At 42.5% G+C, this 57,671-nt stretch carries 52 protein-coding genes and 1 riboswitch (1 of these 53 only partly in view); of the genes, 17 read left to right on the top strand and 35 right to left on the bottom strand.

Annotation, left to right across the window (positions count from 1 at the left end; translation table 11 throughout):
- Positions 1–58: 58 nt before the first annotated feature.
- Positions 59–211, top strand: coding sequence for a hypothetical protein (locus D4T97_RS20595; protein WP_164525621.1), 153 nt, complete (start codon positions 59–61; stop codon positions 209–211).
- Between the two features lie 285 nt (positions 212–496).
- On the opposite strand, the gene pdxS is transcribed toward D4T97_RS20595, so the two are convergent.
- On the bottom strand, positions 497–1,378 hold the full coding sequence (pdxS, locus tag D4T97_RS17235) for a pyridoxal 5'-phosphate synthase lyase subunit PdxS (protein WP_126052092.1): 882 nt from the start codon (positions 1,376–1,378) through the stop codon (positions 497–499).
- 125 nt (positions 1,379–1,503) lie between these two features.
- Between pdxS and pdxR the strand changes: the two genes are divergently transcribed.
- Both pdxR and D4T97_RS17245 read left to right on the top strand, forming a co-directional pair.
- Positions 1,504–2,907: a MocR-like pyridoxine biosynthesis transcription factor PdxR gene (gene pdxR / locus D4T97_RS17240; RefSeq protein ID WP_126052015.1), complete on the top strand. Its 1,404-nt coding sequence runs from the start codon at positions 1,504–1,506 to the stop codon at positions 2,905–2,907.
- 57 nt (positions 2,908–2,964) lie between these two features.
- The gene (locus tag D4T97_RS17245) at positions 2,965–4,047 is read left to right on the top strand and encodes a serine hydrolase domain-containing protein (protein WP_164525622.1); all 1,083 of its coding nucleotides are present in this window, start codon (positions 2,965–2,967) and stop codon (positions 4,045–4,047) included.
- 48 nt (positions 4,048–4,095) lie between these two features.
- On the opposite strand, the gene D4T97_RS17250 is transcribed toward D4T97_RS17245, so the two are convergent.
- Positions 4,096–5,145 (bottom strand): LLM class flavin-dependent oxidoreductase, encoded by a 1,050-nt coding sequence (locus D4T97_RS17250; protein ID WP_126052017.1) that lies wholly within the window; start codon positions 5,143–5,145, stop codon positions 4,096–4,098.
- Positions 5,146–5,469: 324 nt separating this feature from the next.
- Here D4T97_RS17250 and D4T97_RS17255 point away from each other — a divergent pair, with 324 nt between their 5' ends.
- Genes D4T97_RS17255 through D4T97_RS17270 form a run of 4 tightly spaced genes read left to right on the top strand, consistent with a single transcriptional unit; the run spans position 5,470 to position 10,497 of the window.
- Complete coding sequence (locus D4T97_RS17255; protein ID WP_126052018.1) at positions 5,470–6,189, top strand: GntR family transcriptional regulator; 720 nt, start codon at positions 5,470–5,472, stop codon at positions 6,187–6,189.
- A 43-nt stretch (positions 6,190–6,232) separates the two neighbouring features.
- Entirely contained in the window at positions 6,233–7,291 is a 1,059-nt protein-coding gene (locus D4T97_RS17260; protein WP_126052019.1) for a TRAP transporter substrate-binding protein, read from the top strand.
- Positions 7,292–7,335: 44 nt separating this feature from the next.
- The gene (locus D4T97_RS17265; protein ID WP_235872296.1) at positions 7,336–9,243 is read left to right on the top strand and encodes a TRAP transporter large permease; all 1,908 of its coding nucleotides are present in this window, start codon (positions 7,336–7,338) and stop codon (positions 9,241–9,243) included.
- Positions 9,244–9,300: 57 nt separating this feature from the next.
- On the top strand, positions 9,301–10,497 hold the full coding sequence (locus D4T97_RS17270; protein WP_126052021.1) for an iron-containing alcohol dehydrogenase: 1,197 nt from the start codon (positions 9,301–9,303) through the stop codon (positions 10,495–10,497).
- A gap of 59 nt (positions 10,498–10,556) precedes the next feature.
- On the opposite strand, the gene D4T97_RS17275 is transcribed toward D4T97_RS17270, so the two are convergent.
- On the bottom strand, positions 10,557–10,898 hold the full coding sequence (locus D4T97_RS17275; RefSeq protein ID WP_126052022.1) for a zinc ribbon domain-containing protein YjdM: 342 nt from the start codon (positions 10,896–10,898) through the stop codon (positions 10,557–10,559).
- A 205-nt stretch (positions 10,899–11,103) separates the two neighbouring features.
- Entirely contained in the window at positions 11,104–12,906 is a 1,803-nt protein-coding gene (locus D4T97_RS17280; protein ID WP_235872297.1) for a DUF4153 domain-containing protein, read from the bottom strand.
- Positions 12,907–13,124: 218 nt separating this feature from the next.
- On the opposite strand from D4T97_RS17280, the gene D4T97_RS17285 reads away from it, so the two are divergent.
- A complete protein-coding gene (locus D4T97_RS17285) occupies positions 13,125–14,723 on the top strand; it encodes an FMN-binding glutamate synthase family protein (protein ID WP_126052024.1) in 1,599 nt (532 codons plus the stop codon).
- 37 nt (positions 14,724–14,760) lie between these two features.
- Here the strand turns inward: D4T97_RS17285 and D4T97_RS20600 are convergent, their stop codons facing one another.
- Both D4T97_RS20600 and D4T97_RS21155 read right to left on the bottom strand, forming a co-directional pair.
- A complete protein-coding gene (locus D4T97_RS20600; protein WP_164525623.1) occupies positions 14,761–14,922 on the bottom strand; it encodes a hypothetical protein in 162 nt (53 codons plus the stop codon).
- A 184-nt stretch (positions 14,923–15,106) separates the two neighbouring features.
- Positions 15,107–15,322 (bottom strand): diguanylate cyclase domain-containing protein, encoded by a 216-nt coding sequence (locus D4T97_RS21155; RefSeq protein ID WP_126052025.1) that lies wholly within the window; start codon positions 15,320–15,322, stop codon positions 15,107–15,109.
- 201 nt (positions 15,323–15,523) lie between these two features.
- On the opposite strand from D4T97_RS21155, the gene D4T97_RS17295 reads away from it, so the two are divergent.
- On the top strand, positions 15,524–15,781 hold the full coding sequence (locus D4T97_RS17295; protein WP_126052026.1) for a hypothetical protein: 258 nt from the start codon (positions 15,524–15,526) through the stop codon (positions 15,779–15,781).
- A gap of 138 nt (positions 15,782–15,919) precedes the next feature.
- On the opposite strand, the gene D4T97_RS17300 is transcribed toward D4T97_RS17295, so the two are convergent.
- From D4T97_RS17300 to D4T97_RS17340, 9 genes are all read right to left on the bottom strand, one after another.
- Positions 15,920–16,408, bottom strand: a complete 489-nt coding sequence (locus tag D4T97_RS17300) for a metallophosphoesterase family protein (protein ID WP_126052027.1) — start codon at positions 16,406–16,408, stop codon at positions 15,920–15,922.
- Positions 16,409–16,493: 85 nt separating this feature from the next.
- Entirely contained in the window at positions 16,494–17,243 is a 750-nt protein-coding gene (locus D4T97_RS17305) for a hypothetical protein (protein ID WP_126052028.1), read from the bottom strand.
- 34 nt (positions 17,244–17,277) lie between these two features.
- Positions 17,278–17,736, bottom strand: coding sequence for an Hsp20/alpha crystallin family protein (locus D4T97_RS17310; RefSeq protein WP_164525624.1), 459 nt, complete (start codon positions 17,734–17,736; stop codon positions 17,278–17,280).
- A gap of 32 nt (positions 17,737–17,768) precedes the next feature.
- Positions 17,769–18,278 (bottom strand): hypothetical protein, encoded by a 510-nt coding sequence (locus tag D4T97_RS17315; protein WP_126052030.1) that lies wholly within the window; start codon positions 18,276–18,278, stop codon positions 17,769–17,771.
- A 22-nt stretch (positions 18,279–18,300) separates the two neighbouring features.
- Positions 18,301–18,543 carry a spore germination protein gene (locus tag D4T97_RS17320; RefSeq protein WP_126052031.1) on the bottom strand — a complete coding sequence of 81 codons (243 nt, stop codon included), beginning with the start codon at positions 18,541–18,543 and terminating at the stop codon, positions 18,301–18,303.
- 34 nt (positions 18,544–18,577) lie between these two features.
- On the bottom strand, positions 18,578–18,820 hold the full coding sequence (locus D4T97_RS17325; protein WP_126052032.1) for a spore germination protein: 243 nt from the start codon (positions 18,818–18,820) through the stop codon (positions 18,578–18,580).
- 68 nt (positions 18,821–18,888) lie between these two features.
- Positions 18,889–19,107 carry a hypothetical protein gene (locus D4T97_RS17330; protein WP_126052033.1) on the bottom strand — a complete coding sequence of 73 codons (219 nt, stop codon included), beginning with the start codon at positions 19,105–19,107 and terminating at the stop codon, positions 18,889–18,891.
- Between the two features lie 638 nt (positions 19,108–19,745).
- Entirely contained in the window at positions 19,746–20,126 is a 381-nt protein-coding gene (locus D4T97_RS17335) for a VOC family protein (RefSeq protein WP_126052034.1), read from the bottom strand.
- Positions 20,127–20,184: 58 nt separating this feature from the next.
- Positions 20,185–22,269, bottom strand: a complete 2,085-nt coding sequence (locus tag D4T97_RS17340) for a GAF domain-containing protein (RefSeq protein WP_126052035.1) — start codon at positions 22,267–22,269, stop codon at positions 20,185–20,187.
- 178 nt (positions 22,270–22,447) lie between these two features.
- On the opposite strand from D4T97_RS17340, the gene pgeF reads away from it, so the two are divergent.
- Positions 22,448–23,203: a peptidoglycan editing factor PgeF gene (gene pgeF, locus D4T97_RS17345; protein ID WP_126052036.1), complete on the top strand. Its 756-nt coding sequence runs from the start codon at positions 22,448–22,450 to the stop codon at positions 23,201–23,203.
- A 57-nt stretch (positions 23,204–23,260) separates the two neighbouring features.
- Here pgeF and D4T97_RS17350 read toward each other — a convergent pair whose 3' ends face one another.
- From D4T97_RS17350 to D4T97_RS17375, 6 genes are all read right to left on the bottom strand, one after another.
- Complete coding sequence (locus D4T97_RS17350) at positions 23,261–24,718, bottom strand: protein adenylyltransferase SelO (protein ID WP_126052037.1); 1,458 nt, start codon at positions 24,716–24,718, stop codon at positions 23,261–23,263.
- A gap of 288 nt (positions 24,719–25,006) precedes the next feature.
- On the bottom strand, positions 25,007–26,164 hold the full coding sequence (locus tag D4T97_RS17355; protein WP_126052038.1) for an ABC transporter permease: 1,158 nt from the start codon (positions 26,162–26,164) through the stop codon (positions 25,007–25,009).
- Between the two features lie 12 nt (positions 26,165–26,176).
- Positions 26,177–27,391 carry an ABC transporter permease gene (locus D4T97_RS17360; protein ID WP_126052039.1) on the bottom strand — a complete coding sequence of 405 codons (1,215 nt, stop codon included), beginning with the start codon at positions 27,389–27,391 and terminating at the stop codon, positions 26,177–26,179.
- A gap of 12 nt (positions 27,392–27,403) precedes the next feature.
- The gene (locus tag D4T97_RS17365) at positions 27,404–28,339 is read right to left on the bottom strand and encodes an ABC transporter ATP-binding protein (RefSeq protein WP_126052040.1); all 936 of its coding nucleotides are present in this window, start codon (positions 28,337–28,339) and stop codon (positions 27,404–27,406) included.
- A gap of 318 nt (positions 28,340–28,657) precedes the next feature.
- On the bottom strand, positions 28,658–29,317 hold the full coding sequence (locus tag D4T97_RS17370; RefSeq protein WP_126052041.1) for a response regulator: 660 nt from the start codon (positions 29,315–29,317) through the stop codon (positions 28,658–28,660).
- Positions 29,317–30,516 carry a sensor histidine kinase gene (locus D4T97_RS17375; RefSeq protein ID WP_164525625.1) on the bottom strand — a complete coding sequence of 400 codons (1,200 nt, stop codon included), beginning with the start codon at positions 30,514–30,516 and terminating at the stop codon, positions 29,317–29,319. The genes D4T97_RS17370 and D4T97_RS17375 overlap by 1 nt, the downstream gene beginning before the upstream one ends.
- A gap of 337 nt (positions 30,517–30,853) precedes the next feature.
- On the opposite strand from D4T97_RS17375, the gene trpB reads away from it, so the two are divergent.
- The gene (gene trpB, locus D4T97_RS17380; RefSeq protein WP_126052043.1) at positions 30,854–32,014 is read left to right on the top strand and encodes a tryptophan synthase subunit beta; all 1,161 of its coding nucleotides are present in this window, start codon (positions 30,854–30,856) and stop codon (positions 32,012–32,014) included.
- Between the two features lie 189 nt (positions 32,015–32,203).
- On the opposite strand, the gene D4T97_RS17385 is transcribed toward trpB, so the two are convergent.
- From D4T97_RS17385 to D4T97_RS17400, 4 genes are all read right to left on the bottom strand, one after another.
- Positions 32,204–33,355, bottom strand: coding sequence for an MFS transporter (locus D4T97_RS17385; RefSeq protein ID WP_126052044.1), 1,152 nt, complete (start codon positions 33,353–33,355; stop codon positions 32,204–32,206).
- A 241-nt stretch (positions 33,356–33,596) separates the two neighbouring features.
- Positions 33,597–34,175, bottom strand: coding sequence for a uracil-DNA glycosylase (locus tag D4T97_RS17390; RefSeq protein ID WP_126052045.1), 579 nt, complete (start codon positions 34,173–34,175; stop codon positions 33,597–33,599).
- A gap of 141 nt (positions 34,176–34,316) precedes the next feature.
- On the bottom strand, positions 34,317–35,096 hold the full coding sequence (locus tag D4T97_RS17395; protein WP_126052046.1) for an SDR family NAD(P)-dependent oxidoreductase: 780 nt from the start codon (positions 35,094–35,096) through the stop codon (positions 34,317–34,319).
- Positions 35,097–35,320: 224 nt separating this feature from the next.
- Complete coding sequence (locus D4T97_RS17400) at positions 35,321–38,404, bottom strand: efflux RND transporter permease subunit (protein WP_126052047.1); 3,084 nt, start codon at positions 38,402–38,404, stop codon at positions 35,321–35,323.
- Between the two features lie 97 nt (positions 38,405–38,501).
- On the opposite strand from D4T97_RS17400, the gene D4T97_RS17405 reads away from it, so the two are divergent.
- A complete protein-coding gene (locus tag D4T97_RS17405) occupies positions 38,502–39,326 on the top strand; it encodes a TetR/AcrR family transcriptional regulator (protein WP_126052048.1) in 825 nt (274 codons plus the stop codon).
- A gap of 119 nt (positions 39,327–39,445) precedes the next feature.
- Here the strand turns inward: D4T97_RS17405 and dpaA are convergent, their stop codons facing one another.
- The 9 genes from dpaA to D4T97_RS17450 all read right to left on the bottom strand — a co-directional run bounded on the left by dpaA (position 39,446) and on the right by D4T97_RS17450 (position 49,622).
- The gene (gene dpaA, locus D4T97_RS17410; protein WP_126052049.1) at positions 39,446–40,315 is read right to left on the bottom strand and encodes a dipicolinic acid synthetase subunit A; all 870 of its coding nucleotides are present in this window, start codon (positions 40,313–40,315) and stop codon (positions 39,446–39,448) included.
- Between the two features lie 33 nt (positions 40,316–40,348).
- Positions 40,349–42,064: a sigma-54 interaction domain-containing protein gene (locus D4T97_RS17415; RefSeq protein WP_126052050.1), complete on the bottom strand. Its 1,716-nt coding sequence runs from the start codon at positions 42,062–42,064 to the stop codon at positions 40,349–40,351.
- Between the two features lie 69 nt (positions 42,065–42,133).
- Complete coding sequence (gene lysA, locus D4T97_RS17420; protein WP_126052051.1) at positions 42,134–43,459, bottom strand: diaminopimelate decarboxylase; 1,326 nt, start codon at positions 43,457–43,459, stop codon at positions 42,134–42,136.
- Positions 43,460–43,494: 35 nt separating this feature from the next.
- Entirely contained in the window at positions 43,495–43,752 is a 258-nt protein-coding gene (locus D4T97_RS17425; RefSeq protein WP_126052093.1) for a (2Fe-2S)-binding protein, read from the bottom strand.
- Positions 43,749–44,960 (bottom strand): NAD(P)/FAD-dependent oxidoreductase, encoded by a 1,212-nt coding sequence (locus D4T97_RS17430; RefSeq protein ID WP_126052052.1) that lies wholly within the window; start codon positions 44,958–44,960, stop codon positions 43,749–43,751. The genes D4T97_RS17425 and D4T97_RS17430 overlap by 4 nt, the downstream gene beginning before the upstream one ends.
- Complete coding sequence (locus D4T97_RS17435; RefSeq protein ID WP_126052053.1) at positions 44,950–45,270, bottom strand: (2Fe-2S)-binding protein; 321 nt, start codon at positions 45,268–45,270, stop codon at positions 44,950–44,952. Before D4T97_RS17435 ends, D4T97_RS17430 begins: the two co-directional genes overlap by 11 nt.
- A complete protein-coding gene (locus tag D4T97_RS17440) occupies positions 45,249–46,445 on the bottom strand; it encodes an NAD(P)/FAD-dependent oxidoreductase (RefSeq protein WP_126052054.1) in 1,197 nt (398 codons plus the stop codon). The genes D4T97_RS17435 and D4T97_RS17440 overlap by 22 nt, the downstream gene beginning before the upstream one ends.
- 202 nt (positions 46,446–46,647) lie before the next feature.
- Positions 46,648–47,994 carry a hypothetical protein gene (locus D4T97_RS17445; RefSeq protein WP_126052055.1) on the bottom strand — a complete coding sequence of 449 codons (1,347 nt, stop codon included), beginning with the start codon at positions 47,992–47,994 and terminating at the stop codon, positions 46,648–46,650.
- A 191-nt stretch (positions 47,995–48,185) separates the two neighbouring features.
- A complete protein-coding gene (locus D4T97_RS17450; RefSeq protein ID WP_126052056.1) occupies positions 48,186–49,622 on the bottom strand; it encodes a sodium:solute symporter family protein in 1,437 nt (478 codons plus the stop codon).
- 363 nt (positions 49,623–49,985) lie between these two features.
- On the opposite strand from D4T97_RS17450, the gene D4T97_RS17455 reads away from it, so the two are divergent.
- Together D4T97_RS17455 and D4T97_RS17460 are read left to right on the top strand one after the other, a co-directional pair.
- Positions 49,986–50,774, top strand: coding sequence for an HAD family hydrolase (locus tag D4T97_RS17455; RefSeq protein WP_126052094.1), 789 nt, complete (start codon positions 49,986–49,988; stop codon positions 50,772–50,774).
- Between the two features lie 187 nt (positions 50,775–50,961).
- On the top strand, positions 50,962–51,861 hold the full coding sequence (locus D4T97_RS17460; RefSeq protein ID WP_235872298.1) for a DMT family transporter: 900 nt from the start codon (positions 50,962–50,964) through the stop codon (positions 51,859–51,861).
- Positions 51,862–51,999: 138 nt separating this feature from the next.
- Here D4T97_RS17460 and D4T97_RS17465 read toward each other — a convergent pair whose 3' ends face one another.
- Positions 52,000–53,178, bottom strand: a complete 1,179-nt coding sequence (locus tag D4T97_RS17465; protein ID WP_126052058.1) for a DUF4317 domain-containing protein — start codon at positions 53,176–53,178, stop codon at positions 52,000–52,002.
- Positions 53,179–53,627: 449 nt separating this feature from the next.
- Between D4T97_RS17465 and ahpC the strand changes: the two genes are divergently transcribed.
- From ahpC to D4T97_RS17480, 3 genes are all read left to right on the top strand, one after another.
- Positions 53,628–54,191, top strand: a complete 564-nt coding sequence (gene ahpC / locus D4T97_RS17470) for an alkyl hydroperoxide reductase subunit C (RefSeq protein WP_126052059.1) — start codon at positions 53,628–53,630, stop codon at positions 54,189–54,191.
- Between the two features lie 12 nt (positions 54,192–54,203).
- Positions 54,204–55,733 (top strand): alkyl hydroperoxide reductase subunit F, encoded by a 1,530-nt coding sequence (gene ahpF, locus D4T97_RS17475; protein WP_126052060.1) that lies wholly within the window; start codon positions 54,204–54,206, stop codon positions 55,731–55,733.
- Positions 55,734–56,451: 718 nt separating this feature from the next.
- Positions 56,452–56,535: riboswitch (cyclic di-GMP riboswitch) on the top strand.
- Between the two features lie 23 nt (positions 56,536–56,558).
- Positions 56,559–57,671, top strand: the 5' portion of a protein-coding gene (locus D4T97_RS17480; RefSeq protein WP_126052061.1) for a hypothetical protein. Its footprint extends 24 nt past the window's final position; 1,113 of the gene's 1,137 nt are visible here — the first part of the coding sequence; it begins with the start codon at positions 56,559–56,561; the stop codon falls past the right edge of the window.

Raw genomic sequence — 57,671 nt, forward strand, 5'->3', positions numbered from 1 at the left:
TTATCGGTTAAAAAGAAGGGGAAAAAGTAAAACACGGGGAAGCAAAGGAGGAATTCGTATGCTGAAAGACAAAAAAAACCCATTGTCCGACGCACCGACAGATGCTGAACAGCCGAATGAAGCTACGCAGCAACCTTTTCCTACCCACCCTGACAAGGATTCGGCCGGAGCCGGCGGAATGGCTGCGGTGAATGAAGAAGAAGAGGCATAGACATCTCGTAGCCAAGCTTTGGAATCTGACTGTTAATAATGCAGAAATTGCAATATGGACAAAAGGACATGAGCTGCGAGCTTAATTCAATTGCACCTTAACTTCCGAGAACAAGGCAGGCGTCGCTGAAACTGGAAAATCTGAAGGTATTGATCGAAAACCCCATCTGTTTTTGGGTGGAGGTTCACCCTAAAATGCTTCCTCTATTTTGATATTTAAAGCAAGAACCGCAGTCAGTGAAAATGATGACTGCGGTTTTTTTATTAGTTCCGTAATAAAAATTAATTACCAGCCGCGCTCCGCCATTCTTTCTTCCAGGCTGAGTTGGTTGACGTCGATTCCTTTCATAGCAGCTCCCAATTCTTTTGAAAGCTTGCCGATCAATTCGTAGTCAGTGTAGTTCGCTGTCGCCTCAACAATTGCCTTTGCAAATTTTTCTGGGCTTTCGGACTTGAAGATACCAGACCCTACGAATACTCCGTCCGCTCCAAGCTCCATCATCAACGCTGCATCAGCCGGTGTAGCTACCCCGCCTGCTGCGAAGTTGACTACCGGAAGTCTGCCCTCTTCTTTGATTTGTTTGAGGATTTCGTATGGAGCTCCTAAAATTTTTGCTTCCGTCATAAGTTCATCGTCATTCATTGCTGTCACTTTGCGGACTTGTGCATTCACTTTACGCAGGTGGCGGACAGCTTCAACAATGTTTCCTGTTCCAGGCTCGCCTTTCGTACGAAGCATCGCAGTGCCTTCACCGATACGGCGTGCAGCCTCTCCTAAATCACGGCATCCACATACGAATGGCACGCTGAAGTCACTTTTTAAAAGATGGAACTCTTCATCCGCTGGAGTCAACACTTCACTCTCATCAATGAAATCAACACCCATCGCCTCTAGTACTCTAGCCTCAACGACATGGCCAATACGGACTTTTGCCATGACCGGGATTGAAACGGCACTCATCACTTCTTCAACGATGCGTGGGTCTGCCATTCTTGCAACTCCGCCTGCAGCCCGAATATCAGAAGGAACCCTTTCCAATGCCATGACTGCCACAGCGCCTGAAGCTTCAGCAACCCTTGCCTGCTCCGCGTTGACAACATCCATGATTACGCCACCATTTACCTTTTCCAAAAACGTCTTTGCTCTTTCGCTAACTACCTGTGTCACGCTTCCCACTCCATTCAAAGTTGTATTTTCATTCATTTGCCATTATTATAGAAATAAGGTGACTCTATTAAAAGTACCAGTTTCCACCAAAATGACAGGGTCAGATATTTTAGGAGGCTAAAAGAATGGAAATGTTGTCATGCAACTTGAACCGTTCAATCGATGTTCCGCTTTACGAACAGCTCTATTTATATATAAAAGAAGAAATTACGGAAGGCCGCCTGGAATACGGCTCCAAGCTGCCATCCAAGAGGAAACTTTCCGAGTTTCTTAAAGTCAGCCAAAATACAGTAGAAACTGCCTATGATCAATTAATTGCTGAAGGATATATTGAAAGCCTACCGCGAAGAGGATTTTTTGTTCTTGCCTATGAAGACCTCGAATATGTTCAAAATGAAGCAGCTGTAACAGATGAATTGGTGGAAGAAAAGGAGAAGGTGAAATACCACTTTCACCCAGGATGGATTGATACAAAGAACTTCCCTTTTGATAAATGGAGAAAATATGCCAGAGATACAATTGATCAGCAGCATCACTCCTTGCTTTTATTGGGTGACAAGCAAGGCGAGCTGGACCTCCGCAGGGAAATTGCCCATTATTTGTATCATGCCAGAGGAGTTCAGTGCTCCCCAGAACAAGTCGTAATCGGAGCCGGGAGTGACATCCTCCTGCAGCAGCTCATCCTGTTGTTTGATAAAAAAACAGTGTATGGCGTAGAGGACCCTGGCTACCACGTGATTTCACATATATTAAAAAGTTCACACCATAAAGTGCATCCGCTTGAAGTGGATGATGAGGGTGTTAAGACGGATTCCATTGAAAATACCAACATCAATGTTGTTTACGTCACACCGTCCCACCACTTCCCCTATGGGTCCGTACTTTCGGTCAACCGCCGGATCAAGCTTTTGAATTGGGCAGCAAGCGGCGATCATCATTTTATCATTGAGGATGATTATGACAGCGAGTTCCGTTATAGCGGGAAATCCATTCCATCGCTGCAAAGTATGGATCACAGCGAAAAAGTGATTTACTTGGGCAGTTTTTCAAAGTCGCTTATTCCCTCACTTAGGATCAGCTATATGGTTTTACCAAAACCTTTGCTGAAAAAATATAAACAAGAAGCGTTATCTTTCTATCATTGCTCCGTGTCAAGAATTGATCAGCATATATTAACCCAGTTTATGAGAGAAAGAGACTTTGAGAGACATCTAAACAGGATGAGGAAAATATACCGTAAAAAACTGGAAAAAACGTTAGAGGTTTTAAAGCCCTACCAAGATAAAGTGGAAGTGATTGGGGAACATTCCGGGCTGCATATGCTCCTCGCTGTAAAAAATGGGATGAACGAAAAAGAGCTTGTCCAAAAAGCTTTGGAAGCCAGTGTCAAAATTCACCCCCTTTCGTACTATACCTTGGAGAAAAAAGATGAATACCCTCCAAAAATCTTATTGGGATTTGCGGGAATACCGGAGGAAGAGTTGGCAGAAGCGATCCTCTTGTTATTGAAAAGCTGGAACATTGTCTAAGGGGCTTAAATTGGAGAGCCCCGTTCTTTTTTAATAAAAAAACCTAGGGGGAAAGTTTTGCTTACAAATCATTCAAATGCACTTGTTCAAGCAGAATTGGATAACGCGAAAAAAGCAAGCATTGCCATTGGCGTCGTAACAAAAGATGGAAAATATACCTCAGGAAAAACATACGACGAAATCTTAGATACAGAAATTGGGGACTGTTTGTTTGAAATTGGTTCCACTACTAAAACTTTCACAAGCCTATTATTGGCAAAGTTAGTCTGTGATGGGCTGATTTCACTTGATGAGCCAATAAAATCATATAAATCGGAATACCAAAATGCATTAGCATTTAACGGGAAAGAGATAACATTTCGGCACCTTTCCACTCACAGATCCGGCCTCCCGAGAGAAGATATGAAAAAGATTCGCCAAAGAATCAAGGAAAATAAACAGGATAAAAGCAATCCATATAAACATTTTTCTGCAGATGATCTTCACCATTTTTTTATAGACTATGATCTAAATAGAGAGATAGATAAAAAGTGGAGATACTCCAATATAGGTGTGGGTCTCTTGGGCAACACCCTTGCAGAAATACTTGGGGCAACCTATGAAGAAGCGATCCAGTCACACATATTAAGTCCTTTAGGGATGAAGGATACTTTTATTCATGGGACCGAAGAACAAAACAGCCGCTATGTAAGGTCTTATAATAAAAAAGGAGTTCAACTCCCGCATATGGAGCTTCCTGCCATTAACGGAGCAGGAGCATTAAAAAGCAGTATTCATGACATGCTTAATTATTTAGAATTTCAAATGGGATTAAAAGAAAGCCCTTTAAATGAGGCTATAGAATTAACTCATCAAATTCACGGAAAATCCTCTTCGAAAAAAATTCAGATGGGGCTTGGCTGGTTTATTGAACAGAAAAAGTGGAGCGAATCCCCGCTTCTGCATCATGGAGGTACAACAATGGGATTCCACACGTATTGTGGGTTTCTTAAAAAAGAGCAAATTGGTGTCGTTATATTTTCAACCATTCAATTAAGGACTTGGAGACTCATTAAGATGCTGTTAAATATGACTGGATTAGTCAACGAGAATATTGCTGAGTCTATTTTTAAAGAGCATTTAGCTCAACGAGGACAATGATAATCAGCACAAAAACGCCTTTTGCTCAGCTGGCAAAAGGCGCCATATTTATTGCTCCGCTTCCCACCGGGATATTTCCTCACGCACGCGCGGTGCCACTTCTTTTCCAAGCAGCTCAATGGCTCTCATAACCTGGTCATGGGGCATCGTGCCAAGCGGCACATGCATCATGAATCGGGTGATGCCTACGTTTTTTCTAAGATGGATAATTTTTTCCGCCACCGTATCCGGGTCACCTACATACAAAGCGCCTTCAAAGCTCCTTGCCGCATCGAAACTCGACCGGTCGTAATGGCCCCAGCCTCTTTCCCTCCCGAGCACATTCATCACCTGCTGGGTAGATGGGAAAAACTTATCAGCAGCTTCTTCGGTAGTTTCCGCAATGAAGCCATGAGAGTGTGAAGCCACTGGCAGTTTAGACGGGTCGTGCCCTGCCTTGGCGGCCGCTCTCTTATAAATTTCCACTAACGGCGCAAACTGCACCGGCCTGCCTCCAATGATCGCGAGAACAAGCGGCAGCCCCAGAAGACCTGCCCTAATGACAGACTCTGTATTCCCACCGCTGCCAATCCATACAGGCAATGGATCCTGTACAGGCCGTGGATAAACCCCAAGATTGTTGATGGCCGGGCGGTGTCCGCCTCTCCAAGTCACCTTCTCAGATTTGCACAGTTCCAATAGCAGCTCCAGCTTCTCTTCAAATAGTTCATCGTAATCCTTTAAATCATAGCCAAACAATGGAAATGATTCGATGAAAGACCCTCGACCCGCCATGATCTCGGCGCGGCCATTTGATATTCCGTCAAGCATGGAAAAATCCTGGAACACACGTACAGGGTCGTCTGAGGAAAGCACCGTAACCGCGCTTGTCAACCGTATCCTTTTTGTCTGAGGCGCGGCGGCCGCCAGCAGTATAGCTGGTGACGAAGCCGCAAAATCTTTCCGATGATGCTCGCCTACTCCAAAAACGTCCAACCCTACTTGATCCGCAAGAACAATCTCTTCGACCACTTCGCGCAGCCTCTGTGCATGGCTGATCACTTCGCCGGTTTCCGGGTCAGGTGTCGTCTCTACAAATGTCGTTATGCCTATTTCCAATGGTCATCCTCCTTCATCTGAAGCTCAATGAAGTTACTAAAAGTAATAGACTTATTTTATGATACAAACTTAAAAACTACAAATTTTATTAAGGATTACTAATGAATTCCCTTAAATTCGGCGGACTCATAACAGGATTATACGGTCCAGCATTTAAATCACCCTCCACTTAAATTATTATCACTTTCTATATACCTAATAAATTAATTAAATAATCTAAATAGACAAAAAATATTGATATCCCTTCTGATTGGTGGTTAAATTCTAGTAATATTACTTCAACTGGTCTAGACATTACTACCGCTTTGAAAAGGAGGTGTAATTTTGATAAATACGGAACTGCCGATTCCGCTTCACATTCAAATCAGCACGATATTGGATAAGAAAATCAGAACCGGAGTTTATGAGGAAAAAATCCCCAGTGAAAGAGAACTGGTGGAAATGTTCTCTGTTAGCAGAACGACTGTCAGGCAAGCCATAAATAAATTGGCCTCTGACGGCATCATAAAGAAAATACCGGGAAAAGGGACATTTATTAACAAGAAGAAACCAATCCATAAATCGCTTTCCAATCTGAACAGCCTGACTGAGACTGTCGAAGAAATGGGAATGAAGCCCGGAAGCCGGCTGCTTTGCGAAAAAGTAATAGAAAAAAGCGAGCACAACATCGAGGTATTCGATGCAGCAGTATATAAAATCGAGCGCCTTCGGTACGCGGATGGCATTCCCATCGCCATTGAAAAACAGTTCTATCCATTGGACATAGGCATAAAATTGACTGATTACGACCTGCATAATGAAACGATATTCGATTTGCTAGAAAATGAAATCGGCATCAACCTTTTCGAAGCAGAACAGTTTATTTCAACGGAAGATGCAGATGAAAGGATTTCAGATTTACTAACTATACCCAAAGGCTCTAATGTTCTAACAGTAGAAAGGATCATCACAGACCAATACGGCTCCCCAGTGGAATTTTACTTTGGACTCTACCGTCCGGATATGTACGTCTTCAGAGTCAAGTCGAGAAGGAACTCTTACTAAAGGTAAAAAATGAAAGCGCCGACAATCAAAAAGGAGGAAAATAATGAAAATAATAAAGGGTGCAGCTACCCCTGTTTTGGCTCTCCTGATTTTTATCACACTGGTTCTGCTTGGGAATGCCGCTTTGGCAAAAAGCTTCGGCTCAAGTCAAAACGAAGTGATAACTTTTCGGGTAGCACAATCGAAAGCCAGCAATCACCCGGTGTCACAGGGAATAAGCAAGTTTGCTGAATTGGTCAAAGAAAAATCTGATGGAAAAATCATCATTGAAACATATCACGACGGCCTCATTGGAGATGACAGAGAAGTAATCGAAAGTGCCCAAAGGGGCAGTATCGCCTTTGCCAGCTCCTCAACCCCCAACATGACTAGCTTCACCAACTACTTCACAGCATGGGATCTGCCTTATATCTTTGAAAACAAAGAGGAAGTTTACAAAGCTATCGATGGTAAACCTGGAGACATTATCCGGGAAGAAATGGAGAAATCAGGATTCAAAGTCATTTTCTTTCCTGACTATGGATTTAGACAGGTTGTAAACAATAAAAAGCCCATCAAATTGCCCGAGGATCTAAAAGGCATGAAAATCCGTACCACCAACTCGAAGATTGAACAAGCTGATTTCGAAGCATTCGGCGCCAACCCTACTCCGGTCGCTTGGTCTGAAGTTTTCACTGCCTTGCAGCAAGGAACGGTTGAAGGCGAAGGAAACAGTTATTCCCTGCTCTGGGACACAAAGCACCAAGAGGTCCTGAAATATGCTGCCGAAGTTAATTATAACTATAGCTCGGACATCGTTGTCATGAATAAGGAGCTATTTGATTCATTAAATGAAAGTCAGCAAAAGCTCATCATGGACGCAGGCAAAGAAGCAGTTGAGTGGCAAAGAAACCTGGCCAATGAGCGCGAAGCTGAGGCCAAACAACAATTCATTGACTACGGCATCGAAATTTATGAACCGACAGAGGAAGAAATGAGAACTTGGAAACAAACAGCTGAACCGGTGTGGGACAAATTTGTTGTTCCTGGCATTGCAGACCCTGAATATGTCGATATTATCTTGGAAACCCTTGGCAAATCAAAAGAAGAAATCTTTAAATAAACAGGAAATCTTGAGGAAAAATCCTATCTTTGAGGAGGATGAAGGTGGAACCTACAATTGCTGTAGAAGAACTGGAAGGAAAGTCGCCGGATATAAAAAATTCGAGGGAATCCAATAAACTGCTTAGTGTCATTGATCAGCGTTTTGAGGAAGTACTCATCGTTGCCGGATTTTTAACTTTCATAATATTAATCAACCTTCAGGTGATCAACCGCTACGTGCTTCCTTTTGTAGACATAGCCAATATTACAACATGGACAGAAGAAATTTCCCGCTATCTCTTTATCTTTGTCTCATTTCTCGGTGCCAGCCTAGCCATCAGAAAAGGCGAATCAATTCAGGTGAATTTTTTGCTGGACAGGATGTCGGCCGGTCTCAGGAATTCAATTAATATAGCTAATACCATATTCATGGTTTATTTCAGCTATATCATGATTCGTTACGGTTACGATTTAATCACATTCCAATTAGAGACTCACCAGTCGTCCCCTGCACTGGCTATGCCGATGGCAGTCCCGTACAGCGCAGTCCCAATAGGCTTTACTCTTATTTTGATTAGACTTGTACAGAAATTTATCAAGGATACGAAAGGAATTCATTTAAAAGATGGAGTCTTGGGTGCTGTAATAGCTATGGTGATTATTGCGCCGGCGATTCTTATGCCAGATCACAAAATCACTCTGGCATTGTTCGGATATTTTATATTATTTATTTTGATTGGGATGCCGATTGCTTTTTCCCTCGGGGTAAGCACGCTGGCAACGGTCTTGGCCACAGACGCCATCCCAATTGACTTTTTCCCACAAACGGCATTTACAAGTATCGATAACTTTCCAATTATGGCCATCCCCTTCTTCATCGCTGCCGGCATTATCATGGGTGGAGGAAACATCATCAGGAAACTGCTGAAGCTTTCGGATGAACTCATCGGTTATCTTCCAGGCGGATTGGCATTGGTGGCCATTGCAACGAGTATGTTTTTCTCGGCTATCAGTGGGTCAGGCCCCGCTACCGTTGCAGCCATCGGTACGATATTGATACCAGCAATGATAAAACAGGGGTATAGCGCAAGTTTTTCTACTGCGATTGTTGCAACATCGGGATCCATTGGAGTCATTATCCCACCGAGTAATCCCATGGTCATTTATGGAGTCGTATCCCAAGAATCCATTTCTAAGTTGTTCATAGCAGGAATTTTACCCGGTATATTAACAGGGTTTGCATTAATGATCGTAACCTACTTCATCTCCAAGAAAAAAGGCTGGCGCGGCGAAAATACGAAATTCGATATGAAAAGAATGCTTTCCGCTGCATGGGATGCAAAGCTTGCACTGTTAGTGCCTGTGATCATACTTGGAGGAATTTACGGCGGTTACATGACGCCGACGGAAGCGGCGGCTGTGGCAGCGGCCTACGGACTGATCGTCGGTTTTTTCATATACAAAGATTTGAACTTAAAATCTCTCTATCAATGCTTGTCCAAAGCAGGCGTCACTTCCGCGATTATCATTTTGTTGATTGTAATGGCGAGCATTTTTGGACGCTTGATCACGTTGGAAAGAGTAGCAGAAACTGTCGCTCAGTTTGTTCTGTCCTTAAGTGACAATAAAATTGTTATCTTGCTGTTGTTAAATGCTTTCTTGCTACTCGTTGGCCTTGTAATGGAAGCCTTGGCGGCCATTGTTATCGTAACGCCGATTCTATTGCCAATGGCGCTTGCCATCGGAGTAGATCCTATTCACTTTGGCTTAATCATGATCTTCAACCTTGCAATCGGCTTCGTCACCCCTCCGGTAGGAGTGAACTTGTTTGTGGCCGCCAGTACTGCAAAGGTGAAAATCGAAGAAGTCATCAAAGGAAACTCTGTGCTTCTGGTCACTATGCTTGTTGTGTTGGCTTTGGTCACATATATCCCAGATATCAGCTTGTGGCTGGTAGGGTTTATGAAGTAACAGTGCTGAGCGGCGTAACCCCCGCTATGAAAATACACATATAAAGGAGAGTACATCATGTCAACCGCATTTTTCCCAAGACAAATTGAAATCGGCCCTACTTGCCTTGAACAGCTTGGAGAAGTGGCATCAAATTTAGGAGGCACGCACTTACTGATTGTGATAGATGCATTTCTGGTGTCTTCGCCGTATTCATATGATGAAAAAATCAAAAATATTGCTAAACAGCACCAGCTGGAAGTCACATTTTTTTCAGATTACCGCGGGGAGCCTACAACTGATCATCTAAGTGCAGCATTAAATAAGATGAAAGGTACAGGGGCAGATTGCGTAGTTGCCATCGGAGGAGGCAGCGCCATCGACTTAGCAAAAGCAGTTTCGCTGTTTGCCTTAAATCCCAATATCCAGTGGCAGGAGATCGCTTCACAGACCCGGTTGAAAAGGCTTCCGTTAATCGCTGTTCCTACTACCGCAGGAACAGGTTCGGAGGCAACAAAGGTCATGGTTATCACTGACAGCCAGACGCAGTATAAAATGAACCCGGGGCATAGAGACCTTATTCCTGATGCAGCTATTTTGGATCCGGAATTATCATGCAGTTTGCCAAAGCAATTTACCGCTTATACCGGTATGGATGCGTTGACCCATGCCATTGAAGCCTATGTTTCGACTAACGCAACAGCGATTACCGATAGTTATGCACTACTCGCCATTTCAAAAATTGCTAATGCCCTGCCAAAAGTATATGAAAACGGAATGGACCTTGAAGCAAGAGAGGAAATGCTGATGGCAAGCTGCTATGCAGGCATAGCTTTTTCTAACGCTTCTACAAATTTGGCCCATGCCGCAGGCAGGCCACTGGGCGCAAGATTCAATATCCCTCATGGATTGAGCGTTTCCCTGCTTCTTCCTTTTGTCATGGAGTTCAGCTTAAAGGCAGCTGAGGAAAGGTTCGGAGATATTGCAGAGAACCTTGGAATTCAAGAGGTAGAAAGCCGCAGCAAGCTTGCTGAAAGTGCCGTCAAGCATGTAAATGAGCTAAATGAACATTTCGACATTTGGAAAGATGGATTGAAATATATCGATTTGGTTGATCTTGAAGAAAGTATCCCGGTTTTGGTGAAGGATGCGTTAAGCGGAAACGGAATTACCACGAATCGGAAAGTTCCCGATTCAAGAGATGTCAAAGATTTATATTTATCTTTAATCAACAAATTAAAGACGATTAAAGAATGCAATGCAGCTTCCCTATAAAAAATCAAAAGCAAAGCCCCAATTCATGCTTGTACTGGGGCTTTGCTTTCATTTGACCATTACGCCTTCTTAACAAACTCTGATTTCAGCTGCATCGGACCAAATCCATCAATTTTACAGTCGATGTCGTGATCTCCTTCAACCAGGCGGATGTTCTTCACTTTCGTGCCTATTTTTACGACCGATGAACTTCCTTTTACTTTCAAGTCCTTAATCACTGTCACCGTGTCTCCATCCTGCAGCACGTTGCCATGTGCATCCTTGACCAGCTTTTGGTCATCGCTGCTTTCCGCAGCCTCTTCCGCGCTCCACTCATTCCCGCATTCCGGACAAACAAACAGATCCCTGTCTTCGTATGTATACTCAGAATTGCACTTCGGACAATTAGGCAAATTGGACATATCACTTACCCCCTATTTATTCATTCAATTGCATCAATATACAAAAAAGCGTATGGGGAAATACCCCCACACACATTATATAGTGTCACAGTATTTACATATTGACAAGCTTCTTATTCAGACTAAGCATATTGCGAAACGCCTTGGCCAGCCCCGGAAAACGATAAAAAAACGCCACAATCTTACTGTGGCGTTTCGCTGCTATCTATTTTAACTGAATAAGTACATAAAGATCTGCATTATAATTGGAATTGTAGTAGTCGACATTATTAACGACAATGCTCATCCTGACCGCGTCATTTTCCTCAGTCACGGTTGCCTCTTCAACGGTCAAACTGTCGTTTTCTCCTTTAAGTTCCGTTTGATTTTCAAGGATCTGGTCAAAAGCTTTCTTCGCATCAAACCGGATCAGCTCCTGATCCTTATCATCAGCAATGCTCAGATAGATGTCTTCCCCGTCAGATACTTGCTTCAACTTGTAATTTTTGTTATCTATTTCAACAGGAATTGCAGCCTCTGCATCTTTTTCCCTTTGATAAGGATCAAAATACAGGTGAACCATGCGGTCATAATTTTTGATATTAACCGTCGGGCTGCGGTCCCAGTCCAGGTGGGCAAATTGGCTGTCACCCCCGTGACCTGTTTCATCGTACACCTCTTCAAATCCGAAAGTGTTTTTAAAGTTATCGTAATGAAAAACCTTATCCGGCAGCCAATCAATGTCGTCAATATAATCCATGCTGTTCAAATAACTGACCGTTCTCGTAATAGTCTTCTTGTCTTTTGTAGAAATGTCAGCATTGGGGACCACTTCCCCATTTTCAAGCATACCGTTTGTTGACAACGTGCTTTTCAACAAATTGATCTGATTCGTGCGGCTCACTGTGAAAGCATCAATCGGCGGTATGATAGAAATTGCTGAAAATATTATTAATACAGCAGCTATCCATCCATTTTTCCTGATCGGAAAAAAACTGAATATGACTCCTGCGATAACAGCAAAAATTCCGAACATGATGACGTAATATCTTCCGTGGGTAAGACCCATCTCTCCGATCCTTAAAACGGAAGCAATCGTTTGAAACAGCACGATAGGAATTAATACTTTTGGAAAGACCCTCCTGAATACAATGGCGAATCTATTTTCAAGATTGCTTGCAAGCAAATAAACTAATATGACCGTAATGGCGTACGTAACCAACATGGGTTCCAGCAGATTATTCGTCCAGAAGTCTCCGCGGATGTTTAACAGGACATATGCCAAAAGGATTACCGTATACACTGCCGTCAACGGAATGATAATGTATGAAATCAAAATTTCCAAGGTCTTCGGACAGTCCACAGCCTTTGCTACTTTCTTTTCTTGCCAGACTAACTCCTCGCCCTTAATTTCTGCATCCCTTCTACCTGGATATGGAGGCGTGAATGACAAGAAGAAAATAGGCGCAAACAAGGAGTAAACAATGTTCATGACATGTGCGTTTGCCTTATGGTCGAGAGAAAACAGAAGCTCATCCACAGCAAAAACAATAGAGCTCAGCCCCCCTGCAATAACTGCTGTAAAGAGAGCCGTAATAAAAAACGCCTTAAAGACAGACAAGAAGCTCTCGTTAAAAGTGATTTTGCTTTTGATGGATGGCACCCAGATAAAACCCATGAGCAAGGCAAAAATGGTGACACCGGTCTTCGTACCGATTTCCATGTTAAAAGTGGATGCGGATTGGATGGCAAAGAAATATCCGGCAGTTAAAACAACCGCACCACCCATGAGCATGACACGTTCGCTAAACTTCGTAAAAAAGCGTTCAAAAACTTGCTGCGCAACCACGCTCAGCAATGCACCAATCAAAAAGGTGAACAAGTATTTTAAATAATTTTCCGTTTCATTATTAATCATATTCACATTCACTGTAGCGGCAGCCAACAAAAAGAGCATCGTCAATGGATAGCGATTAATAGCCTGTATCAGGCCAATCAGCTTATTCCGTAAGCTTTTGACCACATTCATCAGCATCACCTTTTCTTTTTTATTCCGCGGGATTTGTTTATCTTATATTATTCATCCAAACCTGTCCGGATGAGAATAATAAGGCCGTCCAGTTTCCTTGATGTTACTACTAAATGGGCAAGCTGTATATAGGTTATTTAACTAATTACTCTGCTTGATAAGAAAAAGTATTTCAGGACAAAATACCCATCAAGGAGTAACTTATTTAGGAGGGCAATATGGAAATAACAAACACTTTAATGATCATCGCTTTTACGTTTGGCGCCCTTGTGCTGGCGGTACTCATTGTTTTTTTCTTATATATGATCGTTCTCGACCGGAATCAAAAAATGCATTCCATTTTAAGAAATTATCCTTTGCTTGGAAGGGTCCGCTATTTTTTTGAAAAAATCGGACCCGAAATGCGCCAATATTGGTTTAACAGTGATACTGAGGGAAAACCCTTTTCGCGAGATGAGTATGAACATATTGTCAGAAGTGCGAAATATAAGCGTGATGTAATCGGATTTGGATCAAGAAGAGACTTTGAAGAAGAAGGCTACTATGTCAGAAATGACATGTTTCCTAAACTGACGGAAGAGTTGAAAGTCGATCCGGAAACGATGGCTTTGACTCATAAATACCTGCTGATCAAGGACCCCCTTTTTACCCAGAGGGTGGAAAAGCTTGAAGTAGATGAATCCTCGGCATATTTGCTTCACGACGATGATGCTGTTATCATCGGCCCTCATCTAGAGCACCCCTTTGTTCTGAAAGGGCTTGTCGGAATGTCAGCCATGAGCTACGGAGCATTGGGAAAAAATGCAATTACTGCCTTATCCGAAGGGCTTGCCATGGCAAAAGGGACATGGATGAATACCGGCGAAGGCGGTCTGTCCCCGTACCACCTGGAGAGCGATGTCGATATCATTATGCAAATCGGTCCCGGCTTATTCGGCATCCGTGACAAATACGGCGAAGTGGATTGGGACGAATTAAAAAGGAAAAGTGAAATTTCGCAAGTCAAAGCTTTTGAAATTAAGCTTGCCCAAGGGGCTAAGGTCCGTGGCGGCCATATAGACGCGGAAAAGGTAAACCTGGAAGTGGCTGAAATTCGAAAAGTCGAGCCTTATAAATCAGTGGACAGCCCAAACCGCTTCCATCAATTTCATGATGTACCAACCATGTTTGATTTTGTTGATCAAATCCGTGAAACGACTGGCAAGCCGGTGGGAATCAAGATAGTCATCGGCGGTAACGACAGTGCCGTGGAATTGGCAAAGTTTATGAGCGAGACCGGCAGAGGCCCTGACTTCATAACAGTTGACGGAGGCGAAGGTGGAACTGGGGCCTCTTATCAGGAATTGGCGGACAGCGTCGGCCTCCCAATTAAATCGGGGTTGCTCATTTTAGTTGCAACCCTTATCAAGTACGGTGTCCGTGACCGCGTCAAAATTATTGCATCAGGAAAGCTTTTTTCCCCTGACCGAATCGCTGTAGCACTAGCGATGGGTGCGGATCTTGTTCAAATTGGAAGAGGGTTCATGATATCCGTCGGCTGCATCCAAACATTGAAATGCCAATCAAACATATGCCCGGTCGGAGTAGCGACAACGGACCCCCATTTGCAAAAGGCTCTCGTCATCGATGAGAAAAAACACCGTGCTGCAAATTATGTTATTACCCTCCGGAAGGCGCTTTTCAGAATATCTGCTGCCGCCGGGCTGAACTCGCCCGTGCATTTTTCACCAAAAAACGTGATGTTCAAGGACGATAGAGGAATCGCTCATTCATTGGAGAGCATCATAAACGAAATCAAGCAGCAACAGGTGAAATAATGATTTACGGGCCAAGCATAGGAAAAGCGGCTTGGCCTTAGCAGTTGACACAATAAACGCTTTCTTCCACCATCTTGCATCTTTTCTTCACAACGGCTGCATATTCAGCAAGCTCTTCTATGCTCCGGAATTGGTAGCTTTGATTTGTTACAACGGCGATCGATAACGAAACAATCGATATTTTTTCTTTAATACCCATCCGGTTTTCCGCACTATATACTTTTGTGAAAAATGAATCGGATGATAAAAAGAAATAATCTTCTCATTGAATTCCTCGATGATTCTTTCACAACAATTTTCGTAATCAAAGCCATTTAAAATAGCAATGAAATCATCTCCGCCAATATGCCCTAAAAACGTATTTTCCTGATTGAAATTACCTTTTAGCAGTTCTCCAGTGGCTTGAAGGAGATCATCCCCCGTTTAAAACCATATGTATCGTTGTATTCCTTAAAGTTATCCAGATCAAAATACAAAACGCTAAACCGGTCCTGGTGCAGTACTTCCTTTAATTTTGCCTCAATTATATGATTTCCGGGCAACCCTGTCAGCGGGTTCAAAAAGCTTGCGATTTCTACCTGTATCTCTACTAGCTTCATTAACAGCTTTTGTATACTGACAATTCCGACATACTAATCGAAATGAATATTGTACGGGGATTTCTAGTTAAATGGAACAGAAAATAGAGCATTTGCTATAGTACGTAAACATATTTTATTCAAATGGCAGTATATAGTTTATACCTCTCCCCCTTTTATTCAATAGAGTAAAGTAGCTTCAGAAAAAGGGGGTGAAACTTCATGGCAAAAAAAAACCTTCAACAACAACCTGGATGCCCGGCGGGCTGCTGTGACGGCACTGAAATCCTTTGTGTATCCATCCCATGCCCTGTCACTGTTGTACTTCTAGGCCTTCAGCTTCAATTAGAACTCCCTTGTATTAGACTTACTTCTCCAGGTAGCTTGACTGCCGAACAATTACAGCAATTACTCGCTATTCTAACAGGCATCATCGGAGGCCTTGGGAGCAGCCTTCCGACGGATGGGACAAGCGCATAAAGAACAAGTGCGGAGGCGCGAAGTCTGCTAGTCGATAGACGCTGGAACTGGACGTAGCATAAGTTATCGCAAGCATAGAATTTTATAGTTTTCTAACGAGAAGAAAAAACAATGGGGTCAGCAGTGGCCCCATTGTTTTTATTGAAACATCACGATTTCGGCTCGAAAAACCTTATCAATATGTAAAATTCCATAAGAGTAATAGGGCATCCTCCGCTTATCTGTCGGAGACCCCGGGTTCATCAACATGACCTTGTTAAAGTAGCGAATCAAGGGAATATGTGAGTGTCCGAAAATGATGATGTCTGCCCCTTCCTGTTCAAAAGCTTCCAACGCCCGCTTTTCAGTCGTTAGTTTTTCACCATGACCATGGACAATGCCGATTTTAAAACCGCTCACCTCAATGAGTTCCTTCGCATTAAAGTGTTCCCGTACCTCTTCGCCGTCGACATTCCCATGCACGCCGACCACCTTGGCATAACTTGACAATTCCTTGTAGACCTCCATCGTAACCCAATCACCCGCATGGATAATCAAATCGGCGGATTCGCACTCCTTTAAAAGGCATTCTGGTATTTGTTTGTTGTTATTTCGTATATGTGTGTCACTTGTTACAATTATTTTCAATTTGCAGCCCCTCGTCTTTCCTCATAAAAGTAATTATCCAATACAATAAAAATGCCGGGAAGTCTTTTTGTTGTCTTCCCGGCATTTATTTTTCATCGCTCTGCTGCCTTTCACCGGCCTGTTCGCTGGATTCTTCATTTTGAGAGCTCTCATGCTGATCCTTGTCATTATTCACTCCGTACTTTTCCTTCATTTTTTTTAACTTCTTCATTTTTTCTTTCAACTTTTCCTTGGATTCATTGGATATTTCTTCACTCGGGTTGGAGCTGTTTTCAAAAGTAGCGCCTATATTCATTTGCCCGCTAAGTTCTTTGACACCAAGACTACCTATACTATTGAGTTGTTCATAATTATCTACAAACAGTGTGTCTACCCTGATCTCCTGAAAAATAACATGATGATCTATTCCATTCATTTCATGGTCGTCATCTCTCTTTTCATCTATGCCCCTTTCAATTGGAGCCACTGCTTCTGTAATCCAATTTTCTAGAGCAACCATCTTTTTCTCTACCTTGGACATGCGGTTAAATAAGTCCTCTAGTGCATTTTGAAAGGGTGCGAATTCTGCTCTGACTGTCTCTTCAAAAAAGGGCACAAGATTTTTTCTCAAATCCTTGGCTGTTAATTCTGCGTTACCTATTTTTTTACTTCCAGGCCTGGGGTCATTCTTTTCTATCGCTTGGCTCAGACGCTTTTCCATCTCCAACACCTTTTTGATATAAACATCCAGCGTATTCATTCTCTTTGATTGACTTTCCAGCGCCTCCAACCTCTGGTAAACATCAGCAGATTCATTCTTTCCCTTACTTCCTTTTACCATTCTTTTGAAAGACATCCGTTTATCACACCTTATAATCAGAATGGATGATTCATCTAATGATAATATTTTCTTCCCTTATGAAGCTTCTTGGATAGGAAATAACAAGGAGCCCGTTTTCGAACCTGGCCATCATATTTTTACTTTCTGCGGGTTCCGGAAGGTCAATTTCCCTTTGAAACTCGCCATACAGTCGTTCATTTTGCACGGTCACTCCATTGATCAGCGGAGGCTGCAAATCCCCTCTGACTACAAGTCTGCTGCCTGAGACCGTCAAGGATATATCTTCTTTTTTCGCTCCGGGAATCTCCATTAACAGAATCACCTCTTGCTCTGTCAGAAAGATGTCCGTTTGAGGGTATTTTAAGGAAGCAGGTCTTTCTTCAAGTTCATCCTCTTCCTCCAGGTCGGTCTCTCCTGGAGGGTGCTCGTCAAAAACCATATCCCAAAACTTTCCGTTCTGGTATTTTTGTGTGACTTCCATCCATTTTTTTAATTTATCAAATTCCAATTGCATGTACCCCCTCGCCTAATGAAATTCCGCTATTCCAAGGGTGGGACAGCTATTTCTGTAAATTGCAGATCATTTCTCTTTCGCATTTTTATTTGTAAAAAGGGGTCGCGGTACTCTGAAATGGAGTCCTTCGGTGTAACTATCGAAGGAAGTGTAATGACATGCCGATCATCCTGGTTAGGGACCCCTTCAAGGATCAATTGATTGGAATTATGGTAGACCTTTAAGTTTGATAATTGACTGGTGTCTGTCAGCAGTACTTTAACATAGACATGGTCCAGGCTTTCAAAAGTTGTTGCCTGCAATGATCCATGAGCTGATTCCTGTTTTCCGTGTTCTTTTGTTTCCGGTTCAATTATTACTTGCTCTTCATCGTCTCCCATGTCCATATACGCCGATTCCATGAGCTTCGCGTTTTTGATGGAAGAGGCAATAGATTTCTCCATCACATCTTGAACATACTTCTGTATATCATTGTTAAAGTAACCTTGACTTAACCATTTCGGTAGCCCGCCTTTACTAAATGGGAATGGCAGCATATTCGGTCTCCCCTATAAGTCTTTAAAATTGGTTGGCGATAGGAAGAGATGGGTTGGCAATTTGATCCTGATCGCTTATATCTGTGTCAATACTGCTGTTGCCCATTAACGATGTGGAAGGAGAAAGATCTCCCAGTGAAAGATTTGCCCCTATAAATTTTGAATTTGCCGTGTGGCTATTTTGGATATTTGCACCAATATCCATATTCCCATTTTGATTGATTCCGTTCGTTTTAATGTTAAAGATATTAATAAAATAAGGCATGATATACTCCTTTCATTTAGGCAGTCAAATCAGCCTACTTCTGAGTGGCATTCACATTAGCAGGAGTCGCAATATCTCCTTGATCATTGACATCCGGATCTATATATACATTTTCCATACCCGCAGTGGTTGGAGAGGTATCCCCATAAGAGGAGTTGACTCCCTGTGATTTCGAGTTGGCCGTGTGGGAATTGTGAAGGACGTCGCCTATATTAAGAGAGCCATTGTTTGAGATGCTATTTATTTTTAGGCTGTATATATTAATATTTGTGGGCATTTTCTCTCCTCCAGAACGTCTTTGGTTATATATATGCCCACCTTTTTCAATTGGTTAAAATACAGACCTTAATCCAGCGTTTCACCGCTTTTTCCTTTATTTATAACGATGGTTGCCGTTTGTTTTTGGATCTCCAAAATATTTGAGAAATCTCCGAAAGCTATTGTGGCTCCCGCCATCTTTATATTCGATGTATGGTTATTGTGCAAGCTGGAGCCAACATTAATACTCCCATTATGCGTAATTATTTTTGTCTTCATCTGCTGGACCGCTTTAATGCTTTTCATGGTTGTCACCTTCCTTGCAAGAGTCCTTATCCATTCATTCACTATATGTTGAAACCCGTTGGCTATTTGGGCACTTGCCTATAAATATCGGATTAAAATAAAATTTTTTAATATTTGCAATATAACCTCCAATAAATATGCATGTAGGTGTATGGATAAAAAAAATAGACGGCTTGTTAGGCCGCCTAAAGTAATTAATGATTATGAGGTCTTAGGACAATCTTTTTCAGCACATTTATTACATATTTTGTATTTACAGAATGAACAAACACTTGATTTGTCTGGGATTTCTGTCCCACAATGCGCACACTTAAAACTCATAGTTTCTTCCACTTTTTTACACTCCTTAATTTTTATCATTAATTTAGTATCTCTTTCTTTTACAAAAGTATCCTAAGAGGCGGCAGAACTGTTAAACAGAAAAAATAGCCAAGCTCTAATCACTTTCATTAGAACTCGGCTTTTCGTATTGGCTATTTGGTATAAGGGAGGTTTGTAATCTCTGTCCTTTGGATGATATTCAATTTTCAGGATTCAAAATCCGCAAATTATGGCTTTGATTGAGACAAGAAAGCGGGATTTTTTTAATCCAAAAAAGCACCCCCTATAACTCTAGGAAGTGCCCGATATTTAACAATTTACTTTTTCTCCATGACTGCGAAGTAATTTCCTTCATTATCCGCGAAATTAAAAACTTTGCCGGAAGGCATATTCACCATTTCACCGACTGTGACTTCTTTTTCCAAAAAGTCCTTATATAATTGATCAAGGTTTTCTGTAAAAAACATTAACGAAGGTGTACCGAGATTCAACTCAGGTTCCATTTTGGCGATTAACTCTTTATTGTGCAGAATGATACTTGTTGCCGCATCCTTTGTCGGAGCTATTTCAATCCATCTCATCCCTTGGCCATTATCTTCTTCGGAAACCACTACGAACCCTGCTTTTTCCGTCCAAAACCGTAATGTCTCATCCTGATTGTTTACATACAACATAATTTGGCCGACTTGGTTAATCACTTTTTCCCTTCCTTTCCTTTGACTGCTTTTGTTTATCTTACTTCATTTAACAGTTATTTTAATCGAACCTTTGACCTATCTTAAATATTATATAAAATGTCGTCCCTTCCGCTCCGGTCTCTATTTCAATTTCTGCATTATGGCGGGCAGCAATCGCATAGCAGACACCCAATCCTAAGCCTGTCCCGTTATCCTTGGTCGTAAAAAATGGGGTGCCTAACTTTTCCATAATTTCTGGACGGATTCCTTTCCCCCTATCTTGAACTGCAAGGACCACATCATCAGCTTCCGTATATGTCCTGATCGTCAGACTTTCCCCTTCATCCATAGCTTCCAGGCCATTACGGTACATATTGATTAGTAATTGACGGACTTCATTATGATTTAAAAGTAATTTCGGCACATCTTCCGTAACGACTTCAATCGATTTATTTTGAGTAACCGCATCAATCTCCATCAAAGGTGCCATATCAAAAATAATTGTATTTAAATCCAGCATTTGCAAGTCAGAGGTCTTCGTATTACCCATGGATAGAAACTCCGTAATAATGGAGTTCACACGATCAAGCTCTTCAATCATGACTTCAAAGTAATGCCTGTGCTTTTCGTAACCATTTTCCATTAGTAACAGCTGCAGGAAGCCCCTGACAGTTGTCATTGGGTTTCTGACTTCGTGACTGATACCGGCTGCCATCTGTCCTATTAAATCCAAACTCGATAGCCTCTTTAATTCCTTTTCATATTTCTTTTTTTCCGTGATGTCTTTAAGGAGGCAGCAAATTCCCTCAACATAAGGGTAGGCAACAACTTCATGCCAAGTGTCTCCATAGACCGAAGGGACTGCAAATTGTAAAGGAGTACGCTCGGACATCACTTTGTGCAATTCGTTATAAAAGACGGTATCAATTAAATCAGGGTAGACCTCCCATATGTTTTTACCTAACACTTCCTCTACCGTTTTATTCTCCGGAAGAAGTTGATGTTTATTGACGTAGGTGAACCTCCACTCTTCATCCAAGGCAAAGAAACCACCTGTTATTCCTTCAATGACACTGGTCAATCTTTCATTGGCATCGGCCAATTCCTCAGTCCGTTCTTCCACCATGCTCTTAAGCTGCCCTACATACTGCAGATTTAAAAACACAGGGGCTGTGGCGTCTACGATAGATTGCGCAATTTGCAGGTGGCAATCATAATACTTCTGTTCTCTTTTTTCTTTATTTCCTACAGCAATAGCGCCAATAACTTTCCCCATTGAAACAAATGGAATCAGCAACAGACTATTTATATCTAAATATCGGCAAATGTCGTGGTTTAACCTATTTTCTTTGTAAATATCCGGAATGTAAAGCAGATTTTTAGTTTGAATGACTTCTTTAATGATCTCATTACAACCCTGATCCTTTTGAAGCTTTTCTAAAAGAGCAGGTTCAGTTGCAGTTACAGTCTTTATTCTGAATGATTTTTTATCTGGAGAATCTACCAAGCAGGCAACATATTCGTTATTCTCCCCTAATACTTTCCCCAGGTAAGAAAAACATGTTTGCAAACTATCCTCTATTGTTACGCAATGAGATAATTCACGTGATACACCAAGCAGCAATTGATTTTCTATAATCAAAGATTCCTTCTCATTAAGGATATTGGCGTTTTGAATGGCCACAGCAGCCATATTTACATAGGCTTCAACATTTTGAATTTCTAAATCTGATAAACTCATTGGGGTGCCGTAGTCAAATAAAAAAATGAGGCCGAACAATTCCTCTTTATGAGCTATTGGCAGAGCTAATAAAGATTGAATATTAAATGCCTTTATCGGTTCTGGGTCTGGCCTGTCATCTTTAGATGTGTCAGGAATATAGATGGTTTTTTTCGTTTCAATCAATTCTTTAGCCAGTCTGTCTTTCTTAGGGTCAATGACGAGCATATCCAGTGTAACACCATTGATCTTTTCAGGTTTTCCTGCAAACCCCCTAAACGTCCCATCTTCTTGTGGTAAATATATACCCACAGCACTACATTTAACAATTTCTTCGGAAATTGCCTTTGTGACATGCATAAGGACCTCATGAAGATCCAGCTTCGTATTAATAATTTTTGTTATATGTGCAAGCCGAGAGTATCTCGTCTGTTCCCTTACCATTTTTCAGTCTCCAATCATTGGATTTGCCATGATTACAAAAGTCGCATATTGTTACCTATATTTTACATGTATTCCATGATAATGATAAGGACCTTTTCAATTATTCACTGATACTTCGGTAAAATCTTTTACCTATACATCTTTGATGCTCTCACATATATTAAAATCAGGTGATTTTATGAAAATGTATTTAAATAACGATAAGTTTTTGGCAGGAATGACGATGAAAGATGAATTTAAAGCAGAAAAGAATAACATGGCTCTCCATGTGTGCGAAAACCCTAACCAAGTACTGGCAAACCGCAGAAGGTTGGCCAACACGCTAAATTGCGGGCTGAAGACTTTTGTATGTGCCAACCAAACCCACAGTTCAAATTTCCATAAAGTGACGCTTGCCGACAAAGGACGAGGCGCTGAAGGAATGGACACCGCCATCAATAATACAGATGCCCTGTATACGTATGAGCCAAACCTGTTACTATGCAGCTTTACTGCTGATTGCGTACCAGTTATTTTTTACAATGAAATGAATGGTCTGGTTGGCGTCATCCATTCGGGGTGGCAGGGCACCGTCAAAGAGATCACTTTGAAATTATTTCGGCATTTAGTTGAGATGGAGCAGTGTGAGCCGCAGGGCTTTCATATTCAAATTGGGGCAGCATTGAGCCAGAAGAAATTTGAAGTGGATGAAGATGTGTACGTGAAGTTCAAGGATTTAGGCTATGCAGAAGATTTCATGTACTTTAATGACCAGACGCGAAAATACCATATTGATAATCAATTAACGGTGAAGAAGCAATGCGAGCTGGCGGGCATTCCGGCGGAGCAGATTGCCATTGGCCGAACCTGTACATTTACAAGTGCGGAAGGCTTCTCTTACCGCCAAGATAAAAAATGCGGAAGGCATATGAGTTTTGTGATGAGAAAAAAGTAAGGGGGTCTAACCCCCTTATCTTGCCGTAACGCGTTAACGCGTCGGGGGTCTGACCCCTTAAGTCCCACAGAACGTTTGGTAAGGGATGTTCTGTGCTGACACCTTCGTGTATTCCACTTTTTCCGAAGAATAATCGTAGGGATTCAACAGCACCTTCAAGAGTTGGTCCATTACACTTAAATCCCCTTCTTCCACTGCAGCTTCCAGCGCCTCTTCCACCCGGTGATTCCTCGGAATCACAGTAGGATTGCTTTTTTTCATTAATTCGTTTGAATCAGCTTTTGATTCTTCCTGATTTTCCAATCTGGTCTCCCAGCGCTTTTTCCATTCCGCAAATTCCTGCGCTTTAAAGAGGTCAGGCGCATCAATTTTCTCATAGGTCAAAGCATAAAAGGTATTCGTGAAATCCGCACGATGCTTTTTCATTAAGTCGAGCAAATCGTTGACGAGATCTTCATCTTTTTCCTCTTCATTAAACAGCCCCAGCTTTGCTCTCATTCCCGCCAGCCAATGGGAGTAAAAAATTTCATTGAAGCCCGATACCTTCTCCTGCGCCAGTTTTACAGCTTCTTCTTTGTCATCATGCAAGAGCGGCAACAGTGTTTCTGCAAAGCGCGCCAGATTCCACCCGCCGATCAGCGGCTGGTTCTCGTAAGCATAGCGACCTTGATGGTCAATTGAGCTAAATACTGTTTCCGGATCATACGTATCCATGAAAGCGCAAGGGCCATAATCGATCGTTTCGCCGCTGATCGTCATGTTATCAGTATTCATCACTCCATGGATAAAACCGACAAGCTGCCATTTGGCAATAAGCTTGGCCTGACGGTTGATCACTTCCTGGAGCAAAGAGAGATACTTATTTTCTTCCCCTACGATCTCCGGATAATGGCGGTTGATCGCATAATCAGCCAATATTTGGAGATTCTCAACACCGCCCCATCTGACAACATATTCAAAAGTGCCAACACGTAGATGGCTGGCAGCCACGCGTGTTAAAATGGCGCCTTCAAGCTTCGTTTCTCGGATTACCGGCTCTCCTGTCGTCACAACCGCCAGGCTGCGGGTAGTAGGGATTCCCAAAGCATGCATGGACTCACTTATAATATATTCGCGCAGCATCGGTCCAAGCGCCGCACGGCCGTCGCCACCGCGGGAATATGGCGTCCTGCCCGAACCCTTCAGCTGAATATCAAATCTCTTTCCTTCTGAAGTCACCTGCTCTCCCAATAGTACAGCGCGGCCATCGCCCAACATCGTAAAATGGCCAAATTGGTGCCCGGCATAGGCTTGTGCCAACGGCTCCGCCCCTTCCGGTATCTCGTTACCAGCAAACACCGATGTACCTTCATTACCCCTTAATGCCTCGGCGTTCAAACCGAGAGACGCTGCCAACTCCACGTTAAAAACCACCAATTCCGGGGACCTTACAGGAGTCGGTTTTACGCTTGAAAAAAACATCTTCGGCAAGCGGGCATAACTATTGTCAAAGTTCCATCCTGTTTCTTTTTGCATGGACTGCTCCTTTCTGTTTTATTAATTACATAAAAAATCTACCTTGTATCGTCTGTCTCTTTCCTTGTATTATACCCTCTCTCACATATGATGCATCCTTTTGGCATGTCCTAGCATTTCTTCCTGTAAAAAGTGCCTGCCACACATCTTAGGTGCGGCAGGCATCTATTAACCAATGATTAGCGTTTCTATTTGTTCAATAGGTTCCCCAGCTATTTTTCGTTTGGAGAAGTCCCCTAATTTTAACCAAGGACCCACTAACATGACGCCAGAATCGATCCCTTTAATCTATTCAAAACGGATCCTCGCCATTCCAACAGTTAAAAAGACAACAGTGAAAGCAAGCAGAACAGCGCTAGGCAAGAGGACATCCATAACCGAACCGCCTCTTCCGGATAATTCTGCAAAGCCCTCCAGTCCCCAGTATTGCGGTACAAACATGGCCAGTTTCTGCATGAATTCAGGCATGACCTCAACAGGCCAATAGACGCCTGCAAGCATACAAGTGGAAACAATGATCAAGTTGCCGAATACGGTTTGCTGTTCGGTAGTTTTTACAAGACCGGCGATAAAAAGGCCTAAGCCTATGATGCACAGAAGCAGGCTTGAAACAAGGATGAAGTTTCCGAATACATTTCCCCAATGAACATTAAAAACAAATTTAGATATAAGCATCAAAACGCCAAATTGAATCCATCCAATCAGAAAAAAGGCTCCCAAATACCCAAGTAAGATTTCTTTTCTTGATACAGGTGCAGACATCATCCGGTACCACACTCCTGTCTGCCTGGCTTCAAGGAACACTCCTGTGCTGATCAGCATCGCAATCATGACGAACATAATCGTAAATCCTGCAGAAAAGGCCGTCATATTGTTTATAGAATCGAGCTCTTTGCTCTTTGTTACCACGACGCTTGTTATTCCTCCAGAGGCTGTTGCAAGCTCTCCCGTAATCTCTTTCTGAACCCCTTTCCAGTCGTCGCCAGTTAGATCCTGATAGGCACTGGAAGCAGCCGCCCCTATTTTCAGTTTCACTATGTTGTCGTTTATGACTTGCTCTATCATCGTCGCTCCATTAAATGATGGTGAATGGACAAATACTATTTTTGGAACCTCTTTCTTAAGTATCTGTTCCTCAAAGCCTTCATCAATTCTGATATATCCTGTTATCTTTTGGTCTTTGAACTCTGATTTCGCCTTTTTAGCGTTCTCAACACTCATGTTCATGATATTTTTATTTTCCAACTCATTGATCAACGATTGGGATAAAGTAGATTGATCGTGATCTATCACAGCAATACTCGGCTTATCGTCCGTTCCGCTGGAAAAAAGCCCGCCAAAGATGAACGTAAACAAAAGAGGCATTCCGAACATCAGGAGGTATGACTGTGGCCTTTTAAAAATCCTTTTTATCTCAAAAACTGCAATGGCTCTTGCTTTCCCCAATACTCTCCACTCCTATCTGGGCTTTAATCTCAGCGATCCGATCACCAGTGCAAGCAGCCCGCTGAAAACGAGCACAACAACTGGTAAAATAAGGGCGCCCCAAGCAGTGCCGTTCATAATCTCTAATAATGTTTCCAATGCCCACTTATTCGGAGCAATATTCGAAAGCTGCTGCAGACTGTTCGGAAATGCCGCGACCGGAATCATCGATCCGCCCAACAACGCTAATATTTGAACACCAATTCCGCCAACAGTGTCGGCTGTTTTTTCTTCGGTAATGACTCCTGCAATAATCATGGCGAAGCCAGCCACTGAAACGGAGTACGCCACCCCGATTACGAGAACTTGAAAAATATTACTCCCCCAATTGACGCCAAACAAATAATGGGTTGCAGTGACAAACACTAGAAATTGGAGAAAGGAGAAATATAAAGTTCCTAGAAATTTACCTATCACAATGGAAGAACGATGAATCGGGCTGCTCATCAATCGGGCCAAGGTCTCCGTTTTACGTTCTTGGACAATCGATTTGGCACCAAAGGTCACATTAAATAAAACAAACATGGCGCACATCGCAGCTGCATAATACTGCATTCCGGAAATCGGCTCCTTGCCATCTTCTTCTGTCGTTACCGCATTTATTTGGGATCCGGCAATTTCGGAAAGCTCGTTGGCAAGCCCTGATACAGCTTTTACAACATCACCCTCCCGGCTGGATACAGGTACAGACGTTAATAGTTCTTTCGAGACGACTTCAGAAGCAATCGTTACAGAGGTCACCCTGTCAATAAAAGATGACAAAATCGACTTCATAATCGTGGCTTGGATTTCTTTTTCAAGGTCCGTTACGAGGGTTGCTTCCTTCACTTCACCTGCCATTAATCCCTCGCCCCAGCCAGCGGGAAGGATAACACCGACATCTACTTGCTGCTGTTCGACAGCCTTTTTTAAGTCTGCTTCCGCTTTAAATTTCTCAAGTATGATACTTTCTTTTAATTCATCGCCTTGTAAAACTTTATTTATAAATTGATCAGTCAAATCATCATCCGCGGATACAACGATTCCAACTGATGTATCCGGTATTGAGCCGCTTTCACTAAACAGGCCGCTGAGTGCCGAACCAAGGATGGCCGTTAAAACAAGTGGCATTAGCAACATCGTAATGAATCCTTTTCGATCCCGCAGACGAACTTTCATGTCTTTGTTTGCTATCGTAAAAGCCTTCATCCATAATTCCTCCTAATCCCGTAATGACCGCCCGGTTAATTGTAAGAAAAGCGCCTCAAGATTCGGCTCTTTTATTTCAACTGATCCAATTTTCATTCCATGATTCACTGCGGCAGCCACAATGGAGCCCAGCATCTTATGTGGCCGGGTTGTAAAAATTTCAATTACATCCGATTCTTCCTTTTTGACCACGCTATTGACATTTTCCAATTTCTTTATCGCATGCATTGCCTCCGGAGAATCTTGTTCCACTGTTAACTGAACGACAGAACCACCAACCAGCCGGCCGCAAAGTTCGGATTGTGTACCCACCGCAATGACTTCTCCGTGATCGATGATTCCAACCCGATTGCATAAATACTCTACTTCCTCCATGTAATGGCTCGTGTAAATGATGGTCATCCCTTTTTCATTCAACTTCTTGACTGTCTCTAAAATATGGTTTCTTGATTGCGGATCAATCCCTACCGTCGGCTCATCCATGATCAATAACTCCGGCTCATGCATTAACGCTGCGCCGATGTTAATTCTTCGTTTCATTCCACCGGAGAACGTTTCAATCCTATCTTTCGCCCGGTCTTTCAAACCGACAAATTCCAGCACTTCCTCCGCGCGTTTCTTTGCTTCTGTATCTGTCAGTCCATACATGGCTCCCCAAAACAGCAGATTATCCCTTGCTGACATCGTCGGATAGAGTGCAATTTCTTGCGGAACTACACCAATTTTTCTCTTAATCTGCATGGGCGACTTTTTAACAGACTGTTCCTCAACTAACACTTCTCCGGAATCAAATGGAATCAGTCCGCAAATCATTGATATCGTCGTTGATTTTCCCGCTCCGTTCGGGCCGAGCAATCCAAATGATTCACCTTTTTTGATTGTAAAAGAAACACCTTTTACCACTTCTTTTTTTCCGTAGATTTTCTTAAGATCCGTTACCTGTAACATGGCGCCACTCCCTTTTTAGAAGATCCGTTTATTTTTAAAACTAAAACTATATAATCTTTTTTTTAGACTAAATGACTGTCCAGCTTCAGCGCCTAGCCCCTCGAGGTCACAAGCCAATTCCCTGTGGTGGCTAAAGAACTGCCTCCTCGGGAATCGTCTTGTGCTTGTCGGGGCTGAGCAAGGCGCTTACGCTTTTCTTATTGACCTCAGTATATCGCTGATTCTTTTACACGAAATCTCCCAGCAGATAGATTTTTCCATAAAAAAATACAGCTAAATTAGCTGTATGTCATGGGGCACTATGCCAAAAGTCATCTATCAGAAGGTAGTAATATGATGCCTGACGGCAAAAATCGCTGCCTGCGTCCGATCTCTTAGTTCAAGCTTACTTATTAAATTGGACACATGGTTTTTGACAGTGCCTTCGGAAATAAATAGTTCTGTAGCAATTTCTTTATTGTTTAAGCCTAGGCCTAGTTTATTTAACACTTCCAGCTCGCGTTCCGTCAATTCATTTATGACCGAAGGAACAGCTTCGACAACATGACCTGACGTTTGATTCTTTCTCACCTCTTTTACAATCTCAGCAGTCAATTCTTTGGGCAAGACCATGCCTCCTGATTGGACAGTCATTATGGCCTGTACGATTGCATCTGTGGGCATGTCTTTTAGCAGGTAGCCGCTAGCCCCTTCTTCCAAGGCTTCGAAAATGATGTCGCTGTCATTGAATGTAGTGAGCATCAATACTTTTGTTTCGGGCAATGAGGCAGTGATCAGCTTTGTGCCTTCCACCCCGGTGGCGACAGGCATGCGAATATCCATTAGCACAATATCCGGACGAAGCTGCTTCGCTTTTTCAAATGCCTCTTTACCATTGGACGCGACACCCACCACGTCGATTTCGGGCTTCAAATTCAAAATCGTAGCAAGACCATCCCTCATTAATTCCTGATCGTCGACTATTAACACCTTGATCACTATGCTCCCCCCATCTCCCAATGCATTTCCCTCAATGGAAAACTTGCTTTTACAATAAAACCTTCTCGCGGATTGCTTTCAAAAACAATTTGGCCGCCATGATGGTGAACCCTTTCCCGCATATTCTTCATTCCAAAACCGGGATTTACTTCCGGTGATCCTGTTCCATTGTCTTTAATGGATGTCTCAATCGCCGAATCTGCTATTTCAATGGATACATGGCATTCTGTTGCCTGGCCATGACGGACAGCGTTTGTTATGGATTCCTGTATCATCCTGGTCAAATCCAACTGAATCGAAGGGGGTATTTGCAAGACATCTCCCTTAACATAGATATTGGACTTCAATCCCGTCATTTCCTGGTAGTCTTCTAAAATCTTTTTCACAACAACAATAAATGACCGGTTTTGATTGTCTTCCTTTAACGTCCGGACAGAAAGCCGCAGCTCCTGAAGAGCATTTCTTGCCAGCTCCTCACAAAGGAGGATCGTTTCCCTGCTCTTTTCGGGCTGAATATTCATGAGTTCTTTGGCGACCTGGAGCTGAACGAGCAGTGCCGTCATTTTATGGCCGACAGTATCATGGATTTCGCCTGAAATCCGATTCCGTTCTTGGACCAGTGTCAGCTTTTCCACTTGCATGGAATAATCATGCAGTTGTTCGTGTGCTATGGTTAAAGCTTGATGCGTCTCTTGCAGCTCATCATATTGATCCTTGATTTTTTCCTGTGCGTGCAAAAGTTTATGTATTAGACGGCCAACAATGGCTTCAAACACAATAAAAGTGAAGTTGATAATGTTTGACGGTATATCAAATATCCCAGTCTCTTGATAAATATAGAGAATACAAGCCGCCCACATAATAAAAAATGCAAGGGAAAATCCCCAAATGATCTTTTTATTATCAGCAATTAAAAAGAGAGTTACCGCATTCACACCAAACAAAATCAAATAAAGCGTCGATTCTGGAAAGAGGAAAACAAAACCGAGAATAAGAATTGAATCAAGCCCAATAGCTAAAGAAAAGTAGTTTTTCGCAAATGGCGTATGGATCAAAAAATGATTGATACAGAACCCAAGAGCAGCGATAATCACATATGTAGTCTGAAGTGTTGTATGATCCTCAACGGAAAGATAGTAAAAATAACTGAGCAGCAGCATCATAACCAAACGAATACTACTCAAAAGCGATAATTTCATCAGATCACCCCTTGGGGATGGGATATAGTCGAACCTATCAGTCTTCCTATCATTTCTGCTTATTATAATCATATTTTCTCATTTTGATAATATGTAGAGCAAATGATTGCCGCCCAAAAACAGCCGGGCCTGCAGTTTCACCTCAATTGCAGGGCTGCAACCATAAATACACAAACATTGAACTATACTATTTATTCGAAATCAAATGCAGCGGTTTCCGAAATACTCGGTTATTTTGCCCACTCTTTTAAAAAATGCCACACAATTAGCCTGTACTTTAATAATTCTGCTTGTTAAAATTTATATACAATTCAAAACAAGGGAGAGTTGAGATGAGATGAGCATAGTACAAGAAAAAGGTTATTTTGGCCAGTTTGGCGGAAGTTTTGTTCCTCCTAATTTACAGAGCGTATTGGAAAATTTGGAGAAGCAGTTCGAAAAGTATAAAAATGATGAAGAGTTTAATAGGGAGTTTGCCTACTATTTGAAAGAGTATGTAGGAAGAGAAAACCCGCTTACCTTAGCCGAAAGACTAACGGATGAACTTGGCGGGGCAAAAATCTATTTGAAACGGGAAGATTTGAATCATACCGGTGCCCATAAAATCAATAATGCCATCGGCCAGATTTTGCTCGCCAAGCGAATGGGCGTAAAGCGGATCATTGCTGAAACCGGTGCGGGACAGCACGGTGTGGCCACGGCCACAGCATGTGCGATGTTCGGAATGGAGTGCGTCATTTACATGGGGGCCGAGGATACAAGAAGACAGGCACTCAATGTGTTCAGAATGGAACTTTTGGGCGCCAAGGTTGTTGCGGTCGATAAAGGGCAAGGCCGCTTAAAAGATGCTGTTGACGAAGCGTTAAACGATTTGATCCAAAACCATGACCATACATTCTACTTATTGGGATCTGCTGTCGGCCCGCATCCTTACCCGACAATGGTGAAACATTTTCAAGCCATCATCAGTGAAGAATCCAAAAAGCAAATACTTGAAAAAGAAGGAAAACTGCCTACGGCCGTCGTAGCCTGTACAGGAGGCGGAAGCAACGCAATCGGAGCGTTCGCCCATTATATTGATGACAAAGATGTGCGCCTGATTGGCGTCGAGCCTGATCAAGCTCCTTCATTAACACAAGGAGTCCCTGCCACATTGCACGGATTCAAATGCTTGGCATTGATCGACGAGGAAGGAAATCCAAAGCCAACCTATTCCATTGCCGCCGGGCTGGACTACCCGGGAATTGGTCCGGAGCACAGCCACCTGAAGGTGTCCGGGCGCGCCGAATATCACGCTGTCACCAACGAAGAAGTGCTTGATGCATTTAAATTATTATCAAAAGTAGAAGGCATTATCCCCGCGCTGGAAAGTGCCCACGCGATTGCCTACACACTAAAACTTGCTCCGACACTGAGCAAAGACGATGTCATCATCGTAAACCTATCCGGACGCGGTGATAAAGACGTCCAGCAAGTGTTTGAAATGGAGAATAAATAATCCGGGGTTGGTTCAAGGAGCAACAATTGCATAGCTGTACTACGCGCAGGATGTTGCTCATCCGGTCGCTTTAGAGCGGCTATACCTCCATCTGGCTTGTAGACATTCAAAGCAGGTGACAGAAAACCATTCGTTTTTCCTTCACCTGCTTTATTTTTGGCATTGACGAATATTCATAAGTGCTAGAGGTTAATATGAGAACCTTTTTCTTGTCACAAAGATAATTAATAGTGCAGGCACAGTAAACGCGCACATCCCCAAAAACGATAACCCCGGAGAAATATCATACAAAAACCCTCCTGCCACAGTCAGTACCGCTGTGCTCCAGCTTAATGCCAGAGCAGAATAGATCCCCTGTGCATTTGGAATTTGCTGCTTCGGCAGATGATCCGTGACATAGCGGATAAATGCAAAATGCGCCACGCCAAAAGAGACGGCATGCAAGCTTTGAGATAAAATAAAGACCCATACATTCGGGATGACGAATGCAAGCAGCCAACGCAAAGTGGAACCTGCAGCAGCTATTAACAGCAGTGAAGAAGTCCGCAAGTTTTTACACCAATGATCTGCCTTTGCAAAATAGAATATTTCAAAAATGACCGCTACATTAAGGATAATTCCAATATAATAAGTGCTTACATTTAAATCCTGCAAATAAATATATCCGTAATTATAGTAAGAGGCATGCGCCCCTTGAAGTAATACGACGACCAGCAGCACAATAGGGAAGCTTTTCACCTTCCATAACCCCCGTGCAGATCGTGTCTCCTTAGGATTTTTCATCTCAGGATTTTCCATCAGCACAGCCGGTGTCGGCAGACTGCTCATAATAAGCACAAATGAAAGACCGACCACCATGCTCCATAAAATTGCTTGTTCTCCCCATAGCCCAGTGATCAGGCTGATGATAAACACGGAAACAACAAAGCCTACCGATCCATACAATCGACTTTTTCCATAATGAACATTGCCCTGCTGCACCAACACACCCGCTGCACTTTCAATCGCGGGCAGCAAGGCAGGATAAACGGCATTAAACACGATGGTCACAAACAGAAGTATGCTGAATGAAGAGGAAGGAATATAAAGGACGGTCGCCGCAAGTGACATCAACGTCAAAAAAAGGATCACACGGTGGCTGCTCCAATATTTATACAAAATGGGGAAGCCAAACAACGTAGACGCTCCTCGAGCAACTAAACCGAAACCCATGATCAGGCTTGCCTCTGTCACATCCATTCCCTTTGCCTGTACAAGCCACCCTGTCCAGTATGGTAAAAATACACCCCATGTAATAAAAAACACAAAATAATTCTGGGAAAGCCAACGCTGCTCATTCAAAGTTCTATACCTCCGTATTAATTGAATGATAGCATGCAAACATTTGAATATACAGATTAAATCTGCAGTAGTTATAACAGAAGCGTTCAATCCCAAGCAGGATTCGTGCAATTAGCTATGGTATTCGTGCAATACGGGGTCAAACTCGTGCAATTAGCCATCCAGTTCGTGCAATTGATCACCTGGTTTGTGCAATTCTCGCCATGACCCGTTTGTGCAAACCCGGAAATTCAAGTAAAGATTATACTTTCAACTTATCCCACTCCTCCGCAACAAGCTGAAAGTCTTGAAGTAGTAGAGGGTATAAATTGGGTCTGCGTCTAGCAGCAAGCGGATGGTAAGCCACGGTTGTCCAGAAGCCATTCACCTCGTACCAATTGCCTCTCAATTCTTTTACATCGAGCTCCGGATTCCGAAAAAAGGATTGCACAGCGACATTCCCCAGACAGGCAAGAAGTTTGGGCTTATGGTGTTGCAGCTGTTCTTCTAAATGATGCATGCAGATGGCTCGCGTCTTCTCTTTGTCATATGCGCGGATAGGCCTTCTTTTTAAAATATAGGTTACATATATCTCATCTTTATCCAAACCAGCTTCATGGGCCGCTCTCTGCAATGTCTGCCGCGTTCCGCAGACCATCGGGTTCCCTTCGCGATCTTCGCGTGCGCCGGGATTATCCAGAATAATCATGATAGGCGCTTTCGGATTCCCTTCTCCCCATATCATCCGCGACCCTTGTTCGAATAAACCGCAATCCCTGCAATTCTTCTGGGATGCCGGGGTAGAGTCTTCCGGCCAGATTTCCGGGCAAAAAGTGTCCATATCATCACGCTCCTTGCTGCATAGGATACCCGGTTACATCAATTACCACACTCCAAAAAAGGCGCAAGCGCCTTGCTCACTAACTAAAAAAGGCCTTCATCATCTGAAGGCCTTTGCTGGCAAGCAGCAAACATTTTTTAATTACAAAGTTCCTACCATTCCACCATCAATATTCACGGATGTACCTGTGACATAGGAAGCCGCATCTGAAACAAGGAAAGTGATGACCTTAGCTGCTTCGTCAGTATTTCCGATACGTCCCAGCGGAATTTGACGTTCTCTCTTTGAAAATTCTTCCCATGACATCTCCGGGTTCTGGTTCTTCCACATTTTTTCGACCTGCTCGCTTCGAATCAAGCCAATACATACTGTATTTACTCGAATGTTGTCTGGACCAAGGTCCTTGCTCATTGCTTTTGTTAGGGCCATGCCCGCCGCTCTGCTTACCGTGGTAGGCAATGAGGAAGCAGGCGGTGTCTTTCCAAGCACAGCAGTCACATTGACGATTGCCCCTCCGCCAGCCTCTCTCATATGCGGTATAGCGGATCGGGAACAATGAATTGCACCAAAAAGCTTCAAATCAAGGTCTTGCTGCCATAGATCGGCATCCACTTTTTCAAACGGATGTGCCTGAGACGTCCCCGCATTATTGACTAAAATGTCCAAGCGTCCATATTTTTTAACCGTGGAAGCCACTGCCTTTTGGCAATCTTCTTCCTTAGTAACATCCGCTGCTATGTAAAACACTTCTTTCCCAGTCTGCTCCAATATATGAGCCGCGGCCTCTTTTAATCGATCCTCATTTCGTGCACAAATGGTTACCTTAGCCCCTTCTCTCACTAAAAAAAGAGCTGTTTCCAAGCCAATCCCTCTGCTCGAACCTGTGATAAGTGCAACCTTACCTGCTAATCCTAGTTCCATATGAATCCCCTTTTCATTATATTTTTAAGCCTTGCCATAACTTTTTCTTAATAGTGTACCGGCTTTTTTGCCGGCAAACTTTGTAAAAATAATAAAACAACTCTGCAGACTATTCCACTATTTCTATAATATCATTATTACGCATACACCTGACACAGCATTAGCCATCATTCCCACAATAAAAAAGCCCTGCAGGTCTATTTCCACCTGCAGGGCTTATTCTATTAATTCTCTTCTATTTCTCTACGATTTTTCTTGAAGAGCTTGGATAATACTTCATAGACAATCGGTACCACAATCAAAGTAAGTAGCGTTGAACTTGCCAACCCGCCGATAACGGTAATTCCAAGGCCTCTTGAAATCAGGCCTCCACCGCCATTGCCAAGTGCCAATGGGATAAGCGCACCAATTGTAGCGATTGCGGTCATCAGGATTGGACGGAGACGTGTTGCCCCAGCCTCCAAAACCGCCTGGCGCATCGTCAATCCTGCTCTTTCCATACGGACGATCCGGTCGACCAGAACGATGGCGTTCGTCACAACGATACCGATCAGCATCAATAATCCCATCATGACGGAGACTGATATGGTTTCTCCGGCAAGATACAAGCCGGCAAAAGCTCCGATAACGGTAAACGGAAGTGAGAACAAAATCGAAAACGGCGCTACACCTTCATGGAAGGTGACTACAAGGATAAAATACACGATGGCAACGGCAGCGGCCATGGCCACACCCAGCTGTGTAAATGTTTCCTCCATATCCGCCTGCACTCCGGAAGTCTCGACTGTTACACCTTTCGGAAATTTCAACTGATCTACTTTTTTACCAATCTGGGAAGTTACTTTTGAAATATCGTCTCCTTTAACTGTCCCCGAAACTGTTGCATAGAATTCACCCTTGCTGCGGTCAAGCGTATTGTACGTAGACCCTTTCTTCACTTCGACAAGATCCGAAAGCGGTACTGTATTGCCAAGCGCTGTCGGGATTTTCCTATCCAACATTTCATCGGCGGATTCCGGCTGGGAGGTTTGTTCCTGCTGGACGATGACATCTAAAGAGTTTCCGTCCTTTTCCACCGTCGTTAACACGTCTTTAGTTTTTTGCGGATTCAGCATCATTACAAGCTGACCCGTTGTTAATCCATATTTAAGCAACTCAGCCTGTTCAACGCGGAATGTATATTCCACAAAAGCTTCCTCGGCACTGGAGGTAACATCTTTCAGCCCAGTGTTTTTCTCCATAATCTTTTCTACTTGTTTAACCGATTCATTCAGCTTATCTAAACTTTCGCTGTAGAGTGTATAACTCACTTCATTGGTTGAGCCAGACATTGAGGAGAAGTCCTGGCTTTTCCAAGAACCCGATTGATCCAGCGTAGTTATATATTTTTCCACTTTCTCTTTCACTTCCGGGAAATTTTCCATGTCGGGGTCAAAAATCAGGTACATTAAGGCACCGCCTGCCCCTCCGCCCATCATGACAGCTGACGGGTCCCCGGTTTCCGTGACGGATACTTGAACGATATCTATATCATCGCGTTTCAACATCTTATCTTCGACGACTCGAACATTTTCTAGGGTGTCCTCACGAAGTTCACCTGCTTTTGGCGTGTACGTCAAGTACATCACTTTCTCTTCGTCACTTCCCATAAAACTGAAACCAATGAGCGGCGTTAATGCCAAACTGCCCGCCAATAAGGCAATGGCCAGGATTGATGCAATGATTTTGTGGTTAAGCACCTTGTTAAGGAAACCTTTATACCCATTTGCCAGCTTACCTGGTCCTTTATGGCTCTTGTCGGTTTTTTCACCGTATAATTTCTTTTTAAACAAGAAATGTGAAAGTGCCGGCACAATCGTAATCGCCACAAGTAACGAAGCACCGAGCGCAAATGCCATCGTCAAAGCGAATGGCATGAACAATTCACCGACCATACCGCCGACAAAAATCATCGGGGCAAATACAGCAACCGTAACTAATGTTGATGACATAATCGGCTTGAACATTTCAATCGTCGCTTCACGTATAAGAGCGCGACCTGTCAATTTTTCCTCTTTTAAATGCAAACGCCGGTAAATATTTTCAACAACGACAATCGAATCATCGATGACCCGGCCGATCGCGACTGTAACCGCCCCAAGCGTCATAATATTCAGCGTGATGTCCATCCAGTGGAGGAGTAGCAGCGCCATGAATATGGATACTGGAATTGAGATGATAGAAATGAGCGTTGATTTAATATCTCTCAGGAAAAGAAGGATGATCAATATAGCAATCAATCCGCCAAATAACGCTTTTTCAATCATTGTAGCCACGGAGTCCTCGATCGGTTTTCCTTGGTCGAGCGTCACATCAATCGTAAGACCATCGTATTTCTTCTTCTCTTCTTTTATCAGCTTCTTCACCTTATCGACAACGTCAACGGTGTTTGCCTGCTGATCTTTGACAATTTGAATCGCAATGGCATCTTTTCCGTTTGTACGGGAAATCGATTCAACCTTGCCGACTGTCTTGATTTTCGCGATATCGCCAAGTTTCACAAATGGCGTTGGATTCGCGGCTGACGGCGTGACAGGGATTAGCATATTTTTTAGTTCTTTAACCGTCATGAATTTGCCGTCAATCGATACGGCCTGCTCGCCTTCTTTAAACTCGTAAAGCCCTAATGAAACGGCCATGTTGCTTGCTTGGATCATTTCTTTGACTTGATCTTCAGTCAGGTCCAATTGTTTCATCTTGTCTTTATTATAAGTCAGGTCCACTTCTTCAATATGCTGACCGGTAATGGTGGCAGAACCCACGCCATCCAACTTTTCGATTTTCGGAAGCAGGCTTTCCTCTACTGTTGAAGTCAATTCAACAATGTCTTCTTTTGAACTGCTGACACTGAGGGCAACCACCGGCATCATGTTCATGCTGATTGCGGATGTTGTCGGCTCCTCCGCCCCTTCCGGCAATTTTACGTTTTCCAACGCAGATTTCAATTCCCGTTTGGCCTCATCCATATCGATTCCGTATTCGTACTCCACCTGGATGCTCGCCATATTGGCATAGGAATTGGAATAAACAGCTTTTACATGGTCTAGGCCTTCCGAAGCTTTCTCTATCGGCCTTGAGACATCTTCCATGACCTGTTCAGGAGTCGCTCCGGGATACACACTCGTCACCATTAAGAAAGGAATGGAAATATCAGGGATCGTCTCCGTTTTCATTCGTGTCCCTGAATAAATACCAGATACCGTAACAATAATTGTAAGTAACCATACTGCAAGTTTATTTTTCAAAACAAAATTGACTAACCCGTTCACTATTACACCTGCCCTAAATTGACTTGTTCATTACAGTTATTTATAATAATGACCGACTGGTCATTTGTCAATGAATAGTTGGGAGCGATCGGATAATATGGCAAAAAAACAACTGATTATGGAGAAGGCGCTGGAGCTTTTTGCGAAGCAAGGATTCGAGGCTACTTCCATTCAGCAAATTACAGAGCAATGTGGTATTTCTAAAGGAGCTTTTTACCTTTCTTTTAAGTCAAAAGATGAGTTGATATTGGCGATAATTGATCATTTCACGATGCAGGTTTTATCGGATATTGACTATCTGGTCAAAAATACAGAAAACAAGACCCTTTTATATGATTTTTATCAAACAATGTTTGATTCTTTTCAACAGCAAACGGACTTTGCCAAATTATTTCTCAAAGAACAGATGCATACGCTCAACGAGAAATTTGTAAATAAAATGTATTCCTACCATAAATCACTTGAGCAAATGATTTTGACTATGGTTGAACGGCTTTATGGCGAAGAGATCGAAACGACAAAATATGATTTGATTTATTGCATAAAAGGTTTTTTGAATACTTATTCACAGATTCTTTTATTTAGTGAAGCACCGGTGGATTTGAAAATGCTGTCCCAGTCACTCGTAGAGAAAACGAATATACTGGCCAAGCATACGACCATACCTTTTATTTCAAAAGAGATGACCCAGATGTTTTTCGTCAATGAAAAAACATCGAAGGAAGAGATCCTTGAAATAATTGAGGAGAAAACCGAGGAAATGGCTGAATCGATTGAAAGGGAATCGCTGGTTCTGTTGAAGGAGCATCTGCTGGAGCAAACTTTCAGCCCTGCAATAGTGAAGGGATTGTTGGAAAACTTACGCAACCATCCTCACTGTAAATGGATCTCTTATTTGCTTCGAAGGTATTGGGAGCTTTGACTGTTTCCGCAGAGATCTCGGACTGCCAGATAGCAACCCTTGGCTGGCTTCTTAAGCTCCTCAACGCTAATAAGTGCCTTCCACACGTTTCAAGTGATGGCAGGCACTATTAGTTAATTTTAAACCAATAACTTATATAATACTTTGCTAATAATTTCACCACCCGTCTTGGGGGCAGTTTTTCCAGGCAGCCCAAGCGCATGTATCGCTTTTAGGCCTTTTTCCTCGGCAAACTTGAAATCTGTCCCTCCTGGCTTGGAGGCAATATCGATAATCAGGCTGGAAGCAGACATTTTTGATAAGACCGCTGCATCCAATATCATATGCGGCACTGTATTAATACATATATTGATTTCGGACATATGATCAGCAACGTTAGCCATATGAACAGGGCGCAGTCTCATTTCCATTATGCGTGCAAGGTCGCCATCCTTTCTGGCAGCCACACTCACATTGGCACCTACCGCAGAGAACAGCCTTGCCAAAGTTTCGCCAACCCTGCCAAATCCAAGTACCATCACATTGGCATTATGGATTGTGTAATCCGTTTCCTCAATGGCAATTTTCAGCGCTGCTTCAGCTGTAGGGATTGAGTTCAAAACAGCGACATCATCGCGGGCGGTTAACCGGATGAGATTCCTATCAACCTCCCTCGTAATACGATCCAAATAGTCATTTGAAATGCCCGTATACACAGCACAATGATCCGGTGTCCGCTTTAGCATCTCTATAGATAAATGTATGTTCTCATCCGAATAATCAGCATCAATCTCACCGTCCGCACTTGTTCCATGCAACGGGATCAGAATGGCATCGATCTGCTCAAAATCCACCTGATCCGGCTTTTGATTGCTTATATTGGGATGAGAGAAGGTTAGTTGGTCAAATCCGGCCAAAAAAATGCGGATTCCTTTTGAAGCCAGTTGATTGATGATTTCAAGGTATCGCGGATCGCCTCCCATGATCAAAAGATTCACGTTTTTTTCCATTGAATCTACCGCCTTTCAATCTGAAAAATAATCTTATTCCAAGTGATAATCTCTTATTTTATTATAAAGCGTTGAAATGGATATTCCTAAGGAATGGGCTGCCTTTTTCTTACTTTCCAACGAATGGCCGTAATGGTTTAAGGTTTTTCGGATATATTCTTTCTCAACCTCTTTCAGAGGTAAAAGTGAATTATCTGATGGATATGTGATAGAATCCACTTCATCCTGAGAAGATGTAACGCCTATTAACGATTGAATATGTTTCAATACAAGAGAATCCGAGATAACAGACGCACTGCTCTCGTTCATTAACCTTTCCAAAACATTTTCAAGCTCGCGAATGTTTCCGGGCCATTCGTATTCACATAACATAGACATTCCTTTGTTTGTCAACTGCATGGGATTTAATCCAATCCTTTCAGCAATCTTATCCATTAAATCCTGGACCAATAATTGGATATCTTTCTTTCTTTTTCTCAATGGCGGCACTTCAAGCCGGATGACATTCAATCGATAATATAAATCCTCACGAAACTTGCCTTCTGATATCAACTTTTCCAAGTCGGCATTGGTGGCAGCAATGATTCGAAAATCCACATGCACCTTTTTTAGACCGCCAACTCTTTCAAACTCTCTATATTGTAAAACTCGCAACAACTTTACTTGTAACGCGAGACTCATCTCGCCAATTTCATCTAAAAACAAGGTCCCTCCATTGGCCAACTCAAATTTGCCGACCTTTTGCTTGATCGCGTTCGTAAATGCACCTTTTTCGTACCCGAATAACTCACTTTCAAGCAGCTCTTCCGGAATCGCTGCACAGTTCACGGTCACGAAAGGCTTATCATGGTTCTTGCTTTCCGTATGAATCGCATGGGCAAATAATTCTTTCCCCGTTCCGCTTTCGCCGGTTATTAAAACAGTGGAACGGGTGCGCGACGCTCTCTTCGCCAAACTCACAGGCTCTTTGATCTCTTCACTTTCCCCAATAATATGATCAATTGAAAATTTGGATTCATATCCATCACTTGATTGCTGATTGATTACTTTCTGCTCTTGCTCATGTTCCATCAGTTTTTCTGTCAGGTATTTTATTTCAGTCACGTCTTGAAAGGTGGCAACCGCACCGATGAATTTGCCGTCAACAAAAATGGGGGCAGCATTAGCAACCGTTTCTACGTTTGACCCTACACTGGAAGACTTATATCCAAAAACTGGCGTCCTGGTTTTATACGCTTTATTCAATGAACCATTTGGCGATACGTCTTCAATATGCTTGCCAAGCCTTTCTTCCGAAGACACGTTTGTAATTCTCGAAAAAGAGGGGTTAATAAATCGAATAATCCCTTTAGAATCAACATACTGCACTCCCTCGTGCGAATGCATCAAGATTGTTTGATAAAACTTTTGCTTCCCGGTAAGTATTTGAATTTCTCTTTTTTGCATGGCCACTCTATCAAGAACCCATAATGTTTTCGCACTTAATATCAATTTATTGTTTTTCCTCCAATTTTCAATCTCTTTATGGAATGTTTCTTCGTTTCCAACTATTAAAATGATATCAATTTCTTGTTCATCCAATGGGTCTGCTGAATTAAAAATGGGAATATCTTGATACGGTTGATTAGAAGAGGAATCTAACACGCCAACTAGCGAAACGATCCCAGCATTCTTCCACTCTACCATTTTATCCAGCATATCTTTTTGATAGCCAACGACCAATAGTGACATAGGGCTCCCTACAGCCATCCTATTTCCCCCAGTGTAAAATATAAATTATATAATTTATATTAACACACTGGAACAAAACTCTTTAACTTAGATGTTAAATGTAGACCTTTTCCCTAAAGGGACATCAAGCCTTATAAGATCTTCATATGTTTCCCGCTTGACGACGAGGACACTTTTTCCATTTTCAACGAAAACAATTGGAGGTCTTGGAATACGGTTATAATTATTCGCCATGGCATAACCGTAGGCGCCCGTACAGAAAACGGCCAAAATATCATCTTTATCAGGCGCCGGAACTGGCAGATCCCAAATGAGCATATCACCGGACTCACAACATTTCCCTGCGATTGAGACGACTTCGTCCTGTTTATCAAACGGCCTGTTGGCAAGCACCGCTTCATATTTTGCGTCGTATAAAGCCGGCCTAATATTGTCGCTCATCCCGCCGTCAACCGCCACATATTTCCTTACATTCTGCACTTCCTTTCGGGAGCCCACAGTGTACAGGGTTGTGCCTGCATCCCCGACAATCGACCTTCCAGGTTCGATCCAGATTTCAGGCATTGGGAACGATAGCAGTTCTGTTTCCTTCCTCACTTCGATGATCATCTCTTCGACATACTGTTCCGGAGACAGCGGCTTATCCTCTTCCGTATAGCGGATTCCGAATCCACCTCCGAGATTCAGAACCTCAGGAATAAAGCCATATTCGTCTTTCCATTCATTTAATTTTTCCAAAACCTTCTTGGCCGCCATCACAAACCCGGCCGTTTCAAAAATTTGCGATCCGATATGGCAATGGATTCCAAGCAGATTCAAATATCCGCTATCTAGGGAGATGGCGAGCGCTGTTTCTGCCTGGCCATTCTTTAGGTCAAAGCCGAACTTCGAATCCTCCTGCCCGGTGAGGATATAATCATGTGTATGGGCTTCAATACCGGGTGTTACCCGCAGCAGTATATTCACGTTTTGCTTCCTCTGCCGGCATAAATGATGAAGCATGTGGAGTTCGTGGAAGTTATCAACGACGATGCAGCCAATTTTGTAATCCAACGCCATTTCCAATTCCTCTTCACTTTTGTTGTTTCCGTGAAAATGAATTTTTTCTACAGGAAACTTCGCAGCCATAGCTGTATATAGTTCTCCTCCCGAGACGACATCCAACGAAAGACCCTCTTCTTGAGCAAGCTGGTACATTGCGATAGATGAGAAGGCTTTGCTGGCGTATGCGACCTGTGATTTCACCTCATATTTTTCAAACATCTCTTTAAAAGCACGCGCACGAGCCCTGATCAGCTCTACGTCATAGATATATAACGGAGTACCATATTCTTTTACAAGTTCCACTGTGTCGCATCCGCCAATTTCAAGATGGCCGTCATCATTGATCGATGCGGTTCCATGTAAGTACATCCATTTCCCTCCAAACAGTAAAATTAATTTTCTTTTTATTTCCTAATAATATCACCTAACAACACAGGTCGGACTGGGGTCTGCGCCCTCTGAAGCGGCGGTTTTGTTTCATGATCTATATTTGATTCCAGAATATCACGGACAATCGGCTGGCAAACTCTTCCTTGACAATAGCCCATACCGATTCTGACCCTTTTTTTAATTCCAGGGACACTATTGGCTCCTCCAGCTATTGCATCCAAAACTTCCGATAAACAGACGCTTTCACACCGGCAAATAATTAAATCATTCATATAATGCCTTCTTTCTTCCATACCTCTTCCATCTTAGAACGCCCTTCCTCGATTTTAGGAAGAAAACGAAGCGGCGACATTTCCCTTGCTTTCTTTACTTCCACCATTGCTTCATTCACTGTCAATGAACTTTGCCTACCCATAGATTTGAGAATCGTGACTGCAGCTAGCTTCCCCTGTGCCATTGCAACTTTTGCCCCTTCAATGCCGGTAATATTTCCTGCTACATATAATCCTCTTACTGGAGTAGACATATCCGAACCATGTAACGGGACCGCACCTCCCAATTCAGGGATTTCGACGAGTGGACAGCCCGCTGTTTGCGCCAGGTCAACCATTGGATAAAGGCCGGCGGATAAACAGACTGCATCCATTTCGACCCGTTCAACCTTCCCTGTCGGGTGTCCATCAACAGATATGGATTGCAGCATTACGGCTTCTACTTGTTTATCTCCTTCAATCCTTACAATCGATTTGCGGAAATGAATAGGAACACCATTCACCTTTAAAAAATTGAACCTCAACGCCTGGGCTGTTAAATTCGGGAACTTGCTCAAAGCGATCTTCCCAGCGGCACGCATGAAAAGATTGGGAGCAAGGTCAACAACATCCTTAAGCCGCTTGAGCGCCCGCTTGGGTGAATCATTTTGGCCCAAAGCGGGTGAAAGCGGCGGCAGCACCATACCAGCTACATCGATTCCTGCATTTTTCATTTCCATCATGACAGACAGTGATAATGGATCGACCCCTACAATCATCACTTTTTTTCCGACAGCCACATGATGCAGATTTGTAAACGTCTGGGCCGCTCCAATGCTCACCGCTCCCGGTAATGTCCAGCCGGGAATAGGCAAAGCTTTTTCTATAGAGCCAGTGGCCAATAACAGTACTTTTGAAAAAACCGCTTTTACATTGGCACCGGTTAAATCTATCTTCCACTCTCGACTAACGGACCAAGCGGTCACTTCAGTAAAAATATGGACACCAAGATTACGAGCTTTTTCTGCCAGCTGTTCTGCAATTTCCTTTCCATTCCAAATCCTTTCATCCGGCGGCGCTTTAGGATCCTCATAATGCTGCCCAAGCAGTCTGCCACCTGGCCGATAGTATTCATCAATAACGGCTACGGATAAACCATGGTGGATTAATTCTATTGCGGCGGTAAGGCCTGAGGGACCGGCTCCGATTATAACAACATCAACTTTCATTTTCCGATTGCTCCCTTACTTGAGAAGAACTTGGCGAAAGCACCCTGGCCCCTTCCCTGTTTGGGGTAAGGCACGTGCGGACATTGGGAACTCCATCTACTTCTGCGCGGCATTCATAGCAATGGCCAATTCCACAAAATATCCCTCTGCCTTCCCCGGTGATGGTACAATTCCGGATAGTTTTAATACCGTTGGCAAGCAAGGAGGCAGCTATGGGTTCGCCATCATAGCCAATCAGTTTCTCATTGTTAAAATAGAACTCGATCTTTTGTTTTTCTTCCAAGGTGTTTAATCGGAAGGAACCATGCATTTTTCATCCACTCCCTTAGCACCAGAGTTGTTTTTGTTGAAGCGGCTCAATAAGAATGGACTTATATCAACATTTGACTCTTCTCCACATACAACTTGCGCCATTATTTTTCCTGAAATCGGAGCAAGTGCTATTCCGTCGCCTTCGTGGCCAGCGGCTATATACAAACCATCGATCCCATCAACCGGTCCGAGAATAGGCATATTATCAGGTGTAAAGGGGCGAAGGCCGGCAAATGTCCTGATAATCCTCACATTGGCCAACTGTGGAAAAGCACGTACAGCTGCCTCTCCTATTTTCCGCGTGATCTCTGGATTTGTTTCCGTATTATATCCGGCAAACTGGCGGGAACCGCCAATCAACAATGTTCCACTGCGGGTTTGTCCTAAAGCCAACCCTATCCCAAAAGGGTCATCCTTTTGATTCCCTTTTAGCTTGTTTGCAATATAAGAAGCACTCAAGAAACCATAATTAACAAAAGCATCAATCCTTTCAGAGACAAGGATCTGACCACGACGGGGAATGATCGGGACGTCAATCCCTATTTCTTTTAACAGTAATGGAGTCCACACACCCAGCGCCACTACCACAGCATCGGCATATAGCCTTTCACCGGACACATCAACTCCAATGACGCGGTCATTTTCAGTAATCAGGCCTGTCACCGGGGACTGCAATCTGATTTCGGCACCCAATCGTTGAGCTGCCCTGGCCATGGCAAAACAAACATATAACGGGTTTACTTCCGCATCATGTTCCCAAAAGGTTGAACCCAGAATATTTTTTGACAAACCCGGTTGTCGCTGGCGAGCTTCATCCCCCGATATAAGACGGACATCAATTCCAGCTTTCCGTTGCCGTTCGACCATATCCTCCATTGCCTTCATTTCTTGCATTGTTTCAATAATGATCATTCCACCACATTTTCTATATTCAAGATCCGCTTCAAGCTCCGCTTCCAGATCTTTATACAGATTGGCACTTTTAATGGAGAGGTTTAGCGTAGGCCCCGGCTTTTTCGACTGGAGCATAATGGCCCGGTCACAAGCCCCTGAAGTTCCCGCTGCAATATCTTTCGAATCAACAAGGGTAACGTCCACTCCTGATTTTGCTAGATAATAGGCGGTTGAAACTCCAATCAACCCACCGCCTGCGACAATTACCTTATAACTCACTTGCTGCCGCCTCCAAAGAACGAATTGTTTTTAATACCTAATATTATTCAATGCAAAAATTATGCCAAGGGATTACACTATTGAAAAAGAGGTTAAGCAATCTCTTTTTATAAAAAATATAATATTTATGGATTTTTTTACATTTTTTATAAACAATAAATAACCTTCTATTCTCTCATAAACAAGAGTACAGAAGGCTTCATCAACTGAACAAAAATAAATGGATACAGTATATAACAATGGAATGGACCAACAAAAGGAATATTGCATAAAGCAAATTCCACCTGATGGTAATTTTAAATACATTCTCCTTTATAAGGGATGAAACAGCCGTAGTTACCGGTGATATCGGGGAAATAGTCGTCGCAACACCCCATGCACTTAGCAGCATCATGGCCATGACCAAGCCGTGCACCGCTAATTGATCATATGAAACCGTTGCCACAATCGCACTGATCGTCACAATTTGATGGACACCGATAAAAGAAAAAAAGGCAATAATGGTAATCGTCATAATAATCAATAGAAAAACTGACTTGTTTGCCAAGCCAACCCACACACTGTGAATATAATTGGATATTGGTGTTTTTGACAACACCACTCCAAAAAAACCTGCGGTCAATAGCAGATTCACTTCATTCGCCTTACCCGGGAGTATTTTTTTACGATATTCATTGATTTCCTTAAAGAAATGCTTCAGAAAACATAAATAGGCAGTCCAAAGAAAAGCAAAGACAAGAACGATTATTGAAATAAGCACACTTGCATTCAGTTGAACGAACGGTTCAAATAAAAAAATAAACCCCGTTAATAACAGAAGGACGGCAAAAAGCTCATACAACATCTTAATATTGATATATTGGCCACTTTCAAAGTCCTTTACTTTAATGTGTCGCATCTCAACATATCTAAAAAGATAATACGCTACGGATATTTGAAAGAAACTTAATATGATTCCATATGGCAAATATTGGTAAATCGGTATGTTAAGTGAATAGACGACTAAAATAACTGAGGCAAAATATGGTGACCATGTATGAACTGATGTAAATCCACGAACATAAGCCCTTCCCAATAAAGCATTTGGGGGTTTTACATTTTCCAGCATCGCATGGATGATGTACAAAGAACCAAGGTTTGTAATCGGTCCGATAAGCGAAAAGAGACCTGTAATTAACAAATACAATAAATCCGGCTTTCGATTAAATCTTGATATGGCCCCCGCCAAGTGCTGATGATAATTACCTAATCCGATTGGAATACCTAAAATTGGAACAATAACAACCAAGCAAACAAGAGGCAAATTTTTAGTTATTCCCTCTGCCCATATACCAAGAGGTTGCTGCTGGTAAAGAAAAATACTGCTACCCAAAAGAACCATGACAATCCCAAACATTCGCGGAAGCCCTTTACTATATTTTAAACTGACAATAGCTACTACCGCTGTTAAAACCGTGTAAACAACAACCAAAAATTGATTAGGAAAAAACTGACCGATGATAAACGCAATAATTAAAGTTGCAATTATACTATTCCCTAAAATTTTCAAGAGCGAATTCTCCTAGCTGTATAGAAAAAATCCCATTAAAACATCTTAATGCAAATTTTTTTAAACAATCTTTGTCTATTAAACTAAAAGGATTGAGCATTTAAGATCTTTTAATCCATGTTGGCTATAATCGGTGAAAAGCCCCCTATTTAAGTAGCGGGCTTTTATCACCTTCCATTAAAATAACTGTACTATTGTGCCACAGATTCTTCCGGCAATTGGGAGTCACGGTCTGTCGGAAGTAAAAGAGACAGCATAATAGTCAAAATAGCTGAAATGAGCACTCCCCACAAAATCCCAAAAGCTAGGGATGCAACGGCACCAGAAACCAAGCCGACCCTTCCGCCCCATACAGATACTCCACTATTTTGTCTACCCATACCAAAGGCTTCCTGTTTTCTTCGTTTCCAAAGCAATCCGATGATCAGGACAGGTATAACACCCCCGCCGGCCATTGTATAGGCGAGGCTGAACAAGCCAATAATTGACTGTGCCCAAACCGCTGCCCCTACAGAGAAAATACCGACGATAAGTATACACCAACGCGTAAATTTAATATAAAAGTCATCATTTCTTACTTTTGAATTGGGAATGACCAAATCATTTGTAATAACAACTGCAGCGGAATGCAGCAGGGAAGATGCACTCGAAATAGCCGCAAGATAAATAAGGATAAAGAAACCCAACGCTACAAATTGAGTCATCTCTTCTAAAATCAACCATGAGATCGCCTGACTGGCATCCAGGTCCGGATTAGTGGCTTTTACTACCAAACCGGACAAGGTCGCTAAACATGTAAAAATAATTGCAACGATTCCACTGTAAAACATTGCCCGACTGGCATCCTTCGGCTTTTTTGCAGCAAAACAGCGCTGCCAATAAACTTGCGCGGCAAGTACTCCCAAAGTTCCAGTCAAAAATAAAGTGAATACTTCTCCGAAAGACAAGGTCATTTCTGCCAACTGTCCGGCACCTACATCCCCAAGACTTGTTTTTAATTCGGAAATGCTAAAATTAACTTTGGCAAAAACCTTTACATAAATCCAAATGGCAATGGCAATGAGCAACGCCCCCTGGATTAAATCTGTCCATACCACAGAGTACATACCACCAATTAATGTATAGAGAATGAACACACCTGAAAATACCACAATCATAGGGATCGGATCCATTCCCGTAAAGACTGAAAATAAGTCTCCCATTCCTTTTGCCTGTCCTCCAACCCATGCAATCATAATGGAAGAGGTTAAAAGCCCGACCAACGCACGGGAAATTTTATCACGTAGCAACAGGTCATTCATTAATTCTGCCAGTGTTTTATAAGTAAATTTTGCAGCGAAACCCGCAAACACCAAGGCAAACAAAATCTTTGCCCCCTGCTCCCCAACAACAAACGGGATATTGGCCAAACCGATTTCATATCCCTTGGAGGAATGGCCCACAAAGTTACCTACACCCATAATTGTGGCAATGTCAGTAAATAAGAGCAGGATGAATGGCAATGTTCCACCGGCGATAGCAAAATTGGTAAAACTGGTGCTGGCCTTTTTTGTAAAAAGTAATGACATACCAATAAAGAAAACACTGAGAACGATTGTAACTGTCCAAGTTAAAGATAATAGACTCATATGGTTTCTCCTTTATTAATATATTCCGAAAACTGGAAATCCTCGTTTTTTATAAATCCCCTCCCTTTTTACTTGGACATACTTTATTCCTACAGTCCCACAATTCACCTTTAAGTAAAGCGATTACATTTAATTCTACCTATATCACATGCAAAATTTATGCCGTATTAAAATCAACCAGTATTTTGCAATAAGAAAGGGTGTAATTATATTAACTATACTTTAAAGTGTAAAAATTGTTATATTTTATATAATCTAAAATTATCGAACTAACAAATACATATTTTTTTAGCCCATGACTTTTGCCTATTCTATGGGTAAAATGAATGTAGATTAAATTAACAACTTAAAGTGGGGAGAATAATGATCAAAGCTATTTTTTTCGATTTAGATGACACACTTTTATGGGATCAAAAAAGTGTAAAAGAAGCTTTTGCTGCAACTTGTAAAGTTGCCGAAGAACGGTGCGGATTAGATCCGGACCAATTGGAAGAAGTAGTACGAGAGAATGCAAGGGAGCTCTATTCTTCCTATGAAACTTTCCCTTTTACCCAAATGATCGGCATCAACCCTTTTGAAGGGTTATGGGGAAACTTCCTGGATGAGACGGAAGATTTTAAAAAGATGAGCGAAATTGTTCCTGAATACCGTAAAAATGCGTGGACATTGGGATTAAAACAATTGGGCATAGATGATCCGGATCTAGGCTCCGAGCTGGGCGAGCTTTTTCCACAAAACCGCCGAAAAGTCCCCTTTGTCTATGACGATACATTCGAAGTATTGGACACATTAAAAAAAGACTATCGTCTGGTGCTGATTACAAACGGATCTCCAGACCTGCAAAATACAAAGCTGACGATCACTCCGGAACTGGTGCCATATTTTGACCAGATCATTATCTCCGGCGGTTATGGAAAAGGAAAGCCTGACAAAGGGATTTTCGAACATACTTTGTCTCTAACGGGCTTACAAGCAGATGAGGCCATCATGGTCGGCGACAACCTGAATACTGATATCCTCGGGGCCAACCGTGCCGGAATCAAATCTGTATGGATCAACAGAGAGCAAAAGGAACGGAACGAAGTAGTGCCTTCCTACGAGATTCAACAATTAACGGACCTTTACGAGGTGCTGGACAAAATTAACAACTGACAAGCCGTGTGCTTGTCAGTTTTTTTGATTAGTTCACTTATTGGATATTATTGTCATTCAAGAGTATAGTTAGCCAAAGAAGTAAGAATTGTGGGAGGATTCCACTTTTATATGAATTAAGACCTTAATGTACCCAAAACTAGCTAAGAAATTTTTTCTATCTACATACATACAAGGAGGACCGCGTGTGTCGAAAACTCAATTGAAGACAGCTTTGGCCATTGGTTGTTTGGTGTTTATATGGGGTATCTCCTGGCCTATCTATAAAGCTGCACTGCCGTTTACTCCACCCCTTTTATTTGCTGGCATGCGCGCACTAATGGGAGGAGTATTATTAGCTGCTTTTCTACTGCCAACATGGAAAAAAGTTAACTGGCATGAAAACTGGAGGATATATTGTATAGCAGCTTTATTAAATGCCATTTGCTTTTATGGTTTTCAAACAGTGGGATTAATCTTTTTGCCAAGTGGATTATTCTCTGTTTTAGTATTCTTTCAACCCGTTCTGATTGCCCTATTTGCTTGGTTCTGGCTGGGCGAGCAAATGTCCGTCCTGAAAATGGTCGGAATGATAGTAGGTTTTTTAGGTATTTTGATTATCAGCCTGGATGGATTTACAGGTGAAATATCTCTCATAGGCGTTATGGTAGCCTTATTGGCAGCAACAAGCTGGGCACTGGGGACCATTTATGTAAAAAAGGAAAGCAAGCGGGCTGATGCTTTATGGATGGCGGCTTTACAGTTCCTCATTGGAGGAGTGATTCTTACAATTATGGGAGCCGTAACGGAGAACTTGCGCGATATTGTTTGGAACACTCCATATTTAATCGGGTTAGTATTCGGCGGCGTGTTTGGGGTTACTGTTGCATTTACACTTTATTTTAGATTGATAAACGCAGGAGACGCTAGTAAAATTGCCTCCTTTACTTTTCTTGTCCCGCTCATTGCGGTGTTGACGGGAGCTGTTTTTCTGAACGAACCCTTTACCCTAACACTTCTTGCCGGACTGATTTTGATTGTTCTGAGCATCACTTTCGTAAATTTCTCAGGCGGAAATAGGAAGTTGAAACGAAAATTGACCGCTTAGAGCGGCAAAAAGAAATGATTTGAATGAAGGCATAGTCACCAAGCCGGCTTCTTTTTTGGTGACTAGCCCAACACAAAAAACAACCCTTGGCTGCGGTTTTTACCGTAACCAAGGGTTTAGGAAGAGAGGTCTTATCTGTCAACTCAACGATGTCTCCGGAATCAATGTAAAACTTTCAATCATTGTATCTTCATCAACTTCTATTAATAAATAACGTTTGCCGTCGATGTTTACCTGTCTGACATATTTCAAGTCTTTTGGACTAATAGAAATGTTTGCGACCTTCGTTTCGATTTTGATAGATTTAGATGTGTATTTCGGTACAACGCTGCTTGCTTTCAGTTCATACTTCTCGTCATCAACGACTTTCTGAAACGCCATTTCTACCTTATCCGCATTGACATCTTCCACTCCGCTCACCTTTAAGACACGTTCAACGTCTTTATAATCCAATGTGGGCGTCTCTTCCTCTGCCTCTTCATCCTCATCCACTATGATTCGATTGATTTCCTCATATACATTGGCAAGCGTATGAGTATCCACCTGACCTCCCACCACTTCATTTACAACAAACTCAAAAATAGCCTTGTCTTCCTGGGCAGTCATAATCTCTTCGCCGTTCAACACATTCTCGATAAAGTTGTAATCCGGCTGATTCGCTTTACCAGCCGAGTAAAGGACGTGGTTCACGTCAGCCGAATTGTCCGTAAAGCATGGAAACAAAAACCCTGCCACCGGCGATGCAAGATTAATAATGGAATCGACCACTACACTAGACTTGAATTCCTTCTCAATATAATCAAAAACCAGCGACCGTTTCGGCTGTTCCGTCTTGTTGATGCTGCAGAGGATAAAAGGATGTGTGTACACTTCATCCCGATCACTCACTTCCGCTTCCTCACTGTTCCTTTTCGTCGGTTTAAAATATTCCCCGCGAATGAACGTGACGACCATATCCTTCTCATACTGGACATCCTTAAACATTTTTTCAACAATCAAAAGCATCTGCTCTTTCCAATCGTCCACATCATCAGATTGCAGACCTTCATGAAGAATAAAACGGGAATGATCTTCCGCCTGCTCCTGAAACTTTACCTCAAACAACTTCACATCCAATTGACCTGTCAGCACCTTTTTGAAGTTGGTAATGAATAACTCCTGCTGTTCTCGGTCCATCATTTGAAACGGTTGGCTTTCCTGATGATAAATATCGCTGCTTTCCTTCCTTATATAGACATTAAAAATATCGGTGATCTTCAATAAATCATTATCCAACTTGAATTGTTTGCGAATGTCCGCAACATCCTTCTTGTTCATGGAAGTACAACTCCTTTTTTGGGGTCGACCAACTGTCACTCCCCGAATTTTGTCGAAATAAAAAAAGGGAATCTACCCTGCCATAGACACTCCCTTATTATATCAACATTATTCATCAATCTACTTTTTAATTTATTGTTTTACTTTTTCATTTACAATAAACAATTCTCATTTAACTTAAAACAATGCATCTTATCCATTAATAGCCGCTTATTTATTATTTCTTAATTGTTTAAATTTACTGCACCTATCATTAACAAACTATGAGTCAATTCACACTATACTATTCCACATTATAATAAGCATCTAATTAAAATAATTCTAATTAACTGTTGACAAATAATAATATCACCTATATAATAATAATTGTAAATAAGTAATCACTATAGATAGTTTAGTGATATAGAGCTCACTAACTATCAAAATACATCTTAGGAGGAACTTATATTATGTCTCTTATTGGAAAACAGGTAGAACCATTTACAGCACAGGCTTACAAAAACGGTGATTTTATTGAGGTAACAGATGAAAATCTGAAAGGTCATTGGAGCGTTGTTTGCTTCTATCCTGCAGACTTCACTTTTGTTTGCCCAACTGAACTGGAAGATTTGCAAGATCAATATCCTGCACTGCAAGAACTCGGCGTAGAAGTTTTCTCTGTTTCAAGAGATTCTCATTTTACTCATAAAGCATGGCACGATACATCCGAAACTATCGGTAAAATCACTTATGCAATGATTGGTGATCCTGCCCACAAACTTTCTCAAATGTTTGAAGTGTTTGTTGAAGAGGAAGGCCGCGCAGACCGCGGAACATTCATCATCGATCCAGACGGAGTCATCCAAGCGGTTGAAATCAATGCTGAAGGCATCGGACGTGACGCAAGTACTCTAATTGACAAAATTAAAGCGGCACAATATGTGCGCAACAATCCTGGCGAAGTCTGCCCGGCAAAATGGAAAGAAGGCTCTGAAACACTTAAGCCAAGCCTAGACCTTGTAGGTAAAATTTAAGGAGTGCAATAAATGATACTGGATACAGATATTAAGGAACAACTTAGACAATATCTACAATTGATGGAAAACGATATACTGTTAAAAGTCAGCGCAGGGACCGATGATATATCAAAAGACATGCTGGCTCTGATGGACGAGCTGACAGCCATGTCTTCCAAAATAAAAGTAGAGAAAACAACATTGGACAGAACACCTAGTTTCAGTGTCAACCGTATTGGAGAAGATACCGGCGTAGCTTTTGCCGGTATCCCTCTTGGACACGAATTCACTTCCCTCGTTCTGGCTTTGCTTCAGGTGAGCGGACGAGCTCCAAAAGTGGATCAGAAAGCGATTGACCGAGTGAAGAGCTTAGAAGGCGAATACCACTTTGAAACTTATGTGAGCCTGAGCTGCAACAACTGCCCTGATGTTGTACAGGCACTGAATGTGATGAGCGTTCTCAATCCCGGCATTACGCATACGATGATTGACGGCGCCGCTTTTAAAGAAGAAGTGGAAAGCAAAGGCATCATGGCTGTACCGACTGTTTATCTAAACGGAGAAGAATTTGGCGGCGGCCGCATGACACTTGAAGAGATTCTTGCAAAAATGGGCAGTACAGTTGACCCCGCCGAACTATCTGCCAAGGAGCCGTTTGATGTGCTCGTTGTTGGCGGCGGTCCAGCGGGCGCCAGTGCAGCTGTCTATGCCGCACGTAAAGGTATTCGGACAGGTGTTGTGGCTGAGCGCTTCGGCGGCCAGGTGATGGACACCGTCGGCATTGAGAACTTTATTAGTGTGACGCGGACGGAAGGCTCCAAGCTTGCGGCAAGCCTCGAAGAACATGTCAAACAATATGACGTTGACATCATGAATTCACAGCGTGCGAAACGTTTGGAAAAGAAGGACTTCATTGAGATTGAACTTGAAAACGGTGCTGTTCTCAAGAGTAAAGCTGTGGTCCTTTCAACAGGTGCCCGCTGGCGCAATGTCGGCGTCCCAGGCGAAGCGGAGTTCAAAAACAAAGGTGTCGCCTACTGCCCTCACTGTGACGGACCATTGTTTGAAGGAAAAGACATAGCCGTCATTGGCGGCGGAAACTCCGGTATTGAAGCGGCGATTGATTTGGCAGGTATTGTGAAGCATGTAACTGTTCTTGAATTTGCGCCGGAGCTGAAGGCTGACTCTGTATTGCAAGAGCGCCTTTACAGCCTTCCGAATGTAACGGTGATCAAAAACGCGCAAACAAAAGAAATTACCGGTACTGACAAAGTAGATGGCATTACCTACGTTGACCGCGAAACAGGAGAAGAACATCATATAGAATTGCAAGGTGTGTTTGTACAGATTGGCCTTGTGCCAAATACTGATTGGTTAGGTGACACAATTGAACGCACGAGAATGGGTGAAATTGTGGTAGACAAGCAAGGTGCTACGAGCATTCCTGGTGTATTTGCTGCGGGCGACTGTACAGACAGTGCCTATAAGCAAATTATCATATCGATGGGATCAGGTGCTACCGCTGCCTTGGGTGCATTCGATTATCTCGTCCGAAATTAACCCTGTATCATAAGCTGAGGACCATCAAAATTCCCCCGAGTCGAAAAAAATCAACTCCCTGGTACTTCAGCTTATTTTATATAGATCCCCTTTCTGAAAATCACTATCCACTCGACCAGCTGGGTAGTGATTTTTTGGTGCTTTTTTAGTGCCTGACGCTCCCCGAATTATGTCGAAAGCGGGCCTGATTGAGGGTCAGACGGTCAAGTGTAGTTCAAAAAAAGCTAGTCCTTATCCTGCTTGCTGAAAGTAAAAAAGAGTTCTGTTTTGGTCACTCCCTTTATAACAACACTGTTGTTGATTCTACTTATTCTTCAACAATTAAACTGGGAAAAGCTCCATTAACAGGCACCTTGCCCCTCCTTCCGAAAAAGGAATATACCGTAAAAATTGAAAATATTTCCTGTCAAATTATCTTCTATTCGCTCGCTTAAGTTTGAAGCTGACAGACTAATCTTGCCCTCAATTTGTGTCAGCATCTGCTTCATCCATTTAAAATTATTAGCCTTACATAAGTTTAAAACTTACGTTTTTATTCATTTTCCGCATCATTTCCCACACTTATTGCACTTTTGGGAATTTTGCTTAATATTGTCGAAGAGAAACAGTACCATTTGCCTAAGAGCTAAATTATAATAATTTCATGAGGTGTTCTATATAACGAATGCGGCCGCGTTTTTAAACGAACATCTATTGATAGAGAAAGAAAACCAGATCCGGAGTTAAGGGACGCTATGACGCATAGTCTTTATGTGGACACTTGGACTATGTTGAGCGAGTAGTGTAACCGGCCCTCTTGTTTAAAATTAAGAGGAGGAAAAGTGAATGTTATCAAAAAAGGTTATTTCTACTATTGCAGCCAGTTCGCTAATCTTTTGTCTAGGCAGTGCAGTAAGCGCCGCCCCAAAAAATGATGGGAAACCAACTGGCCGAACCGAACAAAATGTTCAGTCTGGCGTCGTTTCTTTTGAAGATGTAACTGTACCTAGATATGCAGAGGAGATACAGTTAACCGGAACAGTTGTCATTGATGGACCCCAATTAGTCGTAGCAATTCCTGGATCAACAAACACAGTCGTCACCAAAATTGGAGATAAGACATGGCGGTATGAAGCAACCGTCGATGTCTCCGCCATGCAAGGCGATGCAGAGCTGGAGATTTCAGCATATACGATATACGCCAATGGGAAGCCCGCTGGCAGCGTCCATACAAGCGCTCCCGTGGCAACCCAAAAAATTCACGTCCCTTATATAACATCTACAGTTGCAGAAAACACAGAATGGGTTGCGTATGACCGCTCAAGCAATCAATTCACATTGTCGTATGACGAAGTTGAAAATTGGTCAGTGGGTGACCCTGTAGTTACGGGGAAAACATTGGCTGTGAACGGAACAGATGATACAGTGGCAGTTCTAGATAAAGAACTTACAGTCCCTGCCGCCATTCAATACTTTACTTTTTCATCGGATGATCCGACTTGGGATTTCGATTCAAACACCGGCACCTATACTGCCACATTTAACATTTTAATTACGGATAGTAAAGGAAATATCAGTACCGAATCAGTAACAAAATCCGGCTTAACACCAAGAGAAGAAACCACAGTCTCACACACTCTTTCTGATGGTTTCGGCACAATCACAAAAACCCATCAAGTTACAGCGCCGGAAGCTCCGGTTGTTGGAGTGGTTCCTGTTGAGTTAAGGGATCTGGAATTGACCCTAGTATCTCACAATAACAATCAATTTAGAGTAAGAGCATCATATACCATCGTCTATTCTGATGGTTCGACAGAGAACATAAGTAACGATGATTTAAAAGGCGGTAATATCGGGAAACCGAATACACAAGGCCAAAATTCATCAAAAGATTACACTATTAGCGAATTTGTTTACACTGTTACAGTACACTACGACCCTACTACACAAACCTATTCT

Source organism: Siminovitchia acidinfaciens (assembly GCF_003605385.1).
In the GTDB taxonomy this organism is placed as follows: Bacteria; Bacillota; Bacilli; order Bacillales; family Bacillaceae_C; genus Siminovitchia; species Siminovitchia acidinfaciens.

Excerpts from the sequence above, each read along its gene's own strand:
- D4T97_RS17395 (WP_126052046.1), bottom strand. The coding sequence starts at position 35,096 with ATGGAACTAGGATTAGCAGGTAAGGTTGCACTTATCACAGGTTCGAGC.
- pgeF (WP_126052036.1), top strand. The coding sequence starts at position 22,448 with ATGAAAATGTATTTAAATAACGATAAGTTTTTGGCAGGAATGACGATG.
- D4T97_RS17305 (WP_126052028.1), bottom strand. The coding sequence starts at position 17,243 with ATGTCTTTCAAAAGAATGGTAAAAGGAAGTAAGGGAAAGAATGAATCT.
- D4T97_RS20595 (WP_164525621.1), top strand. The coding sequence starts at position 59 with ATGCTGAAAGACAAAAAAAACCCATTGTCCGACGCACCGACAGATGCT.
- D4T97_RS17270 (WP_126052021.1), top strand. The coding sequence starts at position 9,301 with ATGTCAACCGCATTTTTCCCAAGACAAATTGAAATCGGCCCTACTTGC.
- D4T97_RS21155 (WP_126052025.1), bottom strand. The coding sequence starts at position 15,322 with ATGAAGCTAGTAGAGATACAGGTAGAAATCGCAAGCTTTTTGAACCCG.
- D4T97_RS17340 (WP_126052035.1), bottom strand. The coding sequence starts at position 22,269 with ATGGTAAGGGAACAGACGAGATACTCTCGGCTTGCACATATAACAAAA.
- ahpF (WP_126052060.1), top strand. The coding sequence starts at position 54,204 with ATGATACTGGATACAGATATTAAGGAACAACTTAGACAATATCTACAA.
- D4T97_RS17360 (WP_126052039.1), bottom strand. The coding sequence starts at position 27,391 with ATGAAGGCTTTTACGATAGCAAACAAAGACATGAAAGTTCGTCTGCGG.
- pdxR (WP_126052015.1), top strand. The coding sequence starts at position 1,504 with ATGGAAATGTTGTCATGCAACTTGAACCGTTCAATCGATGTTCCGCTT.
- dpaA (WP_126052049.1), bottom strand. The coding sequence starts at position 40,315 with ATGGAAAAAAACGTGAATCTTTTGATCATGGGAGGCGATCCGCGATAC.
- D4T97_RS17425 (WP_126052093.1), bottom strand. The coding sequence starts at position 43,752 with ATGAATGATTTAATTATTTGCCGGTGTGAAAGCGTCTGTTTATCGGAA.
- ahpC (WP_126052059.1), top strand. The coding sequence starts at position 53,628 with ATGTCTCTTATTGGAAAACAGGTAGAACCATTTACAGCACAGGCTTAC.
- D4T97_RS17435 (WP_126052053.1), bottom strand. The coding sequence starts at position 45,270 with ATGCATGGTTCCTTCCGATTAAACACCTTGGAAGAAAAACAAAAGATC.
- D4T97_RS17350 (WP_126052037.1), bottom strand. The coding sequence starts at position 24,718 with ATGCAAAAAGAAACAGGATGGAACTTTGACAATAGTTATGCCCGCTTG.
- D4T97_RS17295 (WP_126052026.1), top strand. The coding sequence starts at position 15,524 with ATGGCAAAAAAAAACCTTCAACAACAACCTGGATGCCCGGCGGGCTGC.
- D4T97_RS17275 (WP_126052022.1), bottom strand. The coding sequence starts at position 10,898 with ATGTCCAATTTGCCTAATTGTCCGAAGTGCAATTCTGAGTATACATAC.
- D4T97_RS17375 (WP_164525625.1), bottom strand. The coding sequence starts at position 30,516 with ATGAAATTATCGCTTTTGAGTAGTATTCGTTTGGTTATGATGCTGCTG.
- D4T97_RS17465 (WP_126052058.1), bottom strand. The coding sequence starts at position 53,178 with ATGAACAAGAAGGATGTTGCGGACATTCGCAAACAATTCAAGTTGGAT.
- D4T97_RS20600 (WP_164525623.1), bottom strand. The coding sequence starts at position 14,922 with ATGGGTATTAAAGAAAAAATATCGATTGTTTCGTTATCGATCGCCGTT.
- D4T97_RS17280 (WP_235872297.1), bottom strand. The coding sequence starts at position 12,906 with ATGAATGTGGTCAAAAGCTTACGGAATAAGCTGATTGGCCTGATACAG.
- D4T97_RS17450 (WP_126052056.1), bottom strand. The coding sequence starts at position 49,622 with ATGAGTCTATTATCTTTAACTTGGACAGTTACAATCGTTCTCAGTGTT.
- trpB (WP_126052043.1), top strand. The coding sequence starts at position 30,854 with ATGAGCATAGTACAAGAAAAAGGTTATTTTGGCCAGTTTGGCGGAAGT.
- D4T97_RS17390 (WP_126052045.1), bottom strand. The coding sequence starts at position 34,175 with ATGGACACTTTTTGCCCGGAAATCTGGCCGGAAGACTCTACCCCGGCA.
- D4T97_RS17315 (WP_126052030.1), bottom strand. The coding sequence starts at position 18,278 with ATGCTGCCATTCCCATTTAGTAAAGGCGGGCTACCGAAATGGTTAAGT.
- D4T97_RS17260 (WP_126052019.1), top strand. The coding sequence starts at position 6,233 with ATGAAAATAATAAAGGGTGCAGCTACCCCTGTTTTGGCTCTCCTGATT.
- D4T97_RS17320 (WP_126052031.1), bottom strand. The coding sequence starts at position 18,543 with ATGCCTTATTTTATTAATATCTTTAACATTAAAACGAACGGAATCAAT.
- D4T97_RS17285 (WP_126052024.1), top strand. The coding sequence starts at position 13,125 with ATGGAAATAACAAACACTTTAATGATCATCGCTTTTACGTTTGGCGCC.
- D4T97_RS17430 (WP_126052052.1), bottom strand. The coding sequence starts at position 44,960 with ATGAAAGTTGATGTTGTTATAATCGGAGCCGGTCCCTCAGGCCTTACC.
- D4T97_RS17330 (WP_126052033.1), bottom strand. The coding sequence starts at position 19,107 with ATGAAAAGCATTAAAGCGGTCCAGCAGATGAAGACAAAAATAATTACG.
- D4T97_RS17405 (WP_126052048.1), top strand. The coding sequence starts at position 38,502 with ATGGCAAAAAAACAACTGATTATGGAGAAGGCGCTGGAGCTTTTTGCG.
- D4T97_RS17325 (WP_126052032.1), bottom strand. The coding sequence starts at position 18,820 with ATGCCCACAAATATTAATATATACAGCCTAAAAATAAATAGCATCTCA.
- D4T97_RS17455 (WP_126052094.1), top strand. The coding sequence starts at position 49,986 with ATGATCAAAGCTATTTTTTTCGATTTAGATGACACACTTTTATGGGAT.
- D4T97_RS17365 (WP_126052040.1), bottom strand. The coding sequence starts at position 28,339 with ATGTTACAGGTAACGGATCTTAAGAAAATCTACGGAAAAAAAGAAGTG.
- lysA (WP_126052051.1), bottom strand. The coding sequence starts at position 43,459 with ATGTACTTACATGGAACCGCATCGATCAATGATGACGGCCATCTTGAA.
- D4T97_RS17415 (WP_126052050.1), bottom strand. The coding sequence starts at position 42,064 with ATGGCTGTAGGGAGCCCTATGTCACTATTGGTCGTTGGCTATCAAAAA.